45 protein-coding genes are annotated in these 47,252 nt (G+C 39.9%); 19 read left to right on the forward strand and 26 right to left on the reverse strand.

Translation table 11 applies throughout. The features are described from left to right. Positions 1 to 97: 97 nt before the first annotated feature. The gene (locus MTN96_RS32135) at positions 98 to 790 is read right to left on the reverse strand and encodes a M48 family metallopeptidase (protein ID WP_076922516.1); all 693 of its coding nucleotides are present in this window, start codon (positions 788 to 790) and stop codon (positions 98 to 100) included. A 245-nt stretch (positions 791 to 1,035) separates the two neighbouring features. Here MTN96_RS32135 and MTN96_RS32140 point away from each other — a divergent pair, with 245 nt between their 5' ends. Both MTN96_RS32140 and MTN96_RS32145 read left to right on the forward strand, forming a co-directional pair. Next, positions 1,036 to 4,347, forward strand: a complete 3,312-nt coding sequence (locus MTN96_RS32140) for a PAS domain S-box protein (protein WP_248534156.1) — start codon at positions 1,036 to 1,038, stop codon at positions 4,345 to 4,347. A 17-nt stretch (positions 4,348 to 4,364) separates the two neighbouring features. Beyond that, the gene (locus tag MTN96_RS32145) at positions 4,365 to 5,360 is read left to right on the forward strand and encodes a two-component system response regulator (RefSeq protein WP_036982248.1); all 996 of its coding nucleotides are present in this window, start codon (positions 4,365 to 4,367) and stop codon (positions 5,358 to 5,360) included. Positions 5,361 to 5,407: 47 nt separating this feature from the next. On the opposite strand, the gene MTN96_RS32150 is transcribed toward MTN96_RS32145, so the two are convergent. Both MTN96_RS32150 and MTN96_RS32155 read right to left on the reverse strand, forming a co-directional pair. Further along, on the reverse strand, positions 5,408 to 5,836 hold the full coding sequence (locus MTN96_RS32150; protein ID WP_248534158.1) for a VOC family protein: 429 nt from the start codon (positions 5,834 to 5,836) through the stop codon (positions 5,408 to 5,410). A gap of 4 nt (positions 5,837 to 5,840) precedes the next feature. Beyond that, positions 5,841 to 6,497 carry an HD domain-containing protein gene (locus MTN96_RS32155; protein WP_036982244.1) on the reverse strand — a complete coding sequence of 219 codons (657 nt, stop codon included), beginning with the start codon at positions 6,495 to 6,497 and terminating at the stop codon, positions 5,841 to 5,843. Between the two features lie 139 nt (positions 6,498 to 6,636). Between MTN96_RS32155 and MTN96_RS32160 the strand changes: the two genes are divergently transcribed. Next, positions 6,637 to 7,827, forward strand: coding sequence for a class I SAM-dependent methyltransferase (locus MTN96_RS32160; RefSeq protein ID WP_013465236.1), 1,191 nt, complete (start codon positions 6,637 to 6,639; stop codon positions 7,825 to 7,827). A 9-nt stretch (positions 7,828 to 7,836) separates the two neighbouring features. Here MTN96_RS32160 and MTN96_RS32165 read toward each other — a convergent pair whose 3' ends face one another. The 11 genes from MTN96_RS32165 to MTN96_RS32215 form a co-directional block, all read right to left on the reverse strand. Next, positions 7,837 to 8,133 (reverse strand): PilZ domain-containing protein, encoded by a 297-nt coding sequence (locus MTN96_RS32165; RefSeq protein WP_013465237.1) that lies wholly within the window; start codon positions 8,131 to 8,133, stop codon positions 7,837 to 7,839. A gap of 8 nt (positions 8,134 to 8,141) precedes the next feature. Beyond that, entirely contained in the window at positions 8,142 to 8,522 is a 381-nt protein-coding gene (locus MTN96_RS32170; RefSeq protein WP_138627520.1) for a two-component system response regulator, read from the reverse strand. A gap of 226 nt (positions 8,523 to 8,748) precedes the next feature. Continuing rightward, positions 8,749 to 12,636 carry an ATP-dependent RNA helicase HrpA gene (gene hrpA, locus MTN96_RS32175; protein WP_248534159.1) on the reverse strand — a complete coding sequence of 1,296 codons (3,888 nt, stop codon included), beginning with the start codon at positions 12,634 to 12,636 and terminating at the stop codon, positions 8,749 to 8,751. Between the two features lie 128 nt (positions 12,637 to 12,764). Next, positions 12,765 to 13,799, reverse strand: a complete 1,035-nt coding sequence (locus tag MTN96_RS32180; RefSeq protein ID WP_248534161.1) for an isoaspartyl peptidase/L-asparaginase family protein — start codon at positions 13,797 to 13,799, stop codon at positions 12,765 to 12,767. 124 nt (positions 13,800 to 13,923) lie between these two features. Further along, positions 13,924 to 14,628: a SapC family protein gene (locus MTN96_RS32185; RefSeq protein WP_013465241.1), complete on the reverse strand. Its 705-nt coding sequence runs from the start codon at positions 14,626 to 14,628 to the stop codon at positions 13,924 to 13,926. A gap of 673 nt (positions 14,629 to 15,301) precedes the next feature. Further along, the gene (gene pgl, locus MTN96_RS32190; protein ID WP_013465246.1) at positions 15,302 to 16,012 is read right to left on the reverse strand and encodes a 6-phosphogluconolactonase; all 711 of its coding nucleotides are present in this window, start codon (positions 16,010 to 16,012) and stop codon (positions 15,302 to 15,304) included. A 3-nt stretch (positions 16,013 to 16,015) separates the two neighbouring features. Then, positions 16,016 to 17,488, reverse strand: a complete 1,473-nt coding sequence (gene zwf, locus MTN96_RS32195) for a glucose-6-phosphate dehydrogenase (RefSeq protein ID WP_248534163.1) — start codon at positions 17,486 to 17,488, stop codon at positions 16,016 to 16,018. A gap of 235 nt (positions 17,489 to 17,723) precedes the next feature. Then, positions 17,724 to 19,370 (reverse strand): glucose-6-phosphate isomerase, encoded by a 1,647-nt coding sequence (gene pgi, locus MTN96_RS32200; RefSeq protein WP_248534165.1) that lies wholly within the window; start codon positions 19,368 to 19,370, stop codon positions 17,724 to 17,726. A 318-nt stretch (positions 19,371 to 19,688) separates the two neighbouring features. Beyond that, positions 19,689 to 21,944, reverse strand: coding sequence for an aminotransferase class V-fold PLP-dependent enzyme (locus MTN96_RS32205; protein WP_248534167.1), 2,256 nt, complete (start codon positions 21,942 to 21,944; stop codon positions 19,689 to 19,691). Positions 21,945 to 22,051: 107 nt separating this feature from the next. Then, complete coding sequence (locus MTN96_RS32210) at positions 22,052 to 23,116, reverse strand: AI-2E family transporter (RefSeq protein ID WP_248534168.1); 1,065 nt, start codon at positions 23,114 to 23,116, stop codon at positions 22,052 to 22,054. Continuing rightward, positions 23,109 to 23,327, reverse strand: coding sequence for a hypothetical protein (locus MTN96_RS32215; RefSeq protein WP_013465251.1), 219 nt, complete (start codon positions 23,325 to 23,327; stop codon positions 23,109 to 23,111). Before MTN96_RS32215 ends, MTN96_RS32210 begins: the two co-directional genes overlap by 8 nt. Positions 23,328 to 23,470: 143 nt before the next feature. Between MTN96_RS32215 and MTN96_RS32220 the strand changes: the two genes are divergently transcribed. Genes MTN96_RS32220 through MTN96_RS32240 form a run of 5 tightly spaced genes read left to right on the forward strand, consistent with a single transcriptional unit; the run spans position 23,471 to position 26,990 of the window. Continuing rightward, positions 23,471 to 24,115, forward strand: coding sequence for a hypothetical protein (locus MTN96_RS32220; protein ID WP_248474885.1), 645 nt, complete (start codon positions 23,471 to 23,473; stop codon positions 24,113 to 24,115). Positions 24,116 to 24,127: 12 nt separating this feature from the next. Further along, positions 24,128 to 25,585 carry a M48 family metalloprotease gene (locus tag MTN96_RS32225; protein WP_138626773.1) on the forward strand — a complete coding sequence of 486 codons (1,458 nt, stop codon included), beginning with the start codon at positions 24,128 to 24,130 and terminating at the stop codon, positions 25,583 to 25,585. A gap of 54 nt (positions 25,586 to 25,639) precedes the next feature. Beyond that, positions 25,640 to 25,987, forward strand: a complete 348-nt coding sequence (arsC, locus tag MTN96_RS32230; RefSeq protein WP_036982212.1) for an arsenate reductase (glutaredoxin) — start codon at positions 25,640 to 25,642, stop codon at positions 25,985 to 25,987. Then, positions 25,987 to 26,541 (forward strand): NAD(P)H:quinone oxidoreductase, encoded by a 555-nt coding sequence (gene wrbA / locus MTN96_RS32235; RefSeq protein ID WP_036982205.1) that lies wholly within the window; start codon positions 25,987 to 25,989, stop codon positions 26,539 to 26,541. The genes arsC and wrbA overlap by 1 nt, the downstream gene beginning before the upstream one ends. Further along, the gene (locus MTN96_RS32240) at positions 26,538 to 26,990 is read left to right on the forward strand and encodes a DUF2069 domain-containing protein (protein WP_248534170.1); all 453 of its coding nucleotides are present in this window, start codon (positions 26,538 to 26,540) and stop codon (positions 26,988 to 26,990) included. Before wrbA ends, MTN96_RS32240 begins: the two co-directional genes overlap by 4 nt. Before the next feature lie 63 nt (positions 26,991 to 27,053). Here the strand turns inward: MTN96_RS32240 and MTN96_RS32245 are convergent, their stop codons facing one another. Then, on the reverse strand, positions 27,054 to 28,391 hold the full coding sequence (locus tag MTN96_RS32245; RefSeq protein WP_036982202.1) for an ankyrin repeat domain-containing protein: 1,338 nt from the start codon (positions 28,389 to 28,391) through the stop codon (positions 27,054 to 27,056). A gap of 210 nt (positions 28,392 to 28,601) precedes the next feature. Next, positions 28,602 to 29,195 carry a phospholipid-binding protein MlaC gene (locus MTN96_RS32250; RefSeq protein ID WP_064662990.1) on the reverse strand — a complete coding sequence of 198 codons (594 nt, stop codon included), beginning with the start codon at positions 29,193 to 29,195 and terminating at the stop codon, positions 28,602 to 28,604. 246 nt (positions 29,196 to 29,441) lie between these two features. On the opposite strand from MTN96_RS32250, the gene MTN96_RS32255 reads away from it, so the two are divergent. Together MTN96_RS32255 and MTN96_RS32260 are read left to right on the forward strand one after the other, a co-directional pair. Next, positions 29,442 to 29,978, forward strand: a complete 537-nt coding sequence (locus tag MTN96_RS32255; protein ID WP_069439660.1) for an acyloxyacyl hydrolase — start codon at positions 29,442 to 29,444, stop codon at positions 29,976 to 29,978. 85 nt (positions 29,979 to 30,063) lie between these two features. Continuing rightward, positions 30,064 to 30,213 carry a DUF2897 family protein gene (locus tag MTN96_RS32260; RefSeq protein WP_083238689.1) on the forward strand — a complete coding sequence of 50 codons (150 nt, stop codon included), beginning with the start codon at positions 30,064 to 30,066 and terminating at the stop codon, positions 30,211 to 30,213. Between the two features lie 33 nt (positions 30,214 to 30,246). Here the strand turns inward: MTN96_RS32260 and MTN96_RS32265 are convergent, their stop codons facing one another. Together MTN96_RS32265 and bamC are read right to left on the reverse strand one after the other, a co-directional pair. Then, positions 30,247 to 31,635: a YjiH family protein gene (locus MTN96_RS32265; RefSeq protein ID WP_069439661.1), complete on the reverse strand. Its 1,389-nt coding sequence runs from the start codon at positions 31,633 to 31,635 to the stop codon at positions 30,247 to 30,249. Between the two features lie 65 nt (positions 31,636 to 31,700). Further along, positions 31,701 to 32,759, reverse strand: a complete 1,059-nt coding sequence (gene bamC, locus MTN96_RS32270; RefSeq protein ID WP_069439662.1) for an outer membrane protein assembly factor BamC — start codon at positions 32,757 to 32,759, stop codon at positions 31,701 to 31,703. A 355-nt stretch (positions 32,760 to 33,114) separates the two neighbouring features. Between bamC and MTN96_RS32275 the strand changes: the two genes are divergently transcribed. Both MTN96_RS32275 and bcp read left to right on the forward strand, forming a co-directional pair. Beyond that, positions 33,115 to 33,648 carry a glycine cleavage system protein R gene (locus MTN96_RS32275; RefSeq protein WP_013465263.1) on the forward strand — a complete coding sequence of 178 codons (534 nt, stop codon included), beginning with the start codon at positions 33,115 to 33,117 and terminating at the stop codon, positions 33,646 to 33,648. A 10-nt stretch (positions 33,649 to 33,658) separates the two neighbouring features. Further along, positions 33,659 to 34,138 carry a thioredoxin-dependent thiol peroxidase gene (bcp, locus tag MTN96_RS32280; RefSeq protein WP_024601114.1) on the forward strand — a complete coding sequence of 160 codons (480 nt, stop codon included), beginning with the start codon at positions 33,659 to 33,661 and terminating at the stop codon, positions 34,136 to 34,138. Positions 34,139 to 34,215: 77 nt separating this feature from the next. Here bcp and MTN96_RS32285 read toward each other — a convergent pair whose 3' ends face one another. After that, positions 34,216 to 35,148: a LysR family transcriptional regulator gene (locus MTN96_RS32285; RefSeq protein ID WP_069439663.1), complete on the reverse strand. Its 933-nt coding sequence runs from the start codon at positions 35,146 to 35,148 to the stop codon at positions 34,216 to 34,218. A 96-nt stretch (positions 35,149 to 35,244) separates the two neighbouring features. Here MTN96_RS32285 and MTN96_RS32290 point away from each other — a divergent pair, with 96 nt between their 5' ends. The 5 genes from MTN96_RS32290 (at position 35,245) to MTN96_RS32310 (ending at position 37,568) form a co-directional block, all read left to right on the forward strand. Continuing rightward, on the forward strand, positions 35,245 to 35,679 hold the full coding sequence (locus tag MTN96_RS32290) for a DMT family transporter (protein WP_069439664.1): 435 nt from the start codon (positions 35,245 to 35,247) through the stop codon (positions 35,677 to 35,679). Positions 35,680 to 35,686: 7 nt separating this feature from the next. Further along, complete coding sequence (locus MTN96_RS32295; RefSeq protein ID WP_069439665.1) at positions 35,687 to 36,145, forward strand: DMT family transporter; 459 nt, start codon at positions 35,687 to 35,689, stop codon at positions 36,143 to 36,145. A 116-nt stretch (positions 36,146 to 36,261) separates the two neighbouring features. Continuing rightward, positions 36,262 to 36,708, forward strand: coding sequence for a hypothetical protein (locus MTN96_RS32300; protein ID WP_036982189.1), 447 nt, complete (start codon positions 36,262 to 36,264; stop codon positions 36,706 to 36,708). 269 nt (positions 36,709 to 36,977) lie between these two features. Then, entirely contained in the window at positions 36,978 to 37,280 is a 303-nt protein-coding gene (locus MTN96_RS32305) for a hypothetical protein (protein ID WP_069439666.1), read from the forward strand. Positions 37,281 to 37,295: 15 nt separating this feature from the next. Continuing rightward, complete coding sequence (locus tag MTN96_RS32310; protein WP_069439667.1) at positions 37,296 to 37,568, forward strand: hypothetical protein; 273 nt, start codon at positions 37,296 to 37,298, stop codon at positions 37,566 to 37,568. A gap of 107 nt (positions 37,569 to 37,675) precedes the next feature. Here MTN96_RS32310 and queE read toward each other — a convergent pair whose 3' ends face one another. After that, positions 37,676 to 38,341 carry a 7-carboxy-7-deazaguanine synthase QueE gene (queE, locus tag MTN96_RS32315; protein ID WP_069439668.1) on the reverse strand — a complete coding sequence of 222 codons (666 nt, stop codon included), beginning with the start codon at positions 38,339 to 38,341 and terminating at the stop codon, positions 37,676 to 37,678. Positions 38,342 to 38,486: 145 nt separating this feature from the next. Here queE and queC point away from each other — a divergent pair, with 145 nt between their 5' ends. Continuing rightward, a complete protein-coding gene (gene queC / locus MTN96_RS32320) occupies positions 38,487 to 39,143 on the forward strand; it encodes a 7-cyano-7-deazaguanine synthase QueC (protein WP_013465272.1) in 657 nt (218 codons plus the stop codon). A 60-nt stretch (positions 39,144 to 39,203) separates the two neighbouring features. Here the strand turns inward: queC and MTN96_RS32325 are convergent, their stop codons facing one another. Further along, positions 39,204 to 39,653, reverse strand: coding sequence for an isoprenylcysteine carboxylmethyltransferase family protein (locus tag MTN96_RS32325; protein ID WP_013465273.1), 450 nt, complete (start codon positions 39,651 to 39,653; stop codon positions 39,204 to 39,206). A gap of 165 nt (positions 39,654 to 39,818) precedes the next feature. Between MTN96_RS32325 and MTN96_RS32330 the strand changes: the two genes are divergently transcribed. After that, complete coding sequence (locus tag MTN96_RS32330; RefSeq protein ID WP_008110174.1) at positions 39,819 to 40,061, forward strand: hypothetical protein; 243 nt, start codon at positions 39,819 to 39,821, stop codon at positions 40,059 to 40,061. An 11-nt stretch (positions 40,062 to 40,072) separates the two neighbouring features. Here the strand turns inward: MTN96_RS32330 and MTN96_RS32335 are convergent, their stop codons facing one another. The 5 genes from MTN96_RS32335 to MTN96_RS32355 all read right to left on the reverse strand — a co-directional run bounded on the left by MTN96_RS32335 (position 40,073) and on the right by MTN96_RS32355 (position 46,147). After that, on the reverse strand, positions 40,073 to 41,086 hold the full coding sequence (locus MTN96_RS32335) for a hypothetical protein (protein ID WP_069439669.1): 1,014 nt from the start codon (positions 41,084 to 41,086) through the stop codon (positions 40,073 to 40,075). An 86-nt stretch (positions 41,087 to 41,172) separates the two neighbouring features. Further along, the gene (locus MTN96_RS32340; RefSeq protein WP_069439670.1) at positions 41,173 to 41,838 is read right to left on the reverse strand and encodes a tRNA (adenine(22)-N(1))-methyltransferase TrmK; all 666 of its coding nucleotides are present in this window, start codon (positions 41,836 to 41,838) and stop codon (positions 41,173 to 41,175) included. 8 nt (positions 41,839 to 41,846) lie between these two features. After that, positions 41,847 to 42,776 (reverse strand): class I SAM-dependent methyltransferase, encoded by a 930-nt coding sequence (locus tag MTN96_RS32345; protein ID WP_036982163.1) that lies wholly within the window; start codon positions 42,774 to 42,776, stop codon positions 41,847 to 41,849. Beyond that, positions 42,777 to 44,771 carry an excinuclease ABC subunit UvrB gene (gene uvrB, locus MTN96_RS32350; RefSeq protein ID WP_036982161.1) on the reverse strand — a complete coding sequence of 665 codons (1,995 nt, stop codon included), beginning with the start codon at positions 44,769 to 44,771 and terminating at the stop codon, positions 42,777 to 42,779. Continuing rightward, on the reverse strand, positions 44,768 to 46,147 hold the full coding sequence (locus tag MTN96_RS32355; protein ID WP_036982158.1) for an MATE family efflux transporter: 1,380 nt from the start codon (positions 46,145 to 46,147) through the stop codon (positions 44,768 to 44,770). Before MTN96_RS32355 ends, uvrB begins: the two co-directional genes overlap by 4 nt. Between the last annotated feature and the right edge of the window lie 1,105 nt (positions 46,148 to 47,252).

Below are 47,252 nucleotides of genomic sequence, written 5' to 3' on the forward strand. Positions count from 1 at the left end.
AGCGGCCAAAGGGATCAGACTGTAAATCTGACGGCTCAGCCTTCGCTGGTTCGAATCCAGCTCCCTCCACCACTTCTCTTCTCTACATTATTTCTTTTTATTCAAATACCCACTGTAAACTCATACCATGATTGTTTAACCAGTTGCTTGCTTGTTTATAATCTGAATAAAATAATCTCACACGTTGCCAAAATTGAGCGCTGTGATTTAAATATTTTAAATGTGCTAATTCATGAACAATCACGTAGTCAATGACCCATGTCGGTGCACTTGCCAAGTGTAAGTTGAAGGTTAGTTCACGCCTGCGATTACAACTACCCCAGCGACGTTTATACAATTGAATACGAATATTACTCGGTAGCTTTTCACCCATCAGCTGACAATAATCGTTAACTCGCATTTCAATATAACTTTCTAATTTCTCATGCAAAAACTGCTCTAGCAAACTTTGATACATTTGCGTTTGATGCTTTACACGTGAAGAAATACTCAGTAACAGCGTTTGGCTTTCATTGTGCTGCTGCCATTGAGTGCGTGCTGCGTTTTCAAATTGCACATTAACAGCTTCATTAAATAATTTAATACTCTGGGTTTTGAGTGGAAACTGTCGTGTATCGGCTTGAATTTGTTGCTTATGTAACTGAGCATCAATCCAGTCCTGTTTACTTAACAGCCATTCATTAATTTGTGTTTTCGTTACAAAATGGGGCGCATATACCGTAAGCTCACGTTGTGCAACTTTGATAGCCACTGTTTTTCTTCGCTTACTACGCTTTAAAGTGTAATCCAACAATGAATGCTGCCTATTTATAATTAACCACTGGGTTTTATTTTACCTTGTACCATAACGGCTAATCTATAAATAATCCCCACTAAATGCCATTTTAATAACAATGCATTTAGTGCTACTCAATAAATAGTATGGTTTAGAGCTTAAAACACTTACGTTACTTTTGTTATTTATAACTCAATACCTTGTGATTATTATTGTATTTTATATTAGACTGAATTTAAGAGATATTATGTGAATGATTGATGTTAGCTAATTTTTTTATAAACGAACCAGATCCAAGCCTAATTATTAATGGTGTATACGACCCAAGTTTAGTGACACTATCTATACTCACCGCAATTTTTGCAGCTTATTTTTCTTTGCACGTTCTCGATTTAGCAAATAATACACATTTTAAATCTTATCGAAAGTTAGCCAATATAACCGCAGCCTTAGTCCTTGCCGGAGGGATCTGGAGCATGCACTTTATTGCAATGCTCGCATTTTCTTTGTGCACTACAATTGAATACGACCCCACACTCACTTTTGTGTCGTTTATACCGGCTTTACTGGCATGTACCATTGCTTTTTCTTGTTTGAAAACATATAGCTCTCACCCTCGTATTATCAATTTAATTCTAAGCTCTCTTTTATTTGGCGCGGGTGTTGGTACCATGCATTACAGCGGTATGGCCGCGATGCAATTAAGTCCTTTACTTCGTTATGATCCAATATGGTTTGGCGCTTCAATTGTTGTTGCAGTGCTGCTGTCTTTTATAAGTCTTTATGCACGTTTTCATTTACCAGCACACTTTAAAAAATTAACGCCTGTGCATAATCGTATTATTTGTGCCCTTATTCTTGGCCTTGCCGTGGCTGGTATGCATTTTATGGGCATGGCCGCTACGCGATTTATTACAACAAGCCCGATAATTAACGAGCAAACAAATCAATCACATCTAACCTTTATTGCTATTAGTGTGTCGTTCGCCACACTTTTATTAACAGCGGTGGTTGTGATCATCAATGGCATGATCCGTTACAGAATGCTGTTGGGGAAAAAATCAGCTGAAGAGTCTCGCCTTGATGCTATTTTATCAACTGCCATTGACGGCATCGTTACTATCAATATTAAAGGCACTATTTTGAGCTTTAATAAAGCCGCAGAAACAATTTTTGGCTGGCAAGATAATGAGGTCATTGGCCAGAATGTAAAAATATTAATGGCTGATGATATTGCGAATCAACACGATGCTTTTTTAAAAAATACAACAAACCATGAGGTAAAACGTGTTATTGGTGTTAATCGCGATGTGTGGGCAAAACATAAAAATGGTCATCAATTTCCAATTCGCTTGGGGATTGGTGAAGTAAAGCAATTACAAACTGAAACATTGTTTGTGGGCTTTATTACCGATTTAACTGAACAAAGAGCGTTACAACAAAGCTTAATTGAAAAAGAGCGACAATACCGTACCTTGATGAACAATATGCCCGGTGTGGTATTTCGCTGCTTGTTAGATGAACACTGGAGTATGTTGTTTATCAGCCCTAGCGTCTATGAACTAACGGGTTATCGCGCTGAAGAATTTACTGAGCAGCGTATTACCTTTGCCGAGCTTATTGTTAAAGAAGATGAAGCAGCGATTTCTTTAGCCATTGATCAAGCAGTTGCATCGACCAGTCAATACTCAATTGAGTACCGCATTCGCCATCGCAACGGCAATATTATTTGGGTACTCGATCAAGCAAGCATTATCACTAACTCTAAAAATGATACACGCTGGATTGATGGCGTTTTAGTTGATATAACTAAGCGCCGTGAATATGAGCAAAGCTTAAAGCAAGCCAAATACGAGGCTGAAGCAGCCGCGCAAGCTAAACAGTCTTTTATGGCAAATATGAGCCATGAGATACGTACCCCCATGAATGCAATTATTGGCTTTAGTGATATTTTAATGGATAGTCCGCTTAATAAAGAACAACAAAAACAAATTATTACCGTTAATAACGCTGCGCGTTCTTTATTGCATTTGCTCAACGATATCCTTGACTCAGCAAAGCTAGAGAAAGGTAAACTCGAAATTCAAAAAGTACATTTTAACTTGCAAGAATTGCTTGATAATATTGTGTCGACATTTTGGCTTGATGCAAAACGCAAAGACTTACAGCTCATTTTAAAAATAGCTGACAATGTAAATCCATTTTATTTTGGTGATGATACGCGTTTACGCCAAGTGCTAACCAATTTAATCGGCAATGCGATAAAGTTTACTGAGCAAGGCCATGTTACTGTTTCGGTTACTCATAAACCCAATCAACCCATTTTATTTGAAGTACAAGACAGCGGTATAGGTATCGAAAAAGGTCGCCTTGAGGCTATTTTTAAACCCTTCGAGCAAGCAGATGCCACCACAACACGCCGATTTGGTGGCACAGGGCTTGGCACAACAATTAGTAAGCAGCTGGTTGAATTAATGGGTGGCAAAATATACGCACAAAGTACCCTTGGTCAAGGTAGCTGCTTTTCCTTTACTGTTGGGCTTGAGCCAGGCGAAAAAAGTCAGGTGCAAGCCATTAGTAAAAACGCATTTAGCTTACCCCCATTAAAAATCTTAGTGGTGGATGATATTGAACAAAATATCGAACTACTCACAATTATGCTTTCCCAAGCAGGCCATCAGGTAAGTAAAGCAAATAATGGTTTTGAGGCCATTGACATGTTTAATCAGCATCGCTTTGATATTATCTTAATGGATATTCATATGCCTAAATGTGATGGGATCAGTGCCACAGCATCAATTCGCTCTTTAGAGCAGCAAAAACAACTAAAGCACACGCCAATAATTGCCTTAACGGCCAGTGTGCTGCAGCAAGATAAGCTAACAGCCAAACAAGCGGGTATGAATGGTTTTACAACGAAACCCGTTGACATAAACCAACTCAACCAAGAAATAGCGCGGGTGCTTGGGCTTACTATCAGCCAGTTAGTAACTAACGATCCAATAGATTCAAAACTTCGTATAGATTTTAATAAAGGTGAAAAAATGTGGGGCAGCAAAGAGAAACATCTCAAAGAGGTTGTACTCTTTTTAGCTCAGCATCAAAATAGTATGCAAACCTTGGCGGCCACTAAGCTAAACGATAAACATCATGCTCATATTTTGCATAATTTAAAAGGTCTTGCCGGTAATTTAGCGCTCAATAATTTATCTTACTTAATTGCGCATGCTGAAAAACAACGTGATATAACACGTTATACTCAGTGCATATTAAAATGTCAGCATGAGTGGCAGCAGCTAGCAGATGAATTATCACACTTACACATTGCTTTTAAAGAGAATGAATTACAAAAAGAAACCGTGTCAGATGCTGAATTTATTCACCAATTAACGCTTTTACTCAGCCAAGCTAAACGAGCAGAGTTGGATGATACGTTATTAAGTTATATTGAAAGAATAACACCCGAACAATACAAAGCTGCTATTTTGAATATTTATGAGCAGTTTAATGACTTTGAATTTGATAATGCACAAACACAGCTCAACGCATTATTAACAACACTCAATAACTAGATCTTCTGAGGATGACGATGGATCAATCGATAAGTCAGGCGCGAATATTAATCGTCGATGATGAACCTGCAAATTTAAAAGTAATGCGCGAGGTCTTAGCGAGTAACTACCGTTTATCGTTTGCTAAATCGGGGGCTGTGGCACTGCAATTAATAGAAAACGATCCGCCAAAACTCATTTTACTTGATGTAATGATGCCAGATATGAATGGCTTTGAAGTGTGCAAAATTTTAAAAGCTAATCCTAAAACCGCACACATTCCGGTCATTTTTGTCACCGCCCTCACGCTAGAACAAGATGAATCGGAAGGGTTTTCGCTAGGTGCGGTTGACTATATAACCAAACCTATTAGCCCTGCGATTGTTAAGGCAAGGGTAAAAACTCATCTTTCTTTAGTACAAGCCGAACAACTAAAACAAGCACATGTAGATTTAGTTGAGCGATTAGGTCGCGCGGCAGAGTACAAAGATACCGATACGGGTGAGCATATTGCACGAATGAGCCAATACAGCAAAGTACTTGCTTTAGCACTGGGAATGAATGAACAACACGCAGAATTATTACGCCAAGCTGCGCCAATGCACGATGTCGGAAAAATAGGTATTCCTGATTCGATACTGTTAAAACCTGGCAAATTAACCCCCGACGAATTTGCACACATGAAAGAGCATGCCGCTATAGGGGCTAAAATATTGGCCGACTCACCTTCCCCCTTACTGCAACTTGCCCATGTATTGGCTATTGAACATCATGAAAAGTGGGATGGCACAGGTTATCCTAATAGATTGAAAGGCGAGGAAATCTCTATTGAGGGGCGGATTGTAACGATTGCTGATGTATTTGATGCACTTACATCAAAACGTCCTTATAAAGAGCCGTGGAGCATTGAGCAAACACTAGAGCATATGCAACAACAAGCAGGAAAACACTTTGACCCTCAGCTGGTTGATCTTTTTATTAGCAAAATAGACGCTATTTTAGCGATAAAAAAGGCTCATCAAGAATGCGATTAAATCGTCTCTTTTTTGAACAAATATTACTGCACAAAGCTCAACAGGACCTAGCTTCTTTTGGCATTGTGAGAGCCTAACGCTACAGCTGGAAAATGCTGTTTTATAATGCGGTAGTCATGGGAAGTGATCTCATGGCTATTCCCACTGTTATCTTTAAAATACATAGAAAAAGTCACGCCATGATCAGCCAGTATCGTTTTAATTTCAAGTTGCTCAAAATGTGCTAACCACGCTATAAATTGCTCACCGGTTGCAGCAAAAGCGATTCCTTTACTTCGCCCTGGCGCCTCAAATAAAGCTAAACGTGTGGATGCGTTTTCATCTTCAAGCGTTAAAGGGCCTTTGCCTTCTTCATTCCAAAATGCTAATTCCTCTACTACAGTAAAACCAAGCACCTTTTCATACCAATCAACGGCTTGGGTGAGGCTTTGAACATTTAAATGACAATGATCAATACCGTTCAATTTTGGCCTCACTGTCTTACCCTCCAATTTCAGATTTTAACTGCTCTAAAAAGTCATACATATAATCTGTTCTTCTAAGTGCTTCAGCTTTAGCTGAAGGTGTATTCATACTTTTTGCAATATGCAGCAACTTTATAAAAAAATGATCTAAGGTGTACTGTTTATCATCAGGTTCACGCTCTAAACAAAATGGATCATTAGGATTGTACAAAAGTCGGCTTATTGAGCCCCCCACTTTCATACAACGACTAACACCAATAGCCCCTAAGGCATCCATTCTGTCAGCATCTTGTACAATCTGTGCTTCAACGGTTTTAATAGCAATATTGGCGCTAAAACTATGCGCGGCTATGGCGTGGTGAATATCATCAAATAGTGCTTCATCATAGCCAATAGACGCTAAAAAACTAATCGCTTTATCGGCAGCCATCGTTGAAGCTTTTGCCCTATCGGGATGGTTTTTTGCTACGGCCACACAATCATGTAACCACGCAGCAGGTAAAACAACATTCATATTGGCTTTTTCAGCAGTGCATAATTTAACTGCGACACGGACAACGCGTTCAATATGAGTGATATCATGGGCTACATCAGCATGGATAAGCGCTGTTATAAATTCTCTGCATTGCTGATCAAGTTGCTTTAATGAAGGGCTAAGGGGTAAATTGTTCACCGAGCTTCCAAAAATCTATTTAAACGAGGTAATATCCCCTACTTTAACGCGATTTATAAAGCCCTTGCAAAACATTCATTGTATGTTGCGCGTGGCTTGACTAAAATACAGCGCTTATTTATTACTACAGAGAAGCCCTATGTCATCTGCCGTTTACCTGCAAGCTGGTCGCGATAAATCATTAAAAAGAAAACACCCTTGGTTATTTTCTAAAGCCATCAAAAAAATTAAAGGTAAACCTGGATTAGGTGACACGGTAACCATACACGACAGTGAAGGTAAGTTTTTAGCCACCGCGGCTTACAGCCCGCATTCACAAATTCGCGCGCGTGTTTGGAGCTTTGATGAAAAAGAAGTCATAGATCAACATTTTTTCGAGCGTCGCCTTCGTCGTGCTTTAGAAGCTCGCAGCCATGCGATTGAAGAAGGTGGACTGACCGGTTTTAGGCTTTGCGCCGCTGAGTCAGATTATTTACCGGGTGTTACCATAGATAAATTTGATAACACCTTGGTTTGTCAGTTACTCAGTGCCGGTGCTGAGCGCCACAAAGGTGAAATTGTTGGTGCATTAATGGCTATTTTCCCAGGCTCTAATATTTATGAGCGCTCAGATGTAGATGTACGCACTAAAGAAGGCTTGGAGCCAATTAAGGGAGTGCTTTGGGGTAATGAACCCACAGCGCCAGTTATCATTGAAGAAAATGGTTTAAAAATTGAAGTTGATATTCTTGAAGGCCATAAAACCGGCTTTTATTTAGATCAACGTGACAGCCGCGCTGCGCTGGAGCGTTTTTCAAAAGATAAAACCGTATTAAATTGCTTTAGTTATACGGGGACGTTTTCTCTTTATGCCCTGCGTGGTGGCTGTAAGCATGTAACCAATGTCGATGTTTCACAACCAGCTCTTGATACAGCAAAGCGCAATGTTGAACATAACAACCTTGATTTAAATAAAGTCGACTTTGTAAAACAAGATGTATTTAAGTTATTGCGCCAATACCGTGAAGACGGTGTGATGTTTGATACGATTGTGATGGATCCGCCTAAATTTGCTGATAATAAAGCGCAGTTAACTGGGGCGTGTCGGGGTTACAAAGATATTAATATGATTGCGATGCAAATATTAAAACCAGGCGGCACACTGCTTACTTTCTCATGCTCTGGTTTAATGGAACAAAATTTGTTTCAAAAAGTGGTTGCAGATGCAGCACTTGATGCGGGTAAAGATTTGCTGATCATGGAGCGCTTAAATCAAGCAGCTGACCACCCTATTGCGGGCAGCTACCCTGAAGGCTTTTATCTTAAAGGCCTTATTTGTAAGGTTTACTAAACACTAATTTTAGTTAAACTCAATAATTTCTAGCCCTGCGGTTATCGTGCCATCCTCTTCTGTGCTGGCACGTATCACCTTTGCAGTGGCTTTTAACGGTGCAATGCTTGGATGGGTTGATGCAATATCAACCGATAAAATTGAGTTAAGCTCTAATAAATCATCGAGCTGCAAGGAGAGCCCTGTTGCACTTAAGTCAAGGCAGGTGCCTGTGTAACTTAGTCCTGCGACGGGCTCAATCGAGGTTAACTTAGCGGGTGTGTTAACCTGCATGCGTCTGTAGTTTCGCTTATCTTCAGTAAACATAATTCCCTCTACACAATATTATTAATTTTTTCTCGTAGTACGGCGATGGAAAAAGGTTTTACAACGTAAGCATCACACCCTGAGTCAAAGCCTGCTTGTTGCTCAAGCTCTGACTCAAGTCCTGATATCATCACCACCGGAATGTGTTTTGTCTCTGGCGTATGTTTAAGTATGCGACAGGTATCATAACCATCAAGCCCGGGCATACATACATCAAGCAAAATGATATCAGGCGGATTAGCAATGGCAGATGCTAAACAACTTTTACCAGAATCAGCATAGCTTAAATCAAATGTTGATGCTAACCCTGATTTGAGTATTTCAAAATTGAAATACTCATCATCAACCACTAACAATTGTCGCGCTTGGTGTTTTAGTAATGAGGACATAGCAATGTCATTTCCTTCTCAAGTTAGTCCCTTAGGGTCTGTTGACCGTTCAAGGTTGAATTTGCAGTAGCCTGTTTGGTATTTAGGCAAGGCAGAGCCTATGTGGTGTGGTTTTTACTTAGCCCACTAGGTTACAAACCCCGCGCCGCGATTAAACTGCCCCTAGTTTGAACAAATTTTAACCTGCAAGGGTCAACAGACCCTAGCTTAATAGCGAATAAAGGGATTATTCAATTTCTTTAATCGCATTTAACACACGTTTTGCTGAAATTGGATAAGGCGTACCTAAGGTTTGCGCAAATAAGGATACGCGTAATTCTTGCTGCATCCAAAAAATAGCCTCAACATCATCAGGCAATGGCATTCCTTTAGGGGTTTTATTCGTCAGTTTTTTATATTCTTGCGCCACTTTTTCAAGCTCTAGCACACATAATCTATCACGATTTGGGTCAACGGGTAGCTTTTCTAGTCGTTTTTGAATCGCTTTTAAGTAACGAATTAAATCGCCAAGCTTATCCGCCCCATGCTGGCTCACAAAACCTTTAAAAATAAGCGATTCTAATTGAGATTTAATATCGCCATGGGCAGTGATCATGGTTAAATCTACACGCCCTTTCATTTTTTTATGCAGCGCATGAGCAATACTCAGTACTTGCTCTACTTGGGTTGCAATTGCTACTACGGTGTCGCCTAATTCGCCGCGAATATGCTCTTTAACCGCTTCAAATGCATCACTTGTACGAATATCACCATATTTAACTAATAGGCTATCAACACCCGATGCAATGCAGTCATCTATTAAATCGGCAATTTTACCAAAAGGATTAAAGTACAACCCTAGCTTAGCCTTGTTTGGTAAATTTTGCTGCAGGTATTTAATGGGTGATGGCACGTTTAATAACACTAAACGACGCAACCCTTGCTGGTGCGCTAATTTCGCTTTAATTTCGTTATCGAATAACTCCACTGCCGCCGTTGATTTTTTATCCACCAGCGCAGGGTACGCTTTAATTTCGTACTGACCTTGCTTTTTCACATAGGATGTTGGTAACTCTCCAAAATCCCACTGTGTTAAATCGGTTTTTTCTATGCCTTTGTCGGCGACTTTAGATAAGGTGTCGGTGACCTTGCCTTGTAGCTGCGCTTTAAGTTTAGCTAAATCGAGTCCACGTGCCAGTAGCTTGTCGTGTTCATCGCGCACCTCAAATTGTAGCCTTAAATGCGGAGCAAGCGCAGTTAAATCCCACGCTTCAGGGTCTACACGGACGCCGGTCATACGCAGTAATCGATTGCTTAGCGAGTCGATTAACGAGCCTTGTAATGGCTCTATAGCCGCTAACACCGCATCGGCATAATTGGGCGCAGGGACAAAGTTACGACGTAATGACTTTGGTAATGACTTAATTAACCCACAAATTAACTCATGACGAAATGCCGGTATATGCCAATCAAAGCCACTTTCTTGCACTTGGTTTAACAGTGCAACGGGTATTTGTACGGCAACGCCATCAACCGCTTGGCCTGGATCAAAGTGATAGGTAAGCGGCAGCATCAAATTATCTTGCTGCCATGTATCTGGGTAGTCAAATTCGGTAATGCTGCTGGCGCCATGTTGCATGAGCTCTTCGCGCGTCATGTGCAGGTAGTGTTTGTCTTGTTGTTTTTGTGTTTTATACCAGTTAATAAACGCAGCACGATTGTTAATATCGCTGGGTATTTTCTTCTCGTAAAACTCAAACAAGGTTTGCTCATCAACTAAAATATCGCGTCTACGAGACTTGTTCTCGAGCACTTGAATATCTTCAATTAATTCGCGGTTATATGCTAAAAATGCTTCATTTAATCCAAGCTCTTGTTCAACCAGCGCCGAGCGGATAAATAATTCGCGGCTTACTTTAGGATCAATCTTGCTATACACACACCGGCGTTTATTAACGATAATCAGGCCGTAAAGTGTTTGTTGCTCAAAGGCAATGACTGCACCGGGCTTTTTCTCCCAGTGTGGCTCTGTATAGCTTCGTTTTACCAAATGTTGAGCAAACGGTTCTACCCAGTTCACATCTATTTTGGCATTAATACGGGCATAGAGTTTACTGGTTTCTACCAATTCAGCCGACATCATCCACTTGGGGCTCTTTTTAAACAAGCCAGATCCTGGAAAAATATGAAATTGGCTATTACGTGCGCCTTTATACAGCTGCTTTTCGTCTTTAAAACCAATATGACTAAGCATGCCACTTAACAGTGCTTTGTGAATAAGCTCGCTGTCTGCAACATTCGTAGTGGCTTTCATTTTCATTTCATTGCACACAGTGCTGATTTGATAAACGATGTCTTGCCATTCACGAATACGCATATACGCTAAAAAGTCTTTTTGACATAGCTTTCTAAACTGGCTATTGGTCAGCTCACTTTGCTGCTCCTCGAGGTAATTCCACAAGTTTAAAAAGGCGATAAAGTCAGAGTCTGGATCGTCAAAGCGAGCGTGTTTTTCATTCGCTGCCTGGCGTTTTTCTTGTGGTCGTTCTCGTGGGTCTTGAATTGAAAGCGCAGCAACAATAATAATCACCTCACGCAATGCACCCAGCTTATGCGCAGTCAGCACCATTTTTGCTAAACGCGGATCCACTGGCAAACGACTCAGCTCTCGACCAGATTGCGTTAAACTGGTTTTTTGATGACGTTTAGCTTCTTTTACCGCTTCTAACTCTTCAAGCAGTGTTAAACCATCGTTAATGTTGCGGCTATCTGGGGCTTGCACAAAAGGAAATTGCGCCATATCACCCAACCCTAATGCCAGCATTTGTAAAATAACTGACGCTAAGTTAGTACGCAATATTTCAGGATCGGTAAATTCAGGACGTGATAAAAAATCGTCCTCTGAATACAAGCGAATACAAATACCCGCTTCAACACGTCCACAACGCCCCATTCGCTGATTAGCACTAGCTTGCGAAATAGGCTCTATGGGTAAACGTTGAACCTTTGTACGGTAACTGTAACGACTAATACGCGCCGTACCCGGGTCAATAACATAACGAATACCTGGCACCGTTAGCGATGTTTCAGCCACGTTGGTTGAAAGAATAATATGACGGCGCGAATGCGGCGCAAAAATACGATTTTGTTCAGCGTTCGATAGCCTTGAATACAAAGGTAATATATCGGTGTGTTTTAAATTACGCTTACTTAGCGCATCGGCGGTATCGCGTATTTCTCGCTCACCGTTTAAAAAGATCAGAATATCACCGGGGCCTTCAGCGCAAAGTTCATCGACCGCATCAAAAATCCCCTGTAACTGGTCGCCTTCGGCTTCCATGTCTTCTTTTTGGATGTCACTGATGGGGTTATAGCGTACATCCACAGGGAATGTCCGGCCTGATACTTCAATAATTGGCGCATCATCAAAGTGCTTAGAAAAACGTTCTGGATCTATGGTCGCAGAGGTAATAATAACTTTTAAGTCAGGACGTTTAGGAAGTAAATTTTTAAGGTAACCTAAAATAAAATCAATGTTTAAACTGCGCTCATGCGCCTCATCAATAATAATGGTGTCGTATTGATTCAAAAAACGGTCTTGTTGTATTTCAGCTAATAAAATACCGTCGGTCATCAGTTTTATATAACTGTTATTAGAAACCTGATCGCTAAAACGAATTTTAAAACCCACTTGCTGACCAAGCTCGCATTGCATTTCTTCTGCTATACGATTGGCAACGCTACGTGCAGCTAAACGTCTAGGTTGAGTATGGCCTATATACCCATCAACCCCACGTCCTAACTCTAAACACATTTTAGGAATTTGTGTGGTTTTACCTGAGCCGGTTTCACCAGCAATGATCACCACTTGATTATTCGCAATGGCCTCTTTGATGGTGTCTTTTTTTTGACTGACCGGTAATTGCTCAGGATAAGTAACGTTAGGTAGCCCAGCTAATCGCTGCTCGCGAAGCGATTGACTGCGACTGATATCAGCCGTAATTTTTTCAAGCGCACTAGTAAGTTTTGCCTCGTCGGTAATTTTTTTTACGCCATGAAGGCGCTTTTTAAAACTGAATTGTTCTTTTTTTAAGCACGTTTTTAGCTCGCCAAACAACTGACCTAGGTTTACCACCTGCATACCTTATAAAAATTAGTCAAAGAGCCTCGATTGTAGCAAATTAAATGGCTGGGGTTAATCCTGTTAAGGACATAACAATCAGCAGATTATTATATAAACCTCCAGCCACTAAAGAAAAACGCTTATTCGTCGCTAAAAATACCTACATAAGTCGCTTGCGTATTCGATTTACTCGCACGGTACATGCCTGTGGTATTAAACGGCAGGCTAATATTGCCTTTTGTATCAACAATAATAACACCGCCTGTGCCGCCAATCGGTTTAAGCACCCCATTTATTACTTCATCCCCAGCTTGAGCAATGGTTTTACCTTGATATTTTACTCGTGCGCAAATATCGCTTGCCACATTATAACGAATAAAATATTCGCCATGGCCAGTTGCCGATACCGCACACGAGGCGTTTTCTGCAAAGGTACCCGCGCCAATAACTGGTGCATCACCAATACGGCCAAAACGTTTTGCGGTCATTCCGCCAGTTGACGTGCCCGCGGCTAAATTACCTTGTTTATCCAGTGCCACCGCCCCCACAGTCCCCATTTTATAATTAGCGGGTAACGCCTTGTGCGCTGCTTGATAATCTTTATTGGTGTTTTTGCTCGCGTCTAGTTTTTCCTTTGCTTTTAATAAAGCTTCATAGCGATGCTTTGTATCAAATATATTATTCTCTACTAAGCTAACGCCTTGCTCTTTAGCAAACTCTTCTGCACCTTGGCCACTTAACATCACATGCACCGATTTTTCCATCACTAAACGGGCAAGTTTAATTGGACTTTCTATGTGCTTAATGCCCGAAACCGCTCCAGCTTGACGGTTACGACCATCCATAATAGAAGCATCTAACTCATGGCTACCATCATAGGTGTATACCGCGCCACGCCCGGCGTTAAAATAAGGCGATTGCTCTAACACTTCAATGGCTGCTGTGACTGCATCAAGACTTTCTCCGCCTTGTTCAAGTACCTTATACCCGGCCTCAACAGCTTGAGCTAATTTATCGCGGTAAGCTTGCTCTTGAGCAGGTGTAAATTTACTTTTTTCGATTGTGCCTGCCCCGCCATGAATCGCAATGGCAAACGGCGTACTCGCACTCAATGCAGATGAGCTCACATTCATTAAACTACCGTAAAGCAGTCCTAGTAATAGTGATTTTTTCATTGTGCGTTCTTTTGTTAGTTAAGATTAAAACTAATGTGAATGGTTACGTGGGGTTTTTCAAGTGAACTGAGTTTAATGGTATAAAAAAAGCGCCCTGAGGCGCTTTTTAAATTCTGTTTAAAAATTACGCTTGTTGCGCTTTTAAACGTGCTAAACGTGCTACTTGGTGAGTAGACGTTAAGAAAGAATAGATAGGTGCTAAATAACCGCGTTTACGAAGCTCTAGAAAGTCTGCGTCGCTTAGCTCATTTAGTTTTTTCTCATCGATAAGGTAAATACCGTTGATGTCTTTTTTCTCGCCTTTAATATCAACTGTTAGCGTTTGTGCTACAAGTAGTTCTTTATCAGCAAGGAATTTAGTGAACGCATCCGTGACTTGTGAAAACTCAATAAACGATACTAACGCTTCTTTACGACGCTTAAGGTAATCAGTTTCTTCACCGTTTTCGAATAATGCATTACCCTCTTCTTCACCAACTAATGAGCTCGCTTCGTCAATTACAATACCAAATTGATCTTGCTCAGGGTGCTTTACTAAACCTAATGGGTAACGAGTCGTTGCCATAGGTGCAAACGCAGCTGTCCATTTGTCGCCATCAACAAATAAGTTTTCACCTGGCTCTAGGCCAAACATAGCAACCGCTTGAAAAGTACCTGTTTCGTTATTTTTAACAAAAGACATTGGAAACTCATTGGCGATACGCGCAAACTCGTGTGCTACAACTGGCACTAAGTGTTGAGTTTTCATAAATTCGATATTGATGCCATTTTTAATTTTAGTGTTGGCATGTTTTTCGTTGTGTAAAGGCTGTACTTGTTGCTCCGCCATGTTACTGCTCCGTTATTTTATAAATTTGATTTTTTACTGTTAGTGCCCTAAGGCTAAAGGTTTTGGCAACAAAAAGGAAGTGAAAATTTTGTGGCAGTTTGTAGGATATTAATTAACAAAAAATTATCGTTGATTATTTAGACAAATATATAAAAACGTTACTTATGATATGCCGCAACCTTACTTGAGGTTGTTGCACGCATTTTTTCAAAATGAAATACTGCCTAAAATAGAAAACAAAAACTACCAAGAGTCTATTCTTCATAAAAGTTTGCTTTCATTAGTTTCATGTAAACCGGCTAATTTAATTGTCGATCAATTTCCAGCATGTACTTGAAGCATTTTTAAATTGATTTTGTTTAAAACAACGTGGTGAGTAGGAATTTTCAAACCGTAAAACATGCTTGTGAGTTAGTGTTTAATAAATTTAACCATTTGATTTTTTGCTATAAGTAAAATTTATTCAGGATTTACAATCGGTGTAAAAGCCTATTTTATACTGCTAATTGTGGAGGCAATACTCAGCATTTCATCTTTATCTCTGCGCGGCTTTGTTTAATTCAGCAAAGAGTAAAACAGATCAGCAATAAAAAAGGTCAGTAGCAAAAGCGACTGACCTTTCATTAAACCATCAATACAAAGAGGTTTAGCGCACATCTAATTTATATTAAAATTAGGGCGCCCAATACACTTCAATGTTGATCTCAGGGTGATTTAATACCGCACGTAACGGCATGTCATTCACATCGCCCCCCGCTAAAGCTTGTTTATAAACAGCCAGCTTTTCATCGCCACTAATTAACAATTTAACCACTTTAGATTGTGCAATCGCATTTAACGTTAAGCTCATGCGCTCAGTAATACTGCCTGTTACGTCACTTTGTATCGCGTTGATAGCGCAAACAAGTTGGCTTGAATCTAGGCCGTTTTTCAGGCCTTGTGCATGTGGGAATAATGACGCGGTGTGGCCATCTGGGCCCATGCCTAAAATAGTCACATCAAAAGGACGTTTTAATGCTTGAAACTGCGCTTCACAGGCATCAACCCCTTGCTCTGCAGTGGCTGCTGTATTTTTCATGCTAATAAAATTAGCCGCTGCACCATGGTTTTGTAACAAAGTACGCTTGATGAATGCTTCATTACTCTTTTCATGACTTGCCTCAACCCAGCGCTCATCAACCATAGCAACATCAATGTTTGCCCAGTTTAAATCAAGGGTCGATAAATGTTTATAAGCCGGCTCAGGTGAAGAACCGCCTGAAACCATTAATACTGCACGGCCATCACGTTCAATACCATCACGTAAAGCATGCTCTAACGACTGAGATAATTCATCAGTCAGCGCAGCTTTATCGTCAAAAAACTTTTCTACTATTGTTGCCATCACTTATGCCTTATCGCCAGTGTTAAACCAAACATGATTATTCTCTGCTAATAATTCATCTGCATCTTCAGGGCCCCAACTACCGGCTCTATACAGTGCTGGTTTACCTTTTTCTTGCCAACGTTCAATTATTGGATCAATCCATTTCCACGCTTGGCGTACTTCGTCGCGGTGAATAAATAATGATGGATTATTCGCTGCAGCATCAAGCATTAAACGTTTGTAAGCATCTGAGTGAAAGCCATTACTATATGCTTGCGACAGCTCAATGTTCATCGTTACAGGCTCAAGTTGCATGTCTAAATTATCTAAACGCTTCGACATCAGCGTTAATTGAATACTTTCTTGTGGTTGTAAACGGATCACCAAACGGTTTGGCTCGATATTACCTACGCTGTCCTCATACACGTTATGAGATACTTTTTTATATTCAACCACAATTTCAGCGCAGCGCTTTGCCATACGTTTACCGGTACGCAGGTAAAAAGGCACACCTGCCCAACGCCAATTATCAATGTGCGCTCGAATAGCCACGAACGTTTCAGTTTTACTTGCCCCTTCGTTTAGCTCTTCTAAGTAACCTGGGACTATTTTACCGTTTAAATCACCCGGTACGTATTGCCCACGAATAATATTGTCATCAACATCGCTACCCTCTAATGGGCGTAATGCTTCTAATACTTTTAACTTTTCATTACGAATACTATTGGCTTTAAGTTTATGCGGTGACTCCATTGCGACTAAGCAAAGTAGCTGTAACAAGTGGTTTTGCACCATGTCACGCAAGGCACCGGCTTTATCATAAAAACCAGCGCGGCTCTCAAGCCCTACCGTTTCTGATAAGCTAATTTGGATATTATCAATCGATTTAGCATCCCACATGTTTTCAAATAATGAATTTGAAAAACGCAATGCCATTAAGTTTTGAACGGTTTCTTTACCTAGGTAGTGGTCAATACGGAAGATTTGATCTTCGTCGAAGTACTGTGCAATTTTCGCATTAATAACTTCTGCAGACTCGCCACAATAACCAATTGGTTTTTCTACAACAACACGTGAATTGGCTGTTATTAATTTTTTAGTAGATAGAATTTCACAACAAGTGCCATACACAGCTGGCGGAAGAGATAAGTAAAACACACGAGATTTATCGCTGTCGTCTTCATCAAGAATCTTTTTCAGTACATCCCAGTTATCATCCGCTTCGGTAACATTACTCACTACAGGCACTAAAAACGCTGAGAACGAATTCCAATCCTTAGCGTTATACTCGCCTTCGCTTAAAAATTCTTGTAATGCTTTGTGTGCGGTATCAATGTATTCATCACATTTACTTTGTTCGCGCACGGTAGGCAAAATACGTGAGCCTTGCGGTAAGTTACCTTCTTGATATGCTCGATACATTGCAGGAAGTAATTTGCGTAACGCAAGATCACCACCGCCCCCAAAAATTATAATATCAAAAGGATTAAGCATAGTTACTCTCTACGTTTATGCTACCTGCCACTACCGTATTGGTAATCAGTTATAGCGGTTTATTATCTGGATAATGCAGGCCTTAGCACAAAGCCTACTAATGTTGTTCGTTATATGCGCCATAAAATATGGGTCTAGGGACACTGTAATTCCTCTCACAAAAATACAGGCCCTAGGACTCCAGCGCTACCCGTTCAAAGGTATTTGGTTACTTATTGTGTAATAAGTGAATGTGTTACTGCGTACGGTGTTGTTTGTAGTACGCCATTAAGCCTTGTGTTGAGCTGTCGTGCTCATTAACCACGTTATCGTCGGTTAATTCAGCTTCAATTTTAGAGGCTAAGCCTTTACCAAGCTCAACGCCCCACTGATCAAACGAACATATTTGTAAAAGAATACCGTGGCAAAAAATCTTATGTTCATACAATGCAATTAAACGACCCACCGCTTTTGCATCAACCGTGTCTAATAATATAGACGTTGTTGGGCGGTTTCCTTGATGAATTTTATGCTTTAGTAGCATTTCAATTTGCGCAGGCGTTTTGCCTTTGGCTGTTAAATCAGCGGTTATCTGCTGCGCATCTACCCCATTCATTAATGCTTCGGTTTGTGCAAAAAAGTTCGATAATAAAATATTGTGATGCTTATCAACGTTAACTTGTGGTTTTACAGAGCCAATAAAGTCCGCAGGGACAATTATATTGCCTTGGTGCAAACATTGATAAAACGCATGCTGGCCATTTATTCCCGTCATGCCCCAAATAATAGGCACGGTAGTGTAAGGTACGGTTTGCCCGTCAAAAGTGACGTGTTTACCGTTACTTTCCATTTCACCTTGTTGTAAATATGCAGGCAACATATGCAATGCTTGGTCGTAAGGTAAAATAGCTTGCGAATCAAACCCTAAAAAGCTGGTATTCCATACACTCAACAGCGCCATAATTAAAGGAATATTCTGCTCAAGCGGCGCCGACTTAAAGTGCTCGTCAACTTCAAACGCCCCTTCTAAAATAGCTTCAAATGCTTCAAAGCCGGCATAAAGTGCAATAGGTAAACCAATCGCACTCCAAAGTGAAAAACGACCGCCAACCCAATCCCACATGGTAAATACGTTTTCGTCACTAATACCAAATGCCGCGGTTTTTTCTAAATTAGTGCTTACTGCCACAAAATGCTTTGCTATGGCGCTTTTATCTTTGGCGCTATTTAAAAACCAATCAACTGCTGTTTTTGAGTTGGTCATGGTTTCTGATGTAGTAAACGTTTTTGACGAAATAACAAATAACGTTGTTTCAGGGTCAACTTTATTCAATACCGACGCGATTTGTACGCCATCAGCATTAGAAACATAATGAACGTTTAACGGCTTATCAACCACTGATTTAAGTGCTTCAGTTGCCATTTGAGGGCCTAGGTTTGAACCCCCTACTCCAATACTCACTACATCTTTCACCGCTTTGCCGGTGTAACCTAACCACTGTCCACTGCGTACTTTTTCAACAAAGGTTTTAATTTTAGCAAGTTCGCTATCGACCGCCTCAGTAATATTTTCACCGTCAACAACAAGCGGTGTATGGGCGCGATTTCTAAGTGCGGTATGCAATACAGCACGGTCTTCGGTGATATTTATTTTTTCACCGGCAAACATTTTTTCACGCCACACTTCAATACCACACTCTTTAGCTAATGAGATTAATTGAGCGAAAACTGTTTCATCAATACGTTGTTTTGAATAATCAAACAATACACCGGGAATGTGAGTAGAAAATTGAGAAAAACGAGAATCGTCTTGTGCAAATAAAGTTTTCAGATGTGTTTGTGTCATCTTTTGTGCACTATTTTCTAGTGCTTGCCAACTTACTAACTCAGAACGGCTCGCCATGTAAACATCCTCTAATTTATTAACCTATTGATTTAAAGCGCTTTATTTAATTTTTTACGACGCAAAACAACCGAATTTTGTAAAAAGCAAAGCCCAATATTATAGCTTAAAAAGTCTAATTTGCGTTATTTTTATAAGCTTTGATGCAGATAATAGCGCAATTTTTTGCTTTTGACACCGGTATCATAAAATTAAAAATTGAATTTAACAACTGATTAGCCCCTCTCTTTAATAAAGATTTTATTAATTTCTAACTGATCCAAATTAAAGCGAGCAAAAAAAAGCCGACAAATGTCGGCCTTTCCTCTAAAAAAACAATTAACCGGTTAACGCTAAACCACCTGCTAAGTTATAAACACTGCTGTAACCAAGCTCAGTCAAATTTGCTGCCGCAATTTTTGAACGGTTACCACTGCGACACACCAAAATATACTGGTTGTTTTTGTCCAATTGACCTTGCGTAAGTGCATGAGCCATTCGACTCAAAGGAATATTTAAGGTTTTAGCTATGGGTACGTTTAGCAATACGCTTAAATTATTAGCGCCATGTTCATAAGGTTCTCGGGTATCAATTAAATACGCATTGCCCTTTACCAGTATTTCTTTTGCTTGGTTAAAACTTAATTGCGAAGTTTCTACAGCAGGCTTAGCATTAACATAACCACAGAGCGTGTTAGCTTGTGTGTGCTGTTGTAAATCTGCTTGCTGTTTTTGTGCGGCAAATTCAGCGTCATCAATATCACCTTTAATTAAGGTTTGTAATAATGGCGTTTGCTGCTGTTGAACAGCCCAGTTCATTGCAAAGCACTGTTGGTAATCATGCCCTGAACACACCACACTTAGCGGATTCAGCTCTGCTGCTAACCTCGTCAAGGAATGCGCCATTTGCATTGCATCCCCGCCATCAAGCGCGGTATTTCCAAGCCCTGCAGGTAAAATTAAATCACCGCAAAAACAGTACTCAACATCACCATTATTCGCTTTTAATAAATAACTCACGCTATCTTGGCTATGCCCTGGTGTGGCTAACTTTTCGAGTACGTGAGTGGATAATTGCAATTTGTCGCTATTAGTTGGCCAGCCTAATTTATCAACCTTTCCAGCGACTAGGTTTTCGTTAAGTGCGCTGCGCATTAAATCAAGTGCGCAGTGACGTTCTTGATGCTCGTGCGTATTTAAAATAGCGGTAATAGTTAAATTTTGTTTAGTTACTATTTTTTCAAAGCGAGGGATCAATTCAATAATCGGATCGATAATAAATGCATGTTGATTATCTGTTACATACAACCAACTACATGCACCTTGGTGTCTAAATTGGGTAAGCCCTAAAGCACATACTTCTTGCACAGGAAAACTGCTATCAGAAATCACTAAACAGTTAGCTTGTAATACCGTTTTAAGCGCTCTAATTTGTTCACATGCATCATCTATTTGCGCCATCGTGGCAGCAGGGCCAAACGACAAACGAATAGCGTTTTCACTTTGCCACTGTGAGGCTCCCATCGCATCAAGCACAAAGCTCTGCGTAGCTCCCGTGCTGCATGCAGAACCACCGCTGACCCTAATACCTGCAGCGTCAAATAAATCAATAACTTCTTTACTGGTTAAATCGTTAACTGCAAAATTAAGCGTTGTGGGCACTGAGCAGGCAAAGTCATGATTAAAGGTAATACTTCCAAAAGTATCAACTAAGGCGCTATGCAGTTTATCTCGATACAAGTTAAGTACATCTGTTGACTTAAATGTCTCGTCTTGTTTATCTAGCAGCAAACTAAACAGCTTATTGAGCCCAGCTATACCAGGCAGGTTTTCTGTACCAGAGCGCATGCCACTTTCTTGTCCGCCACCGGCTATAAAGGGCGTGTATGGGCTGCCTTGACGAATATACAATAAACCTATGCCTTTAGGTGCATAAAGTTTATGCCCTGAAAAAGGCGCATAATCAATCGTGGTTTCACTTAGGTTGAGCTGTTGTTTGCCAAGCGCTTGTACGCAATCAACCATCCAAGTGACTTGGCTATTACGACTACGAATCACCTTTTCTATGGCGCTTAGATCTTGGTAAACACCGGTTTCATTATTAACGGCCATCGTGCAAATCATCAAAGCGTTATCAATATGCTGAGCAATAAAGTCTAAATCTAAAATACCATCACGATTAACCGGAATAGCAATAATGTCTGCGTTAATTTCCAGCACTGTATTCCAATGCTTTAGGGTATTAGGCACCGCTTTATGTTCGGTTGCCCCATACAATAAAACGGGGTTTGGCTTTGTATGGTGTTTTGCATTAATGAGCGTAGATACAATGGCGGTTTGAATCCCCTCAGTGGCACCCGAGGTGAATAAAATATCACCTTGCTGCGCGCCAATGGCGGTACGGGCTTTTTGCCTAGTTTGTTCTAATAAGTGCTTGGCTTGAATGCCGGTTATATGGGGACTTGAGGGATTACCAAAACAAATTTGCATAGCATGGCACACCACCTCTGCAATACATGGCAATACAGGTGTGGTCGCATTTGCATCGAGATAAACTTGAGCTTTGGGTTCATCTGGCAATAAAAACTCTGACATTAAAAACGCACCTTATTACTAAAAAATATATCTTATTCCCAATAGTACATAATTTTGACAGGAATGAGTAATAATCTTTAGTAATTAAAGTGCGTTTACTATACCTTTTAGTTACCGAGTTCTTCGTGTTTGGATGACCAGGCATTAATAAGTGCTTTGACTAATGATGCTAATGGAATGGCAAAAAACACTCCCCAAAAACCCCATAGCCCACCAAAAAATAGCACCGCAACAATAATAAATACCGGATTTAAATCAACCGCTTCAGAGAACAATAAAGGCACCAATACGTTGCCATCGAGCGCTTGAATAATGCCGTATATAATTAAAACGGTCCAAAATTGAGTTTCTAAACCAAACTGAAACAGCGCTACTGCGGCCACTGGTATAGTTACTAACGCTGCGCCCACAAACGGAATAAGCACCGAAAAGCCTACGAGAACGCCTAAAAGCGCGGCGTAGCGTAAGTCCAGTATGGTAAAAGCAATAAACGACACAGAACCAACAATTAAAATTTCAAATACTTTGCCACGAATATAATTCATGATTTGCTGATTCATTTCATGCCACACTTGTAAAATTAAGCGGCGTTGGCGTGGGATCATTTTAGCAATGCTGGCACTGAGCTCTACTTTATCTTTGAGCATAAAAAACACCAGTAGCGGTACCAAAATAAGGTAAATTAACCATGCTACAGCGTCTTTTAATGAATTAAGCGACGCAGACAATACCACTTGGCCAAAGTCGAGAACTTTGGTTTCAACGGTTAATACAATCGATTGTACTTGCTCTGCGCTAATAAGGCTGGGGTATTTATCAGGCAGTTCGAGTAAAAACGATTTACCTTGTTCGACCATATGCGGTGTTTCTTGGACTAGGTTACTGCTTTGCTGCCAAAGCACAGGGCCTATAACCAATATTAAAGTGAGCATAATGCCAATAAATATCAGCATTACTATGCTGGTGGCAGTAAAACGCTTAAGGCCAAACCGTTCTAAGTGAACCACAGGCCAATCTAATAAATAAGCTATGATCAGTGCCACTAACACAGGCACAATTAATGGGCCAAAAAAATACAACATGGCAACCAGTGCCAACAATAAAAAAAGTAAAGTGACTGAATCAGGATCAGAAAACTTTTTTTCATACCATGCTTTTACATATTCAAACACGTAACGGCTCCACTAATAACAACCCCTGTTGTTTATTTAACTTGTAATAATACGCTTTTTTTTGCAAATATCGTTCAATATCATCAGTGTTTTGTTCTTGTGAGATATTAAAGGTAATTGCTTGTTTTAACGATATTGCATCACGCAGCCCTAATTTAAACTGAATAAATTGCTGTGGGCATTTATAAGCGCGTAAATTTAGCTCTAGCATACTCGTTTCGCTACCTATTCACATTAATAATAAGTCCTATAACAGGGCCAATTGAGATTAACCGCAGTTAAATTTAACTTTTTCTTAAAACAACCTCTGCAATGGTTTATCCTTATAGCATCGTTAGCTATCAGGATACGTTAATGCCTAATTCGCATAATAAAGCGCAATTGCCTAGCAATCCAACTCTCAAAGAAATTAATTGGTTTAAAAAGCAAATTAATTGGGGGGAGCTGCCGCATTTTTATCATTTAGTGGCTTCGTCGGTAAGTGAATGTGAAAGTATTTTAGATCACGGATTTGATAATGCCATCAAGCGTATTATCGACAAACGCAATTGGAATTTAGAAGCGCTGGGAATAGACCCCAACGAACTTTATGAAAAAGAAAGCAATAACAAACCACGAATTTCACTGCATCAAGTGTTTACCGAGCGTGGTTTTGAATTACAAGCCTTCCCTTTTTCTAATGATACCGCCATCGATAGATACGCACGACATGATGAGACAATGGAGTTTAGGTTATGGGATCCATTGACCATGAAAACCGTTATTCGCATTAATCAATTACATAAATTTATTGGCTTTTACTTAGACCAAGGCGATGAAGCAGATAAAGCGCTTATATTACATTCTCACAAAGTGGTTCATAAAATTATTGCTTTTTTACAAACTCAATTGAACATTGTTAAGGTTGATGGGGTCACAATAAAGGCGTTTTATCAACTATGTGAAAAGGACAGCCGTTTATATAGACATGATCCTTCAAGTGCCCCTGATAAAAAATAAACAAGGAATATAATGCAGCTAAAATCAGCCTTTATCACTTTATGCAGTGCAGCGCTTACGTTTAGCCTACTGATAAGTGAGCCGTTAAAGGCACAAACCAATCTTCAACTGCCCGACTTAGGCACTTCAGCCTTAAAAGCACTACCAATTGAAAAAGAAAAAGCGATTGGTGAAGTGATGATGATGCAGATCAGAGGCTCATCGCCTTTGATTAACGACCCGGTGCTTGATGAATACCTAACAACCTTAGGTAGAAAGTTAGTTGCTAACGCCAATGATGTGCGTTTTGGGTTTTCATTCTTTTGGTTAAATAATCCCGAAATCAATGCATTTGCATTTTATGGCGGCCATGTTGGTGTACACACCGGATTAATAGCCCAAGCCGATAACGAGAGTCAATTTGCATCGGTTCTTGGCCACGAAATAGCACACGTCACCCAGCGCCACTTAGCAAGGCGCATTCAGCAGCAACAAGATAATAGCGGGCTTACTATTGCAGGCATGATTGCTGGTATTTTAGCCGCGGTTGTAGCCCCTGATGCCGGTATGGCTATTATTTCAGCCAGCCAAACACAATCAGCTTTCAGTCAGCTGACACATAGCCGTTCTGCCGAACAAGAAGCAGACAGAATGGGCATGCAAACCCTCAACAACGCAGGGTTTGATGCCAGAGCATCAAGTGAATTTTTAACTAAACTTGCCGCACAAATTCGTTATAAATATAAACCACCGGCGTTTTTACTCACTCACCCTCTTCCTGAAAGTCGTGTGTCAGATGTTCGCCTTCGTGCCGAGCAATACCCTAAACGCCAGGTAAGCTCGAGCCTTGATTTTGACTTAGCAAAAAGCCGAGTCCTGGCGCGTTACGATAACAAACCCGAAAACGCAGAAGCCTTATTTAGAAAGTTAATGCGCGAAAACACCTATAACAACGTAGCATTACAATACGGTTTAGCTATTAGTTTGCTTGATCAAAAAAAGACGGATGAAGCACAACCTATTCTTGATGAGTTATTGGCAGACGATCCTAAAAACTTATTTTATATTGATACCAAAACAGATTTACTCATTGCACAAAAAAAAGCCGCAGAAGCTGTTAGTTACTTAAGCGAGCTAAATAATTATCGGCCAAATAACCAAGTGATCACCTTAAATTACGCCAACGCGGCATTAGAGGCTGAGCAATATGAGTTAGCTGAAAATATATTAAAGTCGTTTTTACTGGAAAAACCCGATCACAATTTAGGCAAACAGCTTTTAACTGACGCCTACAAAAAACAAGAAAAATTGGCGGCCTACCATGAAGCCAATGCCGATGTATTATCTCAGTATGGCGCGTATTTAAAAGCGGCCGACGAAATACAAAAAGCGCTTAATTTTGTAGAGCCAAGTGAAGATGTTAAGCAACAGCGCTTAAAAGCGTTACTCACACAGTATCGGTTATTGCAAAAAGAGCTTGCGAGGCTTTAAGTCTTTAGTGAGTTCACCTAAAATAGCCACAATTTATACTTTGGATGTATTTTTATGTCAGTTACTATTTATCATAATCCGCGTTGTTCAAAATCACGCGAAACCCTTAACCTATTACAAAGTAAAAACATTGAACCGAGTGTTGTTGAATACTTAAAAACACCGCTTTCTCATGAGCAAATTAGTACCTTAGTTTCTCAACTTGGGTTTAATTCGGCACGAGATTTGATGCGCACCAAAGAAGAGCAGTACAAAGCGCTTAATTTAAAAGATGAAAATAGCGAGTCAGAGCTTATTGATGCCATGGTCAATCACCCAAAACTAATTGAGCGCCCTATTGTAGTAAATAACAATAAAGCCGCCCTAGGTCGCCCGCCTGAAAACGTATTAAGCGTTCTATAATGAGCACAACCATCGTGGTGCTGTATCACTCAAGCCATGGCTCAGTAGAAGCCATGGCACATGAGATTGCAGAGTCAATAGAGCAACAAGGTGCAACTGCATTACTGCGTACTTTTGTGGCTAAAAACCCGCATGACATTGTGATCAGTAAAGATGATTTAGTTGCCTGTGACGGGCTTGCATTTGGTACGCCGACCCGCTTTGGCATGATGGCCTCACAAGCAAAAACGTTTTGGGAAACCACCAGCGATCTTTGGCTCAAAGGCCAACTTATCGATAAACCTGCCTGTGTGTTTTCATCATCAAGCAGTATGCATGGTGGCAATGAAGCAACCCTACTCAATTTGTCATTGCCTTTGTTACACCATGGGATGATGTTGATGGGCGTACCCTACGATGTACCTGAGTTGCTCGGCACCGAAACAGGAGGAACACCTTATGGCGCCTCTCACGTTGCAGGTAGCAATAACAGCTCAACCCTAAGTCAAGACGAAATTAAAATATGTCAAAGCGTAGGAAAACGCCTGACTCAAGTTGCGAGTAAACTTAAATGATTCAAGCAAGCGAGCCTGCTAAAAAACCGATTACCATTAAATTTCAGCGCCTAGCCTTATTTGGTTATATTGGTCTGCTTATTTTAATGCCGTTATGGATGTTTGTATTAGCCCCTAGAGACGGTCACAGTAACACCTTTCTTTTCTTAGTGTATGTATTGCCACTATTACTGCCATTAAAAGGCATATTACAAGATAAAACCTACACCTATGCGTGGGCTAATTTTATTGTTATGTTTTACTTTATTCATGGCTTTACATTGCTGTGGGTCGCACAAGATGAGCTTATATGGGTATTGCTTGAGTTATTATTTGCCTCATCTATGTTTATTGGCTGTACTTATTATGCGCGCCATAGAGGGCAAGAACTTGGGCTTAAAATTCGCAAGCTTAAAGATGAGCTCGCTGAAGAAAAAGCTGCACACGAGCACGATAAAAACAATTCGTAATAAATACCCAACAATGCAAAAACGCGCTAATTAGCGCGTTTTTTTGTAGCAAAACATTAACTTTTAAACTAACTCGCTTAAAGCTGCCAACCCTACAATACAGGCTAAACCTAGTTGTGCAACAAGACTAAAAACCGACATCATTCGTATTAAAAACAACCCCCATGGGTGTTTTACATGCGGGTACAATGAGCAACGCTTTAAGTTCGTTGCAAAGAAAAAACACACCACCGCCGTCATGGTCATAAAAAGAGTAAGCTCACTTTTTATAGTGATGTTTTCATCAAAAAAGAAAAATAACTGTAGCGGTAATAATAAAGCCACAAGCGCATGTAGCACATGCACCTTTTTAATTCGCTCTAGCTGCCCCTCTGGCGATAACTCTTTAATACCAAAGTCACGCTCAAGGCACTTAACTAAGTTGCTGGCTTTTATACTAACCGCTAATCGGTAACAACTTAACCCCTCGTTATTTCGCGCTCTAAAGTCATACCCTGCTTTGAGCAGTAAAATCATTAACGATTCGTTTTTACTTATCACCGCGTAATGCAGCGCCGTATTACCTTGGTCGTCTACCGCTTTTTTATCTTGGTACTGCAGGAGTGTTTCTACTACATTTACGTAGCCTTTTTCTGCCGCCCACATAAATGCTGTTTTATTACCTTCATCGGTTAAGGTGCCCGTGGCGCCTTGCTCAATAAAGCGCATTGCCATGGTTTGCTTAGCTTTTTTCTTGTTTAAATGCGCAAGTAAGGCATTTTCTAAAAGCACAATAGAATCAACATCAGGAGACACCTGAGTTAACAAAGTAAAGTAATCTTTGCCAGCAGCCACTTTTTCGCTGGTCAGCTCTGCTAAGTGGTCAATATCAGCAATCGACTGGGGAATATGCGCACTTAAACGCTCTCTAAAATCGACCTCTTTCCAAATAGCTAAGGTATCTGCAGCTGAGAGCTTTGCACCTTGCTCTAGTGCATGCTCTATCAGAGTAAAAAAGCGTTTACTAAAAAATAAGCTAATTAAAGAAAGTGGCGTTTCAATGTTATTTTGTGCCGACACACTTGCGTACTTTTCAAGTCGCTGACACAGCATTAGCACAATATTTTCTATGCTGTAATCATTGGCAAAATAATGCTCTTTCAGTGCAGCAATATACTCTTGTGCGTTTTCATCATATTCAGAAATATGCTGAAAATAACACTCTTCGAATGGCTCTAAGGGGGTTAACCAGGTTAAATAATAAATTGGGGGTAAAACAGTGGTGCATACACCATTATCTTCTTCAGTAGAGCGACAGGCGGGCCAAGCTTCTAAAGCATCTAAAATGAAGGCACCGTTTTGCTCAACCAGCCCTTTGACCAGTAACGGGTATTCCTTTGGCCAAATTAGTACATTTTCCATTAAAACAACACAACTCCAGTGTAGCTCGGGTGAGTAGTCAGTTATAACAGTATTTAGCTGACACCACGCTTAATCAAAGAAGCCAATATTCTACCACAGCTAGGTAGCCAAGCTAGCGTAAACTCATGCAATATAGGCCAAAATACAAAAGCAGCTAACAACATACGTCATTAGCTGCTTTTAAGGTTGGAGCTGTTAATTGCAAAAGTACTAACTTTGCTGAAGTTCTGCTGTGACTTGGTCTAATCCCACATCAGAAATACGTTGAATGATCTCTTTTTGCTTAGCACTGAGTAACGAAATTCCCTCTGCAACAATATCGTATACTTTCCACTGGTTGTTGTTACCTAAACGCAATTTAAAGTGCAAATCAATGGTTGGCTTATTCGGTTCAATAATTTGCGTTTTTACCGTAGCAAATTTAGAGTCGCTTGCAGCAGCGTCTTGCTCAAATATTACATCCTGCCCTGTGTACTTCATGAGCGCACCGGCATAAGTCCCTGTTAAGTAATGCTCTACAGCATTAATAAACGCAACACCTTGGTCACGGTTAATACCTTTAATATGCTTACCTAATAATTTAAACGACACAAACTTAACATCAATATGTGGCATTAAACGCTGCTGAACAATTAACGACATGGCTTCTTTGCTGGCATCGCCTTTCGCATTTACCTGTCCAATATCGTTAAATAATGATTCTGCTACAGTTTGCAATAACTGCTTAGGTGATGGCTGCGTTTGTGCATACAAAGTGCTACTGAAAAAAACAGCAATAACCACTAAAAGCTTTATAAGTTTCATAAAAAATGCATAGTTTAAATAATTAATTTAAGCGTAATTTACGCAAATAACAGGCAATAAAAAAGGCATAAATAAGCAACTTATTAATGCCAAATTGGCACCAATTGAATTAATTAAATAAATTCAATTGGTTAAATAAATCAGTTAACAAGCCATATACAAGCGGCTTTTTGTCCTCATTGAAAACAGTAATTCACCGCCCTTATTATCCCTTTACTATTTTGACTTAAACCCTAGTTGGCCGTTATGAAAACCTCATACAACAGACTTTTAGTTCTTGCTTTTACCCTGTTTATATTGGCTACCAAAGCCGCTTATGCATCCTCTAACCATGGTTATGCCGTCGATTTATTAAAAGGAGAAGGCAATGTAACAGGGGCAAAGCTTGCGTATCAATATCACCCTCAAGGAATGCAAAACTTTGTCGGCGATGCTCGTTTTTATTTAGAAACCAGCGTTAACGTGTGGCAATACCGCCATGATCAACAATCACAATCCAACGTGGTCTTGGCTGTGTCACCGGTGGTGCAATTTCCAGTATTTAGTGTATACAACACCCCCTTTTATGTAGAGGCAGGTATTGGTTTTTCATTACTTGATGAGCGCTATTTTGCTGGTAAAAACCTAAGTACTCACTATCAGTTTGAAGATAGGATAGGCCTAGTGGCAGATTTTGGTGAAACTAATGTAGCGCTGCGAATTATTCACTATTCAAACGCCGGATTCAAAGCGCCCAACCCAGGTATTAACTTTTTAACGTTATCGGTGGCACAACGGTTTTAATTGCTTATTTACAGCCCTAGAGAGGATTGCAGCTTTTATTTAAAGTGGTCATAATTATCGCTTAATAAAAAATAAGAGCATCGCAATGCAAATTTGGCAAATCGTACTCGTTATCGTGATTGTACTGGCTATTGTTATCGGCAATTTAGTACTGCTGCGTTTAAGTGCAAAAAGCGAGTTTAAACCCTCAGCACCACGCTCATCTACGCAAAGCAAAGAAACAAAAAAGCCCTGAATAATCAGGGCTTTTTTTCGTTTAAATGATTACTTAGCCAACTAACCAGTGTGCCATTAAGGCAATAACAGGCAAGGTTACTAAGGTTCTGAGAATAAAAATAACAAATAGCTCAAAAATATTAACCGGTATTTTACTACCCAATAAAAGTGCGCCCACTTCAGACATATAAATAAGTTGCGTTACACTCATTGCCGCAATAATAAAACGTGTTACATCGCTTTCAATTGAGCCTGCGGCTAGAATAGACGGGATAAACATATCTGCAAATCCAACCATAATCGTTTGTGCCGCCATTTCAGCTTCAGGTATTTGTAGCAATTCTAAAAATGGAATAAACGGCATACCTAAATATTGAAATATTGGCGTGTACTCAGCAATAATTAACGCAAATGTACCCACAGCCATTACCACAGGTAATACTGCAAACACCATATCAAATGCGTTATGTAAGCCCTCTTCAATTGTGCCTTTAAAACCTGGTGCTTTTTCTGCTTTAGTTAATGCAACATCAAGTGAATGCTTAAGTAATGTTTTGCCTTCAGGAACCAATTCAGCGTTTCCATCGGGCTCTTCACCATCAATAAGCACGTCCTTTTTAAACCGCAGTGGCGGTAAACGCGGAACAATTATCGCAGCCACTACACCCGCTAAACACACGGTTAGGTAAAAAGGTGCAAATAAGTATTCAAGCTTTACTTGGCCAATAACAACCAAACAAAAGGTAATTGAAACAGCTGAGAAAGTGGTACCAATAATCGCAGCTTCACGTTGAGTATAATATTTATCTTCATACTGACGCGCAGTCATTAAAATACCGACGCTACCATCACCTAACCATGAAGCAACACAGTTAACTGCACTGCGCCCTGGTACGCCAAATAATGGGCGCATTACTTTAGTAAGTAAGGTACCCACAAGCTCAAGTAAACCAAAGTTAAGTAATAACGGCAGTAATAAGCCCGCTAAAATAAACACCGAAAACAACACCGGTAATAAATCTTTTAATACCAGCAAGCCGGTATTTTCTGAGGTAATAGCATGCGGCCCAACTTGAAAATAAGTTAAAAGCACAAACACCATACCTAATAACCGTGTTACTAACCAAATCCAACTCACATTAAACAAATGATTTAATAAGCGAAATTTGGTTAAGCTTTTCGGTTTAAACACACTAAATACCAACGACATAACGCCAGTAATACAAATAATCGTCGCTATTAACCCAAGCGCTATTTGACTAAATAAAGCTTGAATTGCTTTTGCCATTACCGCAATAGGAATCGTCATTATTTCGCCAGACGGTACTGGCGTCATAAACAAAAACACACCGATTAATGAAGGAATTAAAAAAACCAACCATATTTTCAAATCATAACTTTTTTGGACCGGTGCTGGGCGTGATGAATCTAACTGAGACATATTTTCAACCTGTAAAAACCACAAAAAGAGCAAAAAGCTCTTTTTGTGGGAAGTATTTATAATTATTAAATTTTAATACCGCGCTTAATTAGCGCCGCTTCTAATGCTTGTTGTAACCCATTCATTGTACCTGGTTCAAGTGTTTCGCCTTTGTCATCCATCCACGTTAGACTGGTGCCACCTTGTTTGGTTTTACTAACCAAAATTTGGTATTGACCTTCATCAATTGGAAGCTCTATTGGTTCATCGCCCCAAATTGAATCCCACACACTGGTTTCTACTTTCGCATAATCTGCTGTAATTAAACCTGTCTCTTGGTTTATTTCAACAATAGTAAAAGATAAACGCTCTAAGAATCCAGAAAAGCGATCGAATACCGTATCGTTAGCCTGCTCAGTAACAAGTGCGGCATTGCCTTTGTTATCAAACCCGAGTTCTAACGAGATGATCCCTTGGCGCTTACGCATATCAACTTCAAGCTGACGGTAGCGGTAATCAAACTCACTCACTACTTGGTTAAGTGCACGCACTTCAAGCTGTTGTTTTAATAAATCAGTTAGCGGCTTATCACCTTTAAAATCAATAAGCTCAGCGGTTAACGAGGCTGTGCGTTGGTGTTCTTTTTCTTCAATGGTAAATTTAAAACGCTCTAAATCAACGCTTTCATCATTGCCCCATAACCAGCTTTCTTCAGGCTTTACAATAGCGTACCAATCGGTTACAAGTGTTCCTTGCGTTTTATCTTGCTGTGTTGCACTAATGTTATTATCAGCAAGCACCGCTTGAATCGAATCCCAAATAAACACATCTAAATCTTCAATGCCGTCATTTTTATCAAAATAAATACGCGCTTGTTTATCTGCTTCCTCAACCCAACTGCCTTTAGCAATGGTTAAAACTTGCGCCGGCGGACGATAGTTTGTTGCCTCCGGATTATTATCATATTGACCCACATCCATTTTATAAACAGGATCTTGAGCGGGTTGAGATAACGATGCAGGCGCTTTAACCGGCTCATGGGCGCGGTAATTACGCTCATTATGAGCATCACTTGTAAATACACTACATCCTGACAAACTTACCAATACACTTACTGCTAGTGCTTTTGGGATCCAATACTGCACAGATAATTCTCCTTAGCATACCCTTGATTGTTTTAACAAATATATGAGTGGGTAATGCCGATTTGGTTCAGTGTAAAATCAATATTAACTTTACATTTATAATTTGCTTGCCTAACTGCATTCAGCCTATGAGATAATAAATGGACTAGGCAACAAATAGACACATTTTTGCTATGGTACTTTCACAAGCTTGTAAAAACAAGAAACACTGCACTATTAACCGCCTAAAATTAACCGCTGCTATAGTTTAACGCGGGTTTTGTGTTAAACTTTGCCGCTGTGCAACGCTACGTATTTATTTTTTTGTTGCCAAGTCGGTTGTTTTCATCCAAGTAACTTAGGTACTTTAAAACCCATGACTGCATTTTCAAATCATCAAATTGTTTTAACAGCAATTGGCGAGGATAGATCGGGCATCGTCAGTGAACTTACGCAACTCGTAAGCGATTGCCACTGTAATATTATAGATAGCCGTATTGCAATTTTAGGCAACGAATTCACCTTTATTATGCTACTTAGCGGTGATATGTCAGCCATTAGCCGCATAGAGCATACATTACCCACCAAAGGCATGGAGCTTGGACTGCTCACTATGATGAAGCGTACTTCAAGCCATAATCAAAGCGAGTTTTGTGCAGGCTATACCTTAGAATATACCGGCATAGACACCCCTGGCACATTGAGTAAAGTAACGCGTTTTTTTGCAGATAATAATATTAATATTTGCTCATTAAAATCAGACACCTACGAAGAAGAAACTGAGCTAAAAATGCGTTGTGAACTTGAATTTAATATTCCCGTTGACGTTGATATTGACCAATTTAAAATTAGTTTTGAAAACCTTTCGCACGTTTTAAACGTAGATTACATCTTTCGACGTATTCGCTAAGGAGTTTAGCATGAACAAAATTACCCCATTACAAAGTGGCGACACAGCACCGGCTTTTAGCTTACAAAACCAAAATGATGAAACCGTCGTGCTCAGCGAGTTATTAAAAGAAAAACAAGTACTGGTGTACTTTTACCCTAAGGCGTCAACGCCTGGCTGTACCGTACAAGCCGAAAACCTGCGTGACCAACAAGCAGAACTTGCCAAATTTAACACCCATGTAGTTGGCATAAGCCCAGATCCGATTAAGCGTCTTAAAAACTTTGAAACAAAAAAAGAGCTTAACTTTGACCTACTTTCAGATGAAGATCATGCCATTGCTGAGGCATTTGGGGTGTGGGGCTATAAAAAGTTTATGGGCAAAGAGTACGACGGTATCCACCGCCTCACTTTCTTAGTAGGCCAAGACGGTAAAATTAAACACTTGTTTGATAAATTCAAAACCAAAGATCACCACCAAGTGGTATTAGATTATTTAGCAGCTGAATAAAGGCTAAACAAGATAAAAATAAAAGCGTTGCTCAAGGGTAACGCTTTTTTGGTTTTTAAAGCACCAAATCAATTAAGCTATTGTTGCCAATAAAGCGGTTCACCGAAAACATCGGCAAAGTAATCAATAAGCGCCCTAACATTTAAAGGGGCATAGCGTGTGTGTGGATAAATAGCCGCTATTTGCTGAGGCTCTGTTTTAATTGCTGCATCATAATTAGGTAACACCTTTACTAAAGTACCCGCCTTTAAATGCTCACCAATAAGCCAATCAGGAAACAGCACTAAACCCATGCCTTTTAATGCACAAGTTAATAATGTATCCGCATTATTTGAGACAAGTAATGGTGCAACAGAGTAATGAGCCCATGATGCATTTTTAGCTTTAAACAGCCAACGATTTGCACCTGAAGAACCTTTATAAATTAAACATTGATGATTTTTAAGTGCAGATGGATTAGTAATTTTAGGGTTGTTTTTCAAATACGCTGGTGAGGCTGCTAAATGATACACTTGTGTACCAAATACGCGCGCATGTAACGAAGAATCGGTTAACGCACCGATACGAAATATAACATCGGTGGCATCACGATGCGGGTCAATAAAGTCATCAGTAAGTGTTAACTCTATTTGTAAGTTTGGATAGCGAATACTTAACTCAGATAACCAAGGAGCAATGTGCCTTTGGCCAAAAAATACAGGCGCATTAATTCTAATTAACCCGGTTGGTTCGAGCGTTCTGTCTTGCAGCTCTTTTCTCGCGTCATTCATTTGCTCGGTGATTGTTTGTGCATAATCTAAAAACAACCGACCCGCTTCTGTTGGCACAACAGCACGGGTATTTCGATAAAAAAGCTGCTGCCCTAGTGCATCTTCTAATTGTTGAATAGTCCGTGAAATATTTGACGCAGACACCCCCTCCCGCCTAGCCACCTCTGAAAAACTATGGGTATTAAAAACACCGATAAACGTAACGAGTGTTTTAATGCTCACTGTATTTATGTCATTCATTTGTGCAGTTCCTGCAAAAGTCACTTCTGGATTGTAGCGTTTTTCTGGCTTATTAGCTGGGTTAAAATGGTATTAATTACTATTTGGAGGATATAAATGCAATTTCTATTAATATTACTGACCTTTATGGGCGGTATGGGTTTGTCCGTAGAAGCGGGGTTATTAGGGCCTTTGGGTAGTGAAGTGGGTGAACTGTGGGCCACATTTAGTATATTTGCGGTTGGTGCCGCCTTAACATTTTTGCTAATGCTGTTTTTTAGCCCTCGGAATAGTCCTTCATTTTTTAGCCAGCCCCCTTCTTTATTATTAGGTGGCGTGCTTGGCCCTGTTTACTTGGTTATTTTAACAATTGCAACGCCAAACATCGGCATAGCCATGACAATGATCGGCATACTCGCAGGGCAAATTTTCAAAAGCTTAATTATTGACCATTACGGTTTGTTTGGCACTACTGAACGCAAAATTGACGTTAAACGCATTATTGCTTTGGCGTTTATTATTATCTCTCTGGTTTTTATGGCACAAGGATAAACTCACTATGACTATTATTATGATTTTTCTAGCTGTAATTGGTGGCGCAACATTAAGCATTCAAGCAGCCTTAAACGGACGACTAGGCGGTAACGTCGGTGTTTTTAAAAGTGCTTTTTTAACCTTTTCTGTTGGTGCACTGGTAACCGCACTGCTTATATTTTATTTTGAACCAAATCATGCTGTAACCTTAATGGATGTACCAAAATGGCAGCTACTTGGTGCCATGTGTGGCATACCATACATTGTTATTATGGTGCTTGCAGTGCAAAAAATAGGCACAGCGGTGGCAACCGTCGCGGTTATTTTTGGTCAACTAACCATGAGTGTATTAATTGATAATTTTGGCTGGCTTGGTAATGAGGCTATTGTATTGTCACCCAGTCGACTAGCGGCGTTAGTGTGTTTAGCCATTGCATTATTTTTTATTTATTCAAGCGGTAAAGTTGAAAACAAAAAATCGTAGTATAAAACTAAAAAAACGTTGCTCAAAGGCAACGTTTTTTATTACTTTAGCACTTTAAACTTTGGCATCGCGGCCGATAACAACATCAATAAACATACTATTATGGATAATAAACCGTGATACAGCTAAATAAACACTCAGCCTTTTACGTTAAAATTACAGCCGAAAAAACAAATATTGCACTACAAACAAAAGACACAACAAAAAATCAGGACAACACTGATTATCAATTATCAGACAAAGAACGCAATAAACTCTCAGGAAAAAAGGCTGAGCAAAATGCTGAAAAAACAGCAAGTTCAGAAATGCCTGAATATATCGCAAAAATGATAGAGCAACTTAAGGAGCTCAAGCAGCTGCTTGAAGAACAAAAAGAGCAACTCACTCAATTACAAGCTCAATCGGACCAAGAAGACGAGGCAATACAGGCACAAATTGAAGCACAAGCAAACATCGTTTCATCAACACAATCTCAGGTAATTGCGCTCGTGCAAATGATCGGCCAAGCCATGAAGGATGCAGGTATTACAGACGCGGGGGCACTTGTAAGTGCCATTGTTTGAATTTTCAGAGCAAAGATTTCAATAATAAATAGCCTACCCTAGCGGTTAAAAACTACGCTGTGCTTGCGTTCTCACTCTCCATCTAACAGTGCTTGCTGATAAATTTTATTAAACTGTTCAGCAGGTAAGTCAGCCGTAAAGTGGTAGATAAGCGCTTTATACTCATCGCTTTGAATAATTTTTTGAGAGTGTATTATTAAAGTTCTGCATAAATTTCATATAACAAGTTGTTAAAACTTTATAGGTTTTTCAAAAAATGGAGTTTGAAAATGCGAAAAGAGTTCGAATTCACGGTCAAGGGTCATAAAATTAAAATTGTTAACTCATGGTTTGGTGGTGCAATACTATATGTTGATGGCGATTTTCGTGATCAAGATTCTACTTTTATTGCTAATGGCAAAACGGCACTTCTTTCAGCTAAACTTGCTGACTTTGGTATTTTAGAGATTTTCCCCATATCTGCTTTAATATCTATAGAAATGGATGCATTTTTAATTACGGACGATGAAAGGTTGCAAGTATACAGCTCACATAAGCGTTTAACCTTAGCACAGCAGCGATTAGCAAAATAAACACATAGGTAAAATATGAAACTATTAATGGCCCCTTTAATACTCATTATTGCTGGATGCAGTAGTGTTGCGCAAAAAGATGAACAATATTCGCCGTGCTCTGAGGCGTGGTTTAACTATGTTGAGCAGCAAATTAATACCGGTGACGGTTATGGACATGGGCCAGACATTGGCTCTTTAGAATGGCGCTCTGTGATCATGTTTAAACTCGGTATTAGAGATAAGCCAAATGTACCAGAATTAAACACACAGCTGTGGTGTCAGTTTATTGATGAAAATTATATTTAAAGCCAGCTTAACTTTATGAGTTAAAATTTGTTTAGTTAGGTTGGGTTTATAACCCAACCTTGTATCTACGTTATATAACTTAACGCAGAGCAGCTTACAGCTGCTCTTTAACTAATCCCCAAATACTTATGTACTTGAATTGATAAGCGCCAGTTTTTAGCGATACAAGTATCAATGGCTAATTTAGTGGCTGAGGCTTTTTGGCTGATTGGCTGTAAATATACCAGTTTTGGGTTTACGCCGGTGGCGGTAAATAGCTCTTCCAGTTCTTCTACGTGTTTTTGCATAGCAACTGGGTGTTTAATTTCATCGGCGCGTTGCATGGCACTACTGAGTACTTTGTAGCCACCACGCATATTAATTTTTGGCGATACCGTGACCCACGTTTGTGCAGGGGCGAGTATTTCGAAGGTGCCACTGGTTTCTATTTGTGTGCTAAAGCCATGATCATGCAGTAAATTACATACTGGGTTCAAATCATACATGCAAGGTTCGCCACCGGTTATAACAACATGCTTGGCGGTATAGCCACGGGACTTAAATAATTCAAGTACCTGCGCTGCGCTGGCCTCAGCCCAATGATCTGAGTCGGCTTTTTTTTCTACCGTGTCATCAAGTGATACTTTATATACGTTATCAACATCCCAGGTTTGCTTTGTGTCGCACCATGAACATCCCACAGGGCAACCTTGCAGGCGTAGAAAAATAGACGGCGTACCAGTAAAACTCGCTTCACCTTGAATGGTTTCAAACACTTCATTAATTTTGTACAAAAGAAATCTCACTTACAACCTGACGGCAAAATTGTTACTATTAGAAATCACAAAGCACGATGCAAAAATTGTCATTTATGCCTTGGCCGTGTAGTATATCGCGCCCTGATATAAACCTCTATCAAAACTAAAGAGCAAACCACGTATGACGCAAAAAGTAGTTGTTATTTATTCCGGCGGTATGGACTCATTTACTGTATTAAATAAAGCCCTGCAGCAAGGCCATGATGTTTATGCCCTCTCGTTTGATTATGGTCAGCGTCATGTTAAAGAACTTAAAGTCGCCGCCAGCGTATGTGAAAAGCTAAATGTACCGCACAAAATTGTTGATATATCGGCAATTAATCAGCTTATTGGTGGTTCGTCGTTAACAGACGATATTGATGTGCCAGAAGGCCATTACGAAGAAGAAAGCATGAAAAGCACCATTGTTCCTAATCGCAACATGATTTTACTTTCTTTAGCGGTAGGTTATGCGGTGTCGCTTAAAGCAAGCAAAGTATATTACGGTGCGCATTCGGGCGATCATGCTATTTACCCAGATTGCCGCCCTGAGTTTGTTAAAAAGATGGATGATGTGTGTCGTATTGCAAATTACGATGCGGTAGAAATTTTTAGCCCGTATTTAAATAATACTAAAATCGATATTTTAACCGATGGTATTAAAATGGGATTAGACTACAGCCAAACATGGACCTGTTATAACGGTCGTGATAAGGCCTGTGGCAAATGTGGCGCTTGCCAAGAACGTTTAGAAGCCTTTGAGCTGAACAACGTAACTGACCCGCTTGAATACGAGTAAAGTTTAAAATAAGCACACTATAAGGCTACCAAGGGTAGCCTTTTTTAGCATGAAAAAACATTAAAGCCAGCGTTTTACCCGCGATTTGTAATCCTCAAATTGCTCACCAAATAACTGATGTAACGCCCGCTCTTCGGGAATGATTTGAAACAGCGTTAAATAACCAACGTAGCCCACAATACCTAAAAAAGCCCAAATAGAGCTTAGCCACACGCCCCACCCCGCCAGTATAAAAGCAAAGCCTAAATACATAGGGTTACGTGAGAGTTTATATACCCCTGAGGTAACTAAGCTTGTTGCTTGCTCAGGTTTATTTGGTAGTACCGTGGTTTTGGCTAAACGAAAACTGACGACCCCGGCAATACAAAAGAAACAACCTATAGCGACTAATCCTAATGCTAGGTAAGTTATGAAGGCGGTAAAGTCTATTACTGTGTAATGCGCAATCAGTGCCATAACAGCAGCGAAAAATACCACAACGACAACCGGTGGGATTTTATTATTTAACATACCTATTCCTTGTATCGATTAAAAAAACTACATGGTTATTATATGGTGGCGGCACAAATAATAACAATGACTTTATAAATACAAATAAAGTTACAATTAATTAGCTTTATCGGCGCTTAATTATGGTTATAATTTAAACTTAAAATAAAATTAAAGGAAGTAATTATGTCTGGCACAACAATGATAGTTCTCATTGTACTTATTTCTGTCGGTTCGGGGGTTATTTACGATATGTATAAAAAGCACCTTGAGTTTAAACATAAAGTACAGGACAACAACCAAGACGCACACAAACAACTAGCTGAGGTAACCGCTCAAGTGAGTGAACTTAAACAACGAGTACAAACACTTGAAGCCATTGTTACCGACTCAAGCTATAGCGTAAAACAAGAAATAAACAAACTATAGCCGTCCCTTAGTTATAAATAATTAGGGTATAAATGTGCATTTTCTGGCTGCTCTATACCATGGGCAGCTAAAAACCCGCCAATGGCTTGTCCACACCCTTGAGGTGCCCTGCCGCTGTCTATTTCAAAGTTTAACTGATTCGCCTCTTGCTTACCCATAGAACATAAACTAACTGAACTTGGTGAACGCATGGCAATACTTAGCTCCCCTACCTGCTCTGCGTGTACATCTTTACTAAAGCGCGCAAAGCCTTGGTATTTAAAATGCTCACTCACATACTCGTTACTTACAGCAACCAGTGCGGCAATAAAGCTATGTAAAAAGCTGTTGGTTGTTGCATTAGGTGCTAAAAATGACAAGGTTTTATTATTAAATTCGCTTAGCTGACAACTATCGCAATGAAGTTTAACCGTATACACCTGCTCACCGGTGATTATTGCTTGGCAGTTAATTAGCGCAATTTTATTATCCGCAAACACCAGGCGCTCAATCAGGTCGTTCAATGGAATATTTTTAAACGATGTGCTTTTAACAAGCTCAGGGTTTTGAGCCATAACGGGTAAGTCATGATGATTATTAAATGGCGTGCTGGTTGCGCCTTGATGCTGCAGCTGAAAAAGCTCTCTTACTTCATGCTCGCGTGCCACTTTCAATGCTAAAAATGCTGTTTGAATAAGCTCTGAGGTTGGCAAATTTTGCTCTACTGGCCAGCGACGACCAAACAGTAACTTTTTTGCTTTGTTCTCAGCACGGTAATTATCTGGACTAAGTACCGCCACTTGCAGATAAATATCACTGTTTTTTTCTGCAGCTAACACACTAAAGTGAGTAGAAAAACTAATGTCGTTAAGCACTTCATTAACGCTGGCTAGCGTATGTTTGTAACGTAAAAAATGCTGGGGAACAATCCAGTTATTATTGGCCAATTGCACTAACGGTGCATACGAAATCGGTTGCTCGTAACTGTGTTGCCACTTTTGCCCATCGCCCAATAATGGATCAATTTTTATATTTTTATCTGACATATTTAAACCAAATAAATCCGCCTGATGGCAAGATATTAACTATGAAGCACTTTACGTAGTTAATCACAAAAACCGATCACACTGACTTAGCATTCAAATACTCGTTGATACTCTGTTATAACTTTTTGATAGTAAAGTCTATCTTTATTGAGCATTCGAGTATAATGGTTAAGCAATTGCTGCTGATATTGATGATGTTGTGGATTGTGTTTATCCCACATTTGAGCACCGGTTTGAGTGAGTGTTTGGCTGGCATTTACACTAACGTGTAATACTTCGTAAAAACGTTTGTTTTCAACAATAATTTGCTCGTTTTCGAGCTTTAAATTACAGGCTTTTAAACCTGCACGCACTTTGTAAAGATGCTGAATGGGGCAAATAATAAAACTGAGTTGGTGCAAGCTTTGCGGGTTGTTGGCAATAATTTGTTCAATAAGCTTTAAACATAAATCGCCCCCCACACCAGCAATAACCACCACTTGCTTTGCAGCTGTTGGCAGTTTAATTTGCGCAACATCTTCGCAGCGCACTTGCCATGAAGGTAAAGATTTACCTTGCTCAAATTGTTGCAGCGACTGTTCGAGCGCTTCCATTAACGTTGGAATAATATCCACAAAATTTATATGTTTTGCTATACCGCGCTCAAGTAACGCCATCCCTAAAAAGCCATGATCGCAGCAACAATCCCAAACAATATCGTAAGGCTCTGTAATTAATGAATTGATGGCGTTTAAACGTTTACTCAGTTTCATTTAACTCACTATGTTTTTGTTTTGTACACCAATGCTTTTAAGCTTTTATCGCTATCAATTTCAATAAAGCGATCAGTCGGTTCTAGGCGTTTAACAAACTCAATAGCACCTTGAGTATGTTCTTGAATAAGTGCTTTAAAGTCATTTTCGGAAAGCTCTGGGCTATTAGCGCATAACAACAGCTGTGTAGTGTCGTTTAAAAGCTCAGGGAGTCTGCGCAGCACTTTTTGGTAGTCTTTTGTTAATATAAAACTGCCTTTTTGAAAGCTGGGTGGATCAACAATAATTAAATCAAACGGTGCGGCTTTTTTTAGCTTACCAAACGACTTTAAAATATCATGCGGTAAAAAACTGACGCCCCTATCAACATTGTTTAATTGATGGTTTTGCTTACCGACTTTTAACACGCCCTTGCTCATATCCATGTTCATCACATGATCGGCACCGCCGTGCATAGCCGCTACCGAAAAACCACAAGTATAAGAAAACAGGTTAAGTACTTTGGCATGTTTACTATTGTGCATGACAAACTCACGGCCTTTTCGCATATCTGGAAAAATACCGGTGTTTTGCTTACTCATTAAATCAACCAAAAAACGCACACCATTTTCGGCTACGCTATGGCGCGCGGGCAATTGCCCATGCACTAAGGTATTGTGGCTTTGCAGCCCCGCTCGCTGCTGATATACCAATGCAGTAATTAGCTCTGGATGATGTTGTTGTGCCCACTGCCATAACGTATCGGTGAGCGTAGTGAGTGTAACCTCATCAATTTCACTGTATGACACCAAAAACAAACTCGGTGGATAAAAGTCTAAGTTAATATGGCTTAGCGCTTCTACGCTGTGGCCGCGACCATGAAATACGCGGCATAATTCGTTATCTGCAAAAGGCGTGTCTGCTAATGCATTAATAAGAGGAGTAAAATCGATTGTCATTTAATTAATCAACTGTTGTTGTAGTTCATGTATTTCGTCGCGTACAGTGGCAGCTTTTTCAAATTCTAAATCACTGGCGTAGGCATGCATTTTGGTTTCAAGCTGCTTAATTTGCGTGGCAATTTCTTTCGCACTAAGAATTTTTTTAGACTCTTTACGAATAAGCTGCAAGTTATCTTGTGGTGAGGCATCTTCACCTACATCCATTACATCAAGTATCTTTTTAACCAAGGCACTGGGCTCAATACCGTGCTTAACATTATAAGCGTGTTGTATTTCTCGGCGTCGGTCAGTTTCTTCAATGGCTTTGGCCATCGATTTAGTGATTCTATCGCCGTATAAAATAGCACGACCATCAAGATGGCGAGCAGCACGGCCTATGGTTTGAATAAGCGAGCGAGCTGAACGTAAAAAGCCCTCTTTATCGGCATCTAAAATAGCAACTAGTGCCACTTCTGGCATATCTAAGCCTTCACGTAGTAAGTTAATGCCTACTAACACATCAAACACGCCGGCTCGTAAATCACGAATAATTTCAACCCGCTCTACAGTGTCTATGTCAGAGTGTAGGTAGCGTACTTTTACATTATGTTCGCTTAAATAATCAGTTAAATCCTCAGCCATGCGTTTGGTCAGGGTTGTTACTAACACGCGCTCTTTTGCTTCAACACATTTGTAAATTTCTGAGAGTAAATCATCAACCTGATCGCCTACCGGGCGAACTTCAATAACAGGGTCAAGTAGGCCGGTTGGACGAATAACTTGCTCTGCAACTTCGCCGTTGCTGCGCTCTAATTCAAAGTCACCCGGGGTAGCCGATACATAAATGGTTTGTGGTGCAATGGCCTCAAACTCTTCAAAACGCAGTGGCCTGTTATCCATAGCTGAGGGCATTCTAAAACCATATTCAACGAGGTTTTCTTTACGGCTTCTATCGCCTTTATACATGGCACCAATTTGCGATACGGTTACGTGCGATTCATCAATAATCATTAATGCATCATCGGGTAAATAGTCCAGTAATGTTGGCGGTGGATCGCCAGGTGTACGCCCCGATAAGTAACGACTGTAGTTTTCAATACCGGAGCAATAACCAAGCTCGGTCATCATTTCTATGTCGTATTGGGTACGCTGAGCTATGCGTTGCTCTTCTACTAACTTATTAGCGCTGAGCAATTGTGCTCTGCGCTCTTTAAGCTCAACTTTTATTTTTTCGATGGCTTCGAGAATTTTTTCTCGTGGCGTTACATAGTGAGTTTTAGGATAAATAGTGGCACGCACTATGTGTTTTTCGACGGCACCGGTTAGAGGATCAAAAATACTTAGGCGTTCAACTTCATCATCAAACATTTCTACACGCACTGCATAGGTGTCTGATTCAGCTGGAAATATATCAACAACTTCACCACGAACGCGGTATGTACCGCGACTAAAATCAATATCGTTTCGCGTATATTGTAGCTCTGCAAGACGGCGCAGCATGTCACGTTGGTCGACCTTTTCACCCACTTTTAAAAGCAGCATCATTTTCATGTATGAATCAGGATCGCCCAGACCATAAATCGCCGATACCGATGCAACAATTATAGTATCGCGACGCTCTAACAGCGCTTTAGTGGCGCTGAGCCGCATTTGCTCAATGTGTTCATTGATGGATGCATCTTTTTCAATAAAGGTGTCACTGGCTACCACATAAGCTTCTGGTTGGTAGTAATCGTAGTAAGATACAAAGTATTCAACCGCATTGTGTGGAAAAAATTCTTTCATCTCGCCGTATAATTGAGCCGCTAAGGTTTTATTGTGCGCCATAATAATAGTGGGGCGATTTAAATCACTAATGATATTAGCCATCGTGAAGGTTTTTCCCGTCCCTGTTGCACCTAATAAGGTTTGATGAGCAAGCCCTGCTTCTAAACCTTCGCACAACTGAGCGATAGCGGTAGGCTGATCCCCAGCGGGTTTAAATTTTGATTCTAACTGAAAATGATCGCTCAATGACTACACTCCTGTAATGCTTGACTGCTTAACGCTTCAATTTCTTTCATAAACCACTTGTAGGCTACAAATGCTGTAAATAAATTACCAATGGTCGCGCCAATAAACAAGCCGATTAAGCCTGCAAGTTCGTTCCCGATATACGCAAAGGGAATATAAAAAACAAACAACCGAATAACGCTCAAAACTAAGGCGTTCATGGGTTTGTGTAAAGCGTTAAACGAGGAGTTGGATAAAATGATCACTCCTTGCAAGCCATAACTTAATGGGATGGTATAAATAAACAATTTTATAACATCAACAACGGCTTGCTCTTTACCAAATATTTCACTAATGACGCCAGAAAACATAATTAATAAAATATAAATAACAAACTGCCATAACATCACAAATTTTAAGGTTCCTAGGTAGGCATCCTTTACGCGAGAAAAATGACTCGCTCCAAAGTTTTGACTAATAAAAGGGGGCAAGGTCATCGACAAGGCTAATACCACTAAACTCGCTATTGATTCTATTCGACTCCCTACCCCAAAAGCAGCCACGGCTTCGGGGCCATGATGAGCAACCAATGCCGTCATTACTGCCATAGCAACTGGGGTGAGCATGTTAGCACCCGCTGCCGGTAAACCAATTTTTAAAATTTTACGAATTGCACCAATAACAGTTTGTTTGCCCGCTTTTAAACTAAGCAACTGCTTTTTAACAATTAATATGTAAAAAATAATCGCCACTCCAACTGCCCAAGCTATAACACTGGCAATTGCAGCCCCTTTAATGCCTAATGCGGGAATGGGACCAAAGCCAAAAATCAGCATGGGATCGAGTACAGCATTTATAAGTCCAGCTCCCCCCATAATAATACTCGGTGTTTTAGTATCGCCACTGGCTCGCAGTACAGAATTACCAATCATTGGGGTAATTAAAAATACACTGCCTAAAAACCAAATACTGATATATTCATGAATTAGCGGGAGTACTTGCTCCCCTGCCCCAAGCAACGTAAATATGGGATCAATCAATAAATAGCCACTAGCAGATAAAATTAATACTAATATTACCGCTACCAACAACGAAACACTGGCATCAAAGCGCGCTTCTTCTAAATTGTTACTGCCTAATGCTTTTGCAATAACCGCAGAAGTCCCTATGCCTAAACCAATTGCTAAACTAATCACGGTAAAAGTAACAGGAAATGTAAAACTAACTGCAGCAAGCGGCTCTGTACCCAATAAACTAATAAAAAAAGTATCAACTATGTTGAACATCATCAGGGTAATCATCCCAAAGATCATTGGAACGGTCATTTTCTTTAACGTAGGCAAGATTGGAGCAGTGAGTAAATCAGGGCGAGTATGTGATTGAGAATGTGCGCGCATAAAATAAATAAGCCTCTTTTACTGAGCTGCATATTTTAAAGCATCCGGAGAGTTCAAGCCATGCTTTATTAAATCTAAACAACTAAATCAGCCTTTAATCTACAAACTATTACTTTTACGCTGTTGTAAATAAATTTTGTACAAACACATTAAAAATCAAATTAAATACACTTATGTAACTTTTGCAACATTTACCTTTTAGATTTTGTTGCTTTATTACACAGTTAGCGATGATGCTTTATCGTCACGAAAAATTTTATTTATCGTTTAGGTGGCTATCTAAGCTGAATCATAAGCCTTTGTTTTTTTAATATATAAAAAAAAGCTTTTTAATACTTGAAATCGTTGTAGCGCCCTACAATGCTGGAGGTGCTGATGTTCTTAAAGTTTCATAAACAGAGTTATCCACAGAAACCGTGGATAACTCAATCAACCCCACGTTTATAAAGGGCTACAACGTGGTGCTAAATTGTTAGATCATTTGGTTTTTTCCGTTACCAATATGCAAACAGCGTTGTATGCCTCCGTTATGTGTATGAAGGTGATCTTTTCTTAGGCTAATATCAGTGAGTAACACATTCAAACAGGTAGCCAACTCATTGATTGTTTTATTTTTGTACAAGGCATTGCTGCAGTCAAAATTTATATTATGTTTTAGCGCTAATTTTAGTTTACGTAACTAATACGCATTTAGTTCAACCGTTTTAACGTACCAAAATAAAAAGGAACCATTTATTTTAAATAAGTTAATTATCGCTTTATAAAAATACAGGAAATAGAACGCGTTTTTGCTATTAAAAGCCGTTTTCTTAAATTTTACTCATCACTTTATTGCCTAAATTACAAACTTCATGCAAATATTGCCCTGTTTTTATAAAACAATATCACTGCGCTTTACTTAAATAGTGTTACAAAACGCGCAGATTGCACATAAAAACAACGAATAGACCTCTTTTTTGAATTTATGATCTTTTATATGTTGACACTTTGCTATGCGGTCATTAATATTTCGCCCCGTTGAAAGGCAAGACGCTTCCCCCTTAGCTCAGTTGGTTAGAGCGACGGACTGTTAATCCGCAGGTCCCCCGTTCGAGTCGGGGAGGGG

Source organism: Pseudoalteromonas sp. 2CM28B (assembly GCF_023161935.1).

Excerpts from the sequence above, each read along its gene's own strand:
- MTN96_RS32220 (WP_248474885.1), top strand. The coding sequence starts at position 23,471 with ATGCCTAATTCGCATAATAAAGCGCAATTGCCTAGCAATCCAACTCTC.
- MTN96_RS32165 (WP_013465237.1), bottom strand. The coding sequence starts at position 8,133 with ATGTTTACTGAAGATAAGCGAAACTACAGACGCATGCAGGTTAACACA.
- MTN96_RS32205 (WP_248534167.1), bottom strand. The coding sequence starts at position 21,944 with ATGTCAGAGTTTTTATTGCCAGATGAACCCAAAGCTCAAGTTTATCTC.
- MTN96_RS32170 (WP_138627520.1), bottom strand. The coding sequence starts at position 8,522 with ATGTCCTCATTACTAAAACACCAAGCGCGACAATTGTTAGTGGTTGAT.
- MTN96_RS32330 (WP_008110174.1), top strand. The coding sequence starts at position 39,819 with ATGTCTGGCACAACAATGATAGTTCTCATTGTACTTATTTCTGTCGGT.
- MTN96_RS32305 (WP_069439666.1), top strand. The coding sequence starts at position 36,978 with ATGCGAAAAGAGTTCGAATTCACGGTCAAGGGTCATAAAATTAAAATT.
- MTN96_RS32240 (WP_248534170.1), top strand. The coding sequence starts at position 26,538 with ATGATTCAAGCAAGCGAGCCTGCTAAAAAACCGATTACCATTAAATTT.
- MTN96_RS32275 (WP_013465263.1), top strand. The coding sequence starts at position 33,115 with ATGACTGCATTTTCAAATCATCAAATTGTTTTAACAGCAATTGGCGAG.
- pgl (WP_013465246.1), bottom strand. The coding sequence starts at position 16,012 with ATGGCAACAATAGTAGAAAAGTTTTTTGACGATAAAGCTGCGCTGACT.
- zwf (WP_248534163.1), bottom strand. The coding sequence starts at position 17,488 with ATGCTTAATCCTTTTGATATTATAATTTTTGGGGGCGGTGGTGATCTT.
- MTN96_RS32145 (WP_036982248.1), top strand. The coding sequence starts at position 4,365 with ATGGATCAATCGATAAGTCAGGCGCGAATATTAATCGTCGATGATGAA.
- MTN96_RS32180 (WP_248534161.1), bottom strand. The coding sequence starts at position 13,799 with ATGAAAAAATCACTATTACTAGGACTGCTTTACGGTAGTTTAATGAAT.
- MTN96_RS32225 (WP_138626773.1), top strand. The coding sequence starts at position 24,128 with ATGCAGCTAAAATCAGCCTTTATCACTTTATGCAGTGCAGCGCTTACG.
- MTN96_RS32285 (WP_069439663.1), bottom strand. The coding sequence starts at position 35,148 with ATGAATGACATAAATACAGTGAGCATTAAAACACTCGTTACGTTTATC.
- MTN96_RS32140 (WP_248534156.1), top strand. The coding sequence starts at position 1,036 with ATGTTAGCTAATTTTTTTATAAACGAACCAGATCCAAGCCTAATTATT.
- MTN96_RS32215 (WP_013465251.1), bottom strand. The coding sequence starts at position 23,327 with ATGCTAGAGCTAAATTTACGCGCTTATAAATGCCCACAGCAATTTATT.
- MTN96_RS32355 (WP_036982158.1), bottom strand. The coding sequence starts at position 46,147 with ATGCGCGCACATTCTCAATCACATACTCGCCCTGATTTACTCACTGCT.
- MTN96_RS32245 (WP_036982202.1), bottom strand. The coding sequence starts at position 28,391 with ATGGAAAATGTACTAATTTGGCCAAAGGAATACCCGTTACTGGTCAAA.
- MTN96_RS32345 (WP_036982163.1), bottom strand. The coding sequence starts at position 42,776 with ATGACAATCGATTTTACTCCTCTTATTAATGCATTAGCAGACACGCCT.
- MTN96_RS32325 (WP_013465273.1), bottom strand. The coding sequence starts at position 39,653 with ATGTTAAATAATAAAATCCCACCGGTTGTCGTTGTGGTATTTTTCGCT.
- MTN96_RS32340 (WP_069439670.1), bottom strand. The coding sequence starts at position 41,838 with ATGAAACTGAGTAAACGTTTAAACGCCATCAATTCATTAATTACAGAG.
- MTN96_RS32185 (WP_013465241.1), bottom strand. The coding sequence starts at position 14,628 with ATGGCGGAGCAACAAGTACAGCCTTTACACAACGAAAAACATGCCAAC.
- MTN96_RS32295 (WP_069439665.1), top strand. The coding sequence starts at position 35,687 with ATGACTATTATTATGATTTTTCTAGCTGTAATTGGTGGCGCAACATTA.
- queC (WP_013465272.1), top strand. The coding sequence starts at position 38,487 with ATGACGCAAAAAGTAGTTGTTATTTATTCCGGCGGTATGGACTCATTT.
- MTN96_RS32265 (WP_069439661.1), bottom strand. The coding sequence starts at position 31,635 with ATGTCTCAGTTAGATTCATCACGCCCAGCACCGGTCCAAAAAAGTTAT.
- MTN96_RS32310 (WP_069439667.1), top strand. The coding sequence starts at position 37,296 with ATGAAACTATTAATGGCCCCTTTAATACTCATTATTGCTGGATGCAGT.
- MTN96_RS32335 (WP_069439669.1), bottom strand. The coding sequence starts at position 41,086 with ATGTCAGATAAAAATATAAAAATTGATCCATTATTGGGCGATGGGCAA.
- arsC (WP_036982212.1), top strand. The coding sequence starts at position 25,640 with ATGTCAGTTACTATTTATCATAATCCGCGTTGTTCAAAATCACGCGAA.
- pgi (WP_248534165.1), bottom strand. The coding sequence starts at position 19,370 with ATGGCGAGCCGTTCTGAGTTAGTAAGTTGGCAAGCACTAGAAAATAGT.
- MTN96_RS32250 (WP_064662990.1), bottom strand. The coding sequence starts at position 29,195 with ATGAAACTTATAAAGCTTTTAGTGGTTATTGCTGTTTTTTTCAGTAGC.
- MTN96_RS32255 (WP_069439660.1), top strand. The coding sequence starts at position 29,442 with ATGAAAACCTCATACAACAGACTTTTAGTTCTTGCTTTTACCCTGTTT.
- MTN96_RS32260 (WP_083238689.1), top strand. The coding sequence starts at position 30,064 with ATGCAAATTTGGCAAATCGTACTCGTTATCGTGATTGTACTGGCTATT.
- MTN96_RS32290 (WP_069439664.1), top strand. The coding sequence starts at position 35,245 with ATGCAATTTCTATTAATATTACTGACCTTTATGGGCGGTATGGGTTTG.
- wrbA (WP_036982205.1), top strand. The coding sequence starts at position 25,987 with ATGAGCACAACCATCGTGGTGCTGTATCACTCAAGCCATGGCTCAGTA.
- bcp (WP_024601114.1), top strand. The coding sequence starts at position 33,659 with ATGAACAAAATTACCCCATTACAAAGTGGCGACACAGCACCGGCTTTT.
- MTN96_RS32160 (WP_013465236.1), top strand. The coding sequence starts at position 6,637 with ATGTCATCTGCCGTTTACCTGCAAGCTGGTCGCGATAAATCATTAAAA.